This is a genomic window from Nonomuraea insulae, assembly GCF_042656245.1.
This window is the reverse complement of sequence record NZ_JBHSPA010000073.1, coordinates 1-56708: the sequence shown is the minus strand read 5'-3', so window position 1 is coordinate 56708 and position 56708 is coordinate 1. Positions and strand designations below refer to the sequence as shown.

Below are 56708 nucleotides of genomic sequence, written 5' to 3'. Positions count from 1 at the left end.
GTACGGCCATCCACAACATGTCGGCGATCTCCGCGGCCTCCGCCCCGCGCAGCAGGCCGGCCGCCAGGCAGTCGGCCACGCCGTTCACCAGCAGCTCGAAGGTCCGCTTGGCGATCTGCGTCGCCTCGGGCTCGGGCTTGAACCCGGACATCGCCCCCTGGAACATGACCCGGTAGTAGTCGGGCTCGCTCAGGGCGTACTCCCGGTAGACCGCGAGTCCCTCGTGCAGCCGCGCGATCTTGTCGTCGTTCGGCGGCACTTCGAGCAGCCGCCGCTCGAACCTGGCGAACCCCTCCAGCCAGAGCGCCTCGCTGAGCCCGTCCTTGCCGCCGAAGAGCGTGTAGATCACCTTGGTCGAGCAGCCCACCTCGCCGGAGATCCGCCGTACGGTGAGCGCCGCCGGCCCCTCGGCGATGAGAAGCCGCTTGGCCGCGTCGAGGATTGCCGCCCTGACGACGCCCTGCCCTTCCCGCTGAGCCTGCTTGTACGCGGATACCGTCATGTGGGTAACGCCGTTTCTTTAGAGAAACACTGTTACCCACCTTTGTACGCCACCCCGCCAGACCCGTCAACGCCCACGGGAGGACTAAGGCCGCCGTGTCCGGTAAGTGACACAATGTGAAGAACGGAGCCCGGGTCACCGTAGTCGTGGCCAGCAGGAACCGGGTACGAGCGCTGACCCGCTCGCTCCCCCTGCACCCGCGCCCGGTGATCCTCGTGGACAACGGCTCCTCCGACGGGACCGCCGGGTTCGTCCGCCGCCACTTCCCGGACGTCCACGTGGTGGAGGCGGGCAGGAACCTCGGCGCGCCCGCGCGCAACATCGGCGTCCAGATCGCCGAGACGCCTTACGTGGCCTTCGCCGACGACGACTCCTGGTGGGCGCCGGGAGCCCTGGAGCGGGCCGCCGACGTGCTGGACGCCCATCCGCGCCTCGCGGTGCTGGGCGCGCGCGTGCTGGTGGGCCAGGAGGAGCGGCTGGACGCGGTGTCGGAGCTGATGCGCGACTCGCCGCTCGGCGTCGAGCCGGACCTGCCGGGGCCCAGCGTGCTGGGGTTCCTGGCCTGCGGGGCGGTGGTGCGCACGGAGGCGTTCCTGGCTGCCGGCGGGTTCGACGACGTGATCTTCCTCTTCGGCGAGGAGGAGCGGCTGGCCGTGGACCTGGCCGCGCAGGGCTGGGGGCTGGCGTACGTGGACGACGTCGTGGCCCACCACCATCCCTCGCCCGCCAAGGACTCGCGCGGCAGGCAGGCGCTGGCCGCCCGCAACGCCGTGCTGACGGCGGTGCTGCGCCGGCCGTGGCGGGTGGTGGCGCGGCGCTCCTTCGACGCGCTGCGCGGCGGGGCCGCGGGCCGTAAGGGGCTGCGTACGGCCGTGCGCCGGTTGCCGCGGGCACTGGCCGAGCGGCACGCGCTGCCGGTCTCGGTGGAGCGGGCGCGCCGCACGCTGGAGCGTACCGGCGGCTGACCCGCGGGCGGACGGCGGGCGGGGCCGGAGCCCCGCCCGCGGCTCATGCGAGCCCGGCCGTCAGCGCGAACGCCCACACGGGCACGAGACCCCGCTTGAGCAGCCGGTACGTCTGTATCGGGCTGCTGCTGACCGTCTCCTTGTAGACGACGGCCGCCCGCCCCTTCAGGTACCACCTGCGCGGGCTGTCGTCCCGCCGGGTGAACTGGATGACCGCGTCGTTCCGCCCCAGGCTGACGGGCTGATGTACGTATCCGAACCTGAACGGCTTCGGCGCCTTCCCGTGCAGCGTGGCGGCCAGCGAATCGGCCGCGTGCAGCCCGGTCGGGATGCCTCCCTGGCAGGTGCCGTGCAGGACGCCGAACCGCTGGCTGACCGCGGCGGCGTCGCCGACCGCGTACACGTCGGGGTGGGAGACCGAACGCAGCGCCGCGTCGACCACGATCCGGTCACGGGCGTCCACGCTCAGCCCGGACCCGGCCGCCACGGGCAGGCCCCTGGTGCCGGTGGTCCAGAGCGTGGCGTCGGAGTGGATCAGCTCGCCGTCGCCCAGCTCGACGCCGTCGGGCAGGACCTTGGTGATGTCCGCGCCGGCGCGCACCTCGACGCCGAGCCGCTCCAGCGCCCCGTCCAGGTACGCGCGGGCGCCCCGCCCCATCATCGACCCCGGCCGCCCCCTGGTCAGCAGGACGACGCGCAGGTGCGGGCGGGTCTCGGCCAGCTCGGTGGCCGACTCGACCCCGGTGAGGCCGCCTCCTGCCACGACCACCGTTCCCTCGGTCAGCGTGTCGAGGTGCCGGGAGAGCCGTACGGCCTCCGCGTGGCCGTCGTAGGTGTAGGCGTGCTCCGCGACACCGGGCACCGAGGCGTCGGTGACGGTGCCGAGGGCGTAGATCAGCTTGTCGTACCCGAGCTCGCGGCCGCCGTCGAGCCGCACCCGCTGGGATTCGAGGTCGAGGCCGGCCACCCGGCCCACTTCGAGCTCGACGCCGCTGCCCGCGAGCACGTCGGCCAGCTCGTGGTCCTCCAGCCGCTCTCCCGCCGCCGTCTGGTGCAGGCGCAGCCGCTCGGTGAACCTCGGTGAGGCGTTCACCAGCGTGACCTTGCCGCCGATGCGCCGGGTCTGGCGGGCGACCCTGATGGCCGCCACTACGCCGGTGTAACCTCCGCCGAGTACCAGGATGTCAGTCATTGTCGGTACCTCCTCGATTCGTCCTTGAAGACGGATCGAGGAAGCACGAACGTGACATCCCGCGCGTGCCAAAAAATTACGGCAGGTCAGCCACCCGGAAGCCTAGGGAACCTGCCAGCCCCGTTCGCGCAGGGCCTCGGTGAGCGAGGTGGCCGTGTCGGGCCGCACCGACAGCTCGGCGATGCCCAGGGGCAGGCCGGGAGCGTGCTCCAGGCGTACGTCCTCGACGTTGACCCCCACCTCGTCGCACACCTGGAACAGGCGGGCGAGCTGCCCGGGGCGGTCGCCGATGACCACCTGGACGACGTCGTAGTCGGAGGCAGGGCCGCCGTGCTTGCCCGGAATGCGGTCGTGGCCCACCACGCCGCGCTTGAGCAGCTGGGTGAGCTCGCCGGTGGCGGTGCCGTCGCCGTCGGCCATGGACCGCAACGCGCTCGCGGCGTCGGCCAGGTCGTTGGCCACGGCCTCCAGCACCTCGGCGACCGGGGAGGCGTTGCCGGACAGGATGCCCAGCCACATCCCCGGGTCGCTGCCCGCGATCCGCGTCACGTCACGCACACCCTGCCCGGCCAGCCCGAGCGCCACGTCGGTGGCGTCGGCCAGGCGGGCGGCCACGGCGGAGGCGGCCACGTGGGGCGCGTGGGAGACCACGGCCACCGCGCGGTCGTGGTCGATCGCGCTCACCTCGACCGCGTTGGCCCCGCACAGCTCGATCATCCGCAGGACGGCCGCCTTCGCCTCCGGGTCGGCCTCCTCGGTGGGGCAGAGCGCCCACGGCCGCCCGAGGAACAGATCCTCCCTGGCGGCCCCCGGCCCCGACTTCTCCCGCCCGGCCAGCGGATGGGAGGCGACGTAGGTGGCCAGGTCGCAGCCGAGCTGCGCGGCCCGGTGGATGGGCTCGGCCTTGACGCTGGCGACGTCGGTGTAGAAGCGGGCCGCGCCGATGCGCTGCAACTCCAGCAGCTCGGAGGCCACGTACGCCGGGGGCACCGCGATGATCGCGAGGTCCGCCCGCTCGGTTGCGGGCGGCTCGGTGGCCTGCCACTCCTCGCCCGCGCCGAGCTCCCGTGCCAGCCGTACGGCTCCCGGGTCGCGGTCGGCGAGCAGCACGCGCACACCCCGTTTACGCAGCGCCAGCGCCGCGGAGGTGCCGATGAGACCGGTGCCGACGACCAGCACGGTACGAAGTTCCATCTCGATGTCCTGATTTATCGGGCTAAACGGGTCATTGGAAGTGTTGCGCGGCCGACTTGCCGGTCGCTCTATTGGGCTATGTCCTGCCGCAGTGCCACCGCACCACGCAGGTAGACGTGCTGGATCTCGGCCCGCGGGCGATCGGTCTCCACGTGGGCCATCAAGCGTACGACGTGGGGCAGCGCGCCCGGCACGTCGATCTCGGAGCAGCAGATCAGCGGCACCTCGTGGAAGCCCAGCTTGCGCGCCGCGAGCGCCGGGAACTCGGCCGTCAGGTCGGGCGTGGCCGTGAACAGCACGCTGATCACGTCGTCCGGGGTCAGACGGTTGCGCTCCATGATCGCACTGACCAGCTCAGTCGTCCCCGAGATGACCGAATCGCGGTCGTTGGCGTCCACTTGGATCGCCCCACGGATCGCCCGCACCATGCGCTTCGTCCCCCTTTGTGACCGGGAGAGCCCGTGCGGAGGTTCCGCACGGGCTCCTGCGTCCGGCCAGATTACAGCTTCACGGCCGCGTACAGCTCGCCGACTTCCTTCAGGCTCAACGCCCTGACGGTGCCAGGCTTGGTACGGCCCAGCTTCACCGGCCCGAACTCGATCCTGGCCAGGTCGATCACCCGGTGCCCCGACTCCTCCAGCATCCGCCGTACGACGTGCTTGCGGCCCTCGTGCAGCACCACCTCGACCAGCGCCTGCTGGGCGTGCTCCTGCACGATGGAGAAGGAGTCGGCCTTGGCGAGGCCGTCCTCCAGCTCGATGCCCTGCCTCAGCCGACGACCCAGGTCACGCGGGATCGGCCCCGGCACCTTGGCCCAGTATTTCTTCTGCACCCCGTAACTCGGATGCGTCAGCCTGTTGGCCAGCTCGCCGTCGTTGGTGAGCAGCAGCAGGCCCTCGGTCTCGGTGTCGAGCCGGCCCACGTGGAACAACCTGGGCGCCAGCTCCTCGACGAAGTCGGCCAGGCACGGCCGGCCCTGCGGGTCGTCCATGGTGGAGACGACGCCGATGGGCTTGTTCAGGGCGTAGTAGACCAGGTCGGGCGCGGTTGGGATGCGCATGCCGTCCACGTGGATGACCTGGGCGGCCGGGTCGACCTTGGCGCCGAACCTCCGCACGGTCTGGCCGTTCACGGTGACGCGGCCCGCGCCGATCATCTCCTCGCAGGCCCTTCGGCTGGCCACACCCGCCTGGGCGAGCACCTTCTGCAGCCGGACCCCGCCGGGGACCTCGGTGGTGTCGCGCTCGTCGGTGTAGCCCTCGGGGTAGAAGTTGCGGTCGCGAATGGGCTGCCTGGCGGCCTTCACGCGATCGCTCTGAGGACTCCCGTAGCTCTCGCGCCTGCCGCCGCCGATGGTCCGCACGTCATCACGACGCCCACCGCGCCGCTCACCGGCACCGCCACGCTCACCGGCACCACGACGCTCACCGGCACCGCCGCGCTCGCCGGCACCACGACGCTCACCGGCACCGCCGCGCTCGCCGGGACCCCGGCGGTCACCGGCGCCGCCGCGCTCGCCCGCGCCGCGCCACTCACCGGTCTGGCGCGGCGCGCCGCGGTCGTCGCCGTCGCGCCTGCCGTACCTTGATCGGGTCGAGCTCGCCGTCCTGGGCGCGGCATCCTCCCGACGCCCGGTACGCCCAGCGCGGAACCCGCCGCCACGCTCATCACGGCCTTCTGAACGGAAACCGCCCCGGCCCTCACCACGGGACTCGGAACCGTATCCACCCCGCTCACCACCGCGAGACTCGGGCCGATACCCACCACGGGACTCGGGCCGAGGCCCGCTGCGAGCGTCGGAACGGTAACCGCCGCGCTCGCCACCACGAGCGTCGGAGCGGTAGCCACCGCGCTCGCCACCACGGGAGTCGGCACGATAACCGCCCCGCTCACCACCACGGGAGTCGGAGCGGTAACCGCCCCGCTCACCGTCACGAGTATCGGAGCGATAGCCGCCGCGCTCGCCACCACGGGAGTCAGGACGGTAGCCACCCCGCTCGCCACCACGAGCGTCGGAACGGTAGCCACCGCGCTCGCCACCGTGAGCGTCGGAGCGGTAACCGCTGCGCTCGCCACCGCGGGAGTCGGGACGGTAACCGCCTCGCTCATCGCTACGGGGCCGCTCGTAACGGTCGCCGCGACCGAAGCGGTCCTCGCGGTCGGAACGTTCTCCGCCGCGGTCGGGCCGCTCGTCACGATCGCCACGGCGCTCGTCACGGCCGCCGCCACGCTCTTCTCGTCCGCTGTATCGCTGCTCCCGGCTGCCATAGCGGGATTCGCTACGGTCCCCGCGAGCGGAATCGCGGTCGCCACGACCCGGAGCACCGGTGCGGTCTCCGCCGGCGCTACCACGATCGGGACGGCCGTAACCGGTCCCGCGGCCGGTGTCGCCGTCGGGCCTGCTGCCGTACCGGGCGCGGGATCCGCCCCGGTCGGCGCGCAGGGCATCACGGGAGGACCCCCCACGGGAGTCGCCGTCGCGGCGGGCTCCGCCGCGTGAGTCGTCGTCGCGGCGGGGTCCGCCGCGGAAATTGTCGTCGCGGCGGCCACGGGCATCGCCGCGCGCGCCGCCACGGGTGTCGTCGGAGCGGAAGGCGGGACGCCCGCCGCGGCCGGAGCCGCCGGTACGTCCACGACCGCGTCCATCACCGGACGGGGTGCTGCGCCTGTTGATCACTTTGTTGTCTCCTCGAGATTTTCCACGTCGTCGGGGAGGAAGGGCGCGAGCTCGGGGAGCTCGCTCAGATCCCGCAGTCCCAGACGTTCAAGGAAGTATGAGCTTGTCCGGTAGAGCACTGCCTGGCTCTCCGGGTCGGTGCCGGCCTCTTCGACCAGCCCCCTGGCGACGAGCGTTCGCATGACGCCGTCGCTGTTCACGCCGCGTACGGCGGCTACGCGGGCCCGGCTCACCGGTTGCCGGTAAGCCACGACCGCAAGTGTTTCCAGCGCGGCCTGGGTCAGCCGCGTCTGCTGGCCGTCGCGGACGAACCGCTCGACCAGTTGTGCGCAGTCGGCACGCGTGTAGAACCGCCACCCGCCTGCGACTTCTCTCAAATCAAAACCCCGCCCGGCAGCGGTGTATTCCGCCGCCAGGCTACGCAGAGCGGCGGCCACTTCGTGCGTGGGCCGCTCCAGCACCTGAGCGAGGGTCACCTCGGCCGCGGGTTCGTCAACCACAAGCAGGATAGCCTCCAACGCCGCCTCAAGCGTCGGCCCCTCCCCAGAACGGCCTTCCGCCTCCTCGCCGGCACCCTCATCGCCCGCCCCCGCTGCGACGTCCGCGAACTCGAGGGCCTCGCCCTCGCCCTGGCCGGATGGCACCGCGTCCGCCTCAAGCGACCCACCCGCCACCGCTGCCTCAAACGACGCAGCCGCTGCTTCTGTCTCCGCAACCGCCTCAAGCGAGGCAGCCGTCGCTTCTGCCTCCGCGTCCGCCTCAAGCGACGCAGCCGTCGCTTCTGCCTCCGCCGCAACCACGTCGTCCTCGGACGCGCCCATTGCGCCGAACTCCACCGCACCACGCCCCGTCGACCCGGCGCCCCCAAGCTCCGAGCCACCTGCGGCGCTCTCGGGACCTGAGCCACGTGTCGCACCCTCGGGCCCTGAGCCCTGTGTCACGCCCTCAGGACCGGAGTCACGCACCGCACCCTCAGGACGGGAGCCACGTACCGCACCCTCAGGGCCTGAGCCCTGTGCCGCACCCTCGGGACCTGAGCCCTGTGCCACGCCCTCAGGACCTGAGTCACGCACCGCACCCTCAGGTCCTGAGCCCTGTGTCGCGCCCTCAGGACCCAAGTCACGTACCGCACCCTCGGAACCTGGCTCAGGTGCCACACCCCGGGGATCCAAGCCAGGTGCGGTGTCCTCCGGCCTCGAGGGCGCGGTGTCCTCCGAGGTCGAGCCGGGCGCATCGGCCTCAGGCGTCGAGCCGGTCGCGGTCTCCTGGACGCCCCGGCCGACCGTGGCGTCCTCCACGTCCGGCTCGGCGCTCCCGGTCTCCGGGCCCGAAGCGGCGGGCCCCGACGCGACGGGCTCCGATGCGGCGAGCTCGGATGCGACAGGCTCGGATGCGACAGGCTCGGATGCGACAGGCTCCGAGGCCCTGGGCTCCGATGTGACGTCCTCCGCCGGCCCGGCGCCTGCGGGCGCCGGGTTCGAGGCGGCGTCCGAGTCCTCCACGGAAGGTGCTCCCGGTTGGGTGAGGGATCCCGGGAGGGTCATCCAGGCGGGCAGGGGCGGGTCGGAGTCCGGTGAGCGGCGGGGGTTGGGCAGTGGGTTGTCGTCAGTCATGGGCTGCTTTCTCCGCGGATTCCTCGTAGTCGTCCCCCACCGCGACGTCCCCGTCGTCGGAGCCCGTCCAGGTCACGTGCAGATCCCCCAGCGGCTCCACCTGATCGAACGTCACCGCCGACTCCCTGAAGAGCTCCAGCACGGCCAGGAACCGCGCGATGACCTCGATGGTGCCGTCGCAGTCGGCGACCAGCGCGCGGAAGGTGGCGCGCCGGAGCCGGCGCAGGTGCATGACGAGGATCGCCGCCTGCTCCTTGACGCTGGCCAGCGGCTGGTAGATGTGCCCCACCCCGACCGTGGGGGGCAGTTTCGGGGTGAAGGCCCTGGCGGCGATCCGGGCGAGTTGCTCGGGCCCGATTCCGAGGATGAGCTCGGGCAGGAGGTTGGCGAACTGCTCCTCCATCGGCGCGGTACGCGGAAAGCGCAGCGCCTCCTCGGCCATCCGCCCGGCGAAGACCTTGGCCACTTCCTTGTACGCCTTGTACTGCAGCAGCCGCGCGAACAGCAGGTCCCTGGCCTCCAGCAGCGCCAGGTCCTCCTCGTCCTCCACCTCGCCGGACGGCAGCAGCCGGGCCGCCTTCAGGTCCAGCAGGGTCGCCGCCACCAGCAGGAAGTGGCTGGTCTGGTCGAGGTCCCACTCGGGGCCTCTGGACTGGATGTAGGAGATGAACTCGTTGGTGACCTTGGAGAGCGAGACCTCGGTGATGTCCAGCTTGTGCTTGGCGATGAGGCCGAGGAGCAGGTCGAACGGACCCTCGAAGACGTCCAGGTGGACCTGGAAGCCCTGGGGCGGGGTCTGCTCTGTGGTCACCTGGCCATTGTCGCAGGCGCCGGCCAGCGCGAAAGCACTTCGCGGGCCAGCTCACGGTAGGCGTTGGCGCCCAGGGACGACGGGTCGAACGTGGTGATCGGCTCGCCGGCCACCGTCGCGTCGGGGAAGCGCACCGTGCGGTTGATCACCGTGTGGAACACCTTGTCGCCGAACGCCTCCACGACCCGGGCCAGCACCTCGCGCCCGTGCAGGGTGCGCGCGTCGTACATGGTGGCGAGCAGGCCCTCGATCTCCAGCTCCTCGTTGAGCCGCTCCTGCACCTTGGAGATGGTGTCCATCAGCAGGGCGACGCCGCGCAGCGCGAAGAACTCGCACTCCAGCGGCACCATCACGCCGTGCGCGCAGGTCAGCGCGTTGATGGTGAGCAGGCCGAGCGACGGCTGGCAGTCGATGAGGCACACGTCGTAGTGCGGCAGCAGCGGCTTGATCACGCGCCCGAGCACCTGCTCGCGGGCGACCTCGGTGACGAGCTGCACTTCGGCGGCCGACAGGTCGATGTTGCTCGGCAGCAGGTCGAGGCCGTCGACGCCGGTTTCGAGCAGCACGTCCTCGGCGGTGACGTTGCGCTCCATCAGCAGGTTGTAGACGGTCAGGTCGAGCTGGAGCGGGTTGATGCCCAGGCCGACGGAGAGCGCCCCCTGCGGGTCGAAGTCGACCAGCAGCACCTTGAGGCCGCATTCGACGAGCGCGGCGCCCAGGTTGATGGTGGTGGTCGTCTTGCCGACGCCACCCTTCTGGTTGACCATCGCGACCACCCGCGCGGGACCGTGCACCGCCGGGGGCACCGGTTCTGGGAACACGGGTCTGGGCCGCCGCGTGGGGCCCAGGTTGACGCCGTTGGAGGGCGTGTTGGTCTTCGTGTCGCCCCAGGGGTTGTCGGGGGTCCCCGGGGTCGAACCCTTGGTCGTCACAGTCACCAGCTCGAACCTCCCTGACGATCCCGAACCGGACCGTCCGGACGGACACTATGGCGTCACCACTTAACGCGGCAAGGCGGCACGCCGTGGGCGACGCACGTCCCAAAAGACTATAGATCACTGCCGGGCACGCGGATGCGCGGCTGCGTACACCTCGCGGAGCTTGTCAACCGTGACCAAGGTGTAGACCTGCGTGGTCGTCACAGAGGCATGGCCGAGCAGCTCCTGCACCACCCTAACGTCAGCGCCGCCGTCCAAAAGGTGAGTTGCAAAGGAATGCCGGAGTACGTGGGGACTTATCCGGTCGAGTCCGGCTCGTTCGGCGGCGGCCTGGAGCACTTCCCAGGCTCCTTGCCTGGTCAGGCGCCCGCCGCGGGCGTTGAGGAAGACCGCGGGGGTGCCACGGCCGTGGGAGAGAAGTCCGGGGCGGGCCCGCACCAGATACGTGTCCAGCGCGGAACGGGCATAGCGCCCCAAGGGCACGACCCGGGTACGGCCCCCCTTGCCGCGCAGGCGTACCTGGTCGTCCTCCAGGTCGTCCACGGCGAGCCCGACGGCCTCGGAGATGCGGGCGCCGGTGCCGTACAGGACCTCCAGGAGGGCGCGGTTGCGCAGCGTGAGGGGCGCGCCGTCGGGGCCGGAGGCGGCGATGAGCCGCTCGACCTGGTCCACGGCGATGGCCTTGGGGAGCCTGCGGAGCTGGCGCGGCGGGCGTACCTGGTGGGCGGGGTCGTGGGCCGTGACCCCTTCGCGCAGGGCGAAACGGTGCAGCCCGCGCACGGCGGAGACGGCGCGGGCGGCGGAGCCGGCCACGAGGGCGGGGTGCTCACCGTCGCCCTCGCGCAGTGCGGCGAGGAAGGCCAGCACGTCGGCCTCCCCCACCTCACCGAGCTCCAGGTGCCCGCGCGCCTGGAGGTGTTCGAAGTATCGGCGCAGGTCACGCCGGTAGGACGCCAGCGTGTTGGCAGCCAGACCCCGTTCCACCGCGAGATGGGCGAGGTAGCTGGAGAGCACCGCCTCCACGAACTGGTCCTTCCGTCACGCCTCCGGGGCGTCGGCGGGTCGCAACAGGGCGAACCCTTCAACCGAAGCCGCATATGCGGCGAGGATACCGGCCACGGCCGGGGAATTGTGGATCATTCCCATGAGCGCCTTCTCGACCGCGTCGGTCAGAGGCACCCATTCGACCGGCATGCCGATCTCCTCGTGCCGCTGGACGAAGCCGTTCTCCTCGTCGGGGATCTTGCTCAGCCCCCGGGCGAGGAACACCCGGATGCGCTCGTCGCTCATGCCGGGCGAGGAGCGCAGGTCGGTGAGCGTGTGCCAGGTGTCGGCGCGGTAGCCGGCCTCCTCGGCCAGCTCACGCGCGGCGGTGGTGACCAGCGGTTCGCCTTCCACGTCGCGGATCCCGGCGGGCAGCTCCCACATCAGGTGGCGGGTGGGGTGGCGGTACTGCCTGATCATCAGGACGCGGTCGTGGTCGTCGAGGGCGAGCACCGCGACGGAGCCCGGGTGCACGACGTAGTCGCGGTCGGCGACCTCGTCGCCGGGCATCCTGACGGTGTCGGTGATCACTTTGATGATGTGGCCGGAGAACCGATGTCTCGATTCGACCACATCCCATGCCTCGGGCGTGTCTTCGATCTTCACGGGCCCACCTTGGCACCGACGCGGCTGTCGGCGTAGACGAGGGCGGCGGATATCAGGCCCTTGAACATCGGGTTGGCGCGGGTCGGGCGGGAGCGGAACTCGGGGTGCGCCTGCGTGCCGATGAAGAAGGGGTGGACCTCGGCGGGCAGCTCGGTGTACTCCACCAGGCGGCCGTCGGGCGACAGGCCGGAGAAGACAAGCCCGACCTTCTCGAGCTGCTCGCGGTAGGCGTTGTTGACCTCGTAGCGGTGGCGGTGGCGTTCGTCGGCCTTGGCCTTGCCGCTGTAGAGCTGCCTGGCCAGGGTGCCCTCGCCGAGCTTGGCCGTGTAGCTGCCCAGGCGCATGGTGCCGCCCATGTCGCGCTCGCCGGCGACGACGTCCTCCTGGTCGGCCATGGTGGAGATGACCGCGTGCTTGGTGTCGGGGTCGAACTCGGCGGAGTTGGCGTCCTCGATGCCGGCCATGTTGCGGGCGGCCTCGATGACCATGCCCTGCATCCCGAGGCAGATGCCGAGCAGCGGGATCTTGCCCTCGCGGGCGTGGCGGATGGCGCCGATCTTGCCCTCGATGCCGCGTACGCCGAAGCCGCCGGGGATCAGCACGCCGTCGACGCCGTCGAGCTCGCGCTCGGCGCCCTCGGGGGTCTCGCAGTCGTCGCTCTTGACCCAGCGGATGTTGACGCGGGCGTCGTTGGCGAACCCGCCCGCGCGCAGGGCCTCGGTGACGGACAGGTAGGCGTCGGGCAGGTCGATGTATTTCCCGACCAGGGCGATCGTGACCTCGTTCGCCGGCCGGTGCACCCGGCGCAGGAGCTGCTCCCACTCCTTCCAGTCCACGTCGCGGAAGGGCAGGCCGAGCCGGCGCACCACGTACGCGTCGAGACCTTCGGAGTGCAGCACCTTCGGGATGTCGTAGATCGAGGGCGCGTCCACGCAGGAGACGACCGCGTCCTCGTCCACGTCGCACATCAGGCTGATCTTGCGCTTGATGGCCGTCTGCACGGGCCGGTCGGAGCGCAGCACGATCGCGTCCGGCTGGATGCCGATGCTGCGCAGCGCCGCCACGCTGTGCTGGGTCGGCTTGGTCTTCAGCTCCCCGGAGGGCCCGATGTACGGCAGCAGCGAGACGTGCAGGAAGAACACGTTGTCGCGCCCGACCTCGTGCCTGATCTGCCGCACGGCCTCCAGGAACGGCTGCGACTCGATGTCGCCCACCGTGCCGCCGACCTCGGTGATGACCACGTCCACGTCAGGACCGGCCATGCCCCTGATCCGGTCCTTGATCTCGTTGGTGATGTGCGGGATGACCTGGACGGTGTCGCCCAGGTATTCGCCCCGCCGCTCCTTGGCGATGACGTTGGAGTAGACCTGCCCGGTGGTGACGTTGGCCGAGCCGTGCAGCTGGGTGTCGAGGAACCGTTCGTAGTGGCCGACGTCGAGGTCGGTCTCGGCACCGTCGTCGGTGACGAACACCTCGCCGTGCTGGAACGGGTTCATGGTTCCTGGGTCGACGTTGAGGTAGGGGTCGAGCTTCTGCATGGTGACCCTGAGGCCGCGCCCTTTGAGCAGGCGACCGAGGCTGGATGCCGTGAGCCCCTTGCCGAGACTGGAGGCGACACCGCCGGTGACGAACAGATGCTTGGTTTGCGATGCGCTACGCAAAGGGGCTCCCGTGGCTCGAGGTGTGGTCGGAGTGTCCACGGGCTCTCAGAATATCAAACAACGCCCCTCACATGCCTGAACGGCATGCCCTGACGGTAACTTTGGTCCCTATGTCACTTGTACGGCGGGCTTTGGGCGTATTAATTCACCGCGCCTACAGGGTCATCCGGCACGCCGGTGCGATCACTCCGGCCGCTCCCGCTGGTCACCGCTTCCGCCGGCTCGGCGACGGGGTCAGCATCGCCTTCCCGCCCGGCGCGATCTTCGGCGAGCGGTGGATCGAGATCGGCGACCACACGCTGATCGGCGAGCGGGTGTCGCTCTCCTGCGGCATGATGCCGGGCCCCGACCTCGGCCCCGACACGATCCTGCGCATCGGCGGGAACTGCTCGATCGGCCGGGGCTCGCACATCGTGGCCCACCAGTCGATCGACATCGGCGACGACGTCTTCACCGGCCCGTACGTGTACATCACCGACCAGAACCACGTCTACGACGACCCCGACATCCCGATCGGCAGGCAGTGGCCGCGCAACAGCCCGGTCTCCATCGGCTCGGGATCGTGGCTGGGCGCGGGCGCGATCATCCTGCCGGGCACCACGCTGGGCCGCCAGTGCGTGGTGGCGGGCGGCGCGGTGGTGCGCGGCGAGTTCCCCGACCACAGCGTGGTCGCCGGGGTCCCGGCCAAGGTGGTGCGCCGCTACACGCCCGAGTCCGGCTGGAAGGCCCCTGACCTGTCCCTGGTCCTGGAATCGGAGCCCGAGGTCTGAGCCGCCGTCACGGGCGGCCGATCAGGAACTCGCCGACCGAGGACTCCTCGGCCCAGTCCAGCCCCAGCAGCCGCGCGGACAGGTCGGAGTCACCGTTGCCCAGCCCGCAGGGGGCCAGCCCCATGGCCGTGGCCACGAGGTAGAAGGTCTGGTAGAGGACGCCGACGTTCTTGAGCAGGGTCGCGTAGGCCATACCGGCGTACTTCCACGACAACCGCCGGAACCTCGCCGTGATGATGATCAGCACGTCGGGGGCGACGCCGCCCGCCGCCTGGCGCGCCCTGGCCAGCGTGGCCTCGGCCTCCCCTGGCCGGTGCTCCAGTTCGGTCAGCCGGTGGCCGAGCGGGTCGTAGTGGTAGAGGCCGCCGTCCAGGCTGTCGCAGCGGCGGACGAGGAGATAGAGCTCCAGCTCGTACGCCGCGCCGCCGCCGGGGTAGGGGCGGACGCTCGACGCGTACGGCTCGGCGGCGGTCGGCTCGGCCAGGCTCTTGACCCGCGCCGAGCGGTAGAGCAGCTCCCCCAGGTCGGCGATGGTGGGCGGCGGGCCGTAGGCGCGCACGGAGCGGCGCGACTCCAGCACGGCCCCGAACGGCGGCCCCGCCTCCAGCCGCCCGGGACGGGGCAGGTCCACCACGCGCCCGGACGGCGGCGGCTTGGTGACGGGCTCGGGCGGCAGCTCCCCCAGGAAGCGGTAGGTCGCCCCGGACTCCCCGTCGAACCGCCCGAGCCTGCTCCTGCTGTGGAAGAGCAGGTCGTGGAAGTCCCACATGCGCAGGACCGGGTCGCCGTCCTCGGGGAACAGGCCGTCCCTGGCGACCTCGACCATGCCCGCGCCCGCCAGGTACGCCACCTCCTCGGCGGGCACCTCCTTGACCAGGACCGGCCTGGCCAGCGCGGCCAGCAGCGGCACGGCGTCCCGGCCCAGCTCGACCCGGTGGCGGGCGAGCGGCGACTCCAGCGCCAGCCCGGCCTCGCACCGCCGGGCGAAGGCGAACCCGGACAGGCGCACGCTGTCGCCGGAAACCAGATCGAAGGGGGCGAAGGCGGCCTCGCGCGCCACCGGGACCACCCGAAGGGCCGGGTCCAGCGTGTGGATCAGGAGGTGGTTGAGCCGCTCCAGCAGCTCGCGCAGCAGGGCGGCCGCGCGGGCGGAGTCCAGGCGGCCGGTGAGCTCCGCCACCGTGGCGGGCCTGTCGCGCAGCCCGGCGAGGAGGGCGGCGATCTCGGGGCCGAGACCGCGCACGGTCACCGTGGAGAAGGGCTGGGTGATGGTGGTGTGCTCGCCGTCGTGCTCGACGACCGCGTCGGGGCGGAGGGCGATGCCGGGGGTCACAGGGACATCGTGGGAGATCGCCCCGAGCATGGCAATGCCGTACCCAGTAGGCAATTTCGGTCGGGGCGGTTAGCGTCGAGGTCATGCGGACCGGCATTTGTCAGCTTTTGGGGATTGAATTCCCGCTGTTCGCCTTCAGCCACTGTCGCGACGTGGTGGCCGCCGTCACGAACGCGGGCGGATTCGGGGTTCTGGGCGCCGTCGCGTACTCGCCCGAGCGGCTCGACACCGAGCTGACCTGGCTGGACGAGCAGGTGGGCGGCCGGCCGTACGGCGTGGACGTGCTCGTGCCGGGCAAGCTCGACGACTCGGCGCTCGACCGGCGCGTGCACCTCATGGACGCCGTGCCCGACCGGCACCGGGACTTCGTCACGCACCTGCTGAGCAAGTACGGCGTCAGCGCGCCGGGCCAGCCGCTGTCGGCGACGGCCGACGAGTTCGGCAGGCGGGTGACGGCCGCCGGGGCGACAGGGCTGATCGACGTGGCGCTCAAGCACCGCATCGGCCTGATCGCCAGCGCTCTCGGGCCGCCCCCGCCCGAGATGGTGAGCAGGGCCAGGGACGCGGGCGTGCCGGTGGCCGCGCTGGTCGGCACCGTCGAGCACGCCCGCAGGCAGGTGGCGGCGGGCGCGGACCTCATCGTGGCGCAGGGCACGGAGGCGGGCGGGCACACCGGCGAGATCTCCACGATGGTGCTGGTGCCGCAGGTCGTGGACGCGGTCGCCCCGGTGCCGGTGCTGGCGGCGGGCGGGATCGCGTCGGGGCGGCAGATGGCGGCGGCCATGGCGCTCGGGGCCGAGGGCGTGTGGTGCGGCTCGGTGTGGCTGACGACCGAGGAGGCCGAGACGGCGCCGGCGGTCAAGCGCAAGCTGCTGGCGGCCTCGTCGCTGGACACCGTACGGTCCCGCTCCCGTACGGGGAAGCCGGCCCGGCAGCTCAGGTCGGCCTGGACCGAGGAGTGGGACTCGGGCCAGGAGAGCCCGGGGCCGCTGGGGATGCCGCTGCAGATGCTGGTGGCCGAGGGCGCGATGGCGCGCATCGGGGCGGCGGCGGAGAAGGGCGAGCCGGGGGCGTTGGAGCTGGTCAACTACTACGTGGGGCAGGTAGTGGGCCAGCTCGACCGGGTGCGGCCGGCCAAGGACGTGGTCTACGACCTGATCGGCGAGTTCGGCGAGGCGGTGGAGCGGCTACGGCGCCTGTCGGAGTGACTCGGCGGGCGGATGAACCTGCGCCTGTCGGAGTGAGCTGGCGGGCGGGTAGCCTGCGCCTGTGGTAGGGACACCGCCTGAGCTGGAGCGTGGCACCGGCGTCCCCGCGCACGTGCAGATCGAGCGGTGGCTGCTCACCTCGATCGCCGCCGGCGAGCTGGCGCCGGGCGACCGGCTGCCCGGCGAGCGGGAGCTGGCCACGCTGCTCGGCGTGAGCAGGATGACGCTCAGGCAGGCGCTGGCCACGCTGGAGCGCGACGGCGTGCTGCTGAGGATGCCGGGCAGGTCCGGGGGCGCCTTCGTCGCCGGACCACGCATCGACTGCGACCTGACGGGGCTGGCCGGGTTCACGGAGCAGATGCGCCGGGCCCATCTGCGGGCCGAGGCGCGGATCCTGCGGGCCGCGACGGTGCCCGCGTCCCCCGCCGTGGCCAGGGCGCTCGGCCTCGCGCCGGGCTCGCCGGTGCACGAGGTGGCCCGGGTACGCTCGGCGGGCCGGTCCCCGGTGGCGCTGGAGCGCTCATACTTCCCCGACCTGCCCGGGCTGCTGGAGCAGGACCTCACCGGCTCCCTCTACGCCCTGCTCGCCACCCGCTACGACCTGGAGCCGCGCACGGCGGTCGAGCACCTCGACCCGGTGGCCGCCCGGCCGGGCGAGGCGGCCGAGCTGGGCATCGAGCCGGGCACGCCGCTCATGCTGATCGAGCGCACGGCCTACGCCGGGGACGGCACGCCGGTGGAGTACGCGCTCGACCTGTTCCGCCCCGACCGGGTCCGCATCACGGTGCGCAGCGGCGTCACGGCACCAGGGGCTCCTTGACCACCGTGCCCGGCACCCAGGCGCCCTCGACCTCGATCTCGACGGTGGCGCCCGGCCCGGCGGGCAGGTAGGCGTAGGCGATGGAGCGGCGGGCGGTGTAGCCGTAGCCGCCGGAGGTGACCCTGGCCACCGTCCGCCCGTCCAGCCGCACGGGTTCGTTGCCGAGCGCGATCGCCTTCGGGTCCTCCAGCGTCACGCACCGCAGCCGCCGCTCCGGCGCGGGATCCAGGGCGTCCCTGCCCAGGAACTCCTTGTCGGGCTTGACGCAGAACCCGAGCCCCGCCTCGTACGGCGTCGTCTCGGCCCCGAGGTCGGCCCCCCACACCCGGTAGCCCTTCTCCAGCCGGAGACTGTCGATGGCCCGGTATCCGCCGGCCACCAGCCCGTGCGGCTCTCCGGCCCGCCACAGCGCCTGCCAGAGCGCGAGACCGTACTCGCTGGAGCAGTAGAGCTCCCAGCCGTGCTCCCCCACGAACGTCACCCGCAGCGCCAGCACCGGCACGTCCCCCACGGTGAGCTCCCGCGAGGACATGAACGGGAAGTCCAGCGGTTCTGGCGTCAGCCCGGCCAGGACGTCGCGGGCGCGCGGCCCCCACAGGGCGAAGCAGGCGTACTGGCCGGTCACGTCCGCGATCCTGGCCGTGGAGCCGGTGAGCGCGGCCTGTTTGCGCAGCCAGCCCAGGTCGTGCGAGCCGAACGCGGTGCCGGTGACGATCAGGAACTCCTGCTCGCCGCGCCGGGTGACGGTGAAGTCGCACTCGATGCCGCCGCGCCGGTTGAGCGCCTGGGTGTAGGTGACGGCGCCGGTCTGGCGGGCGACCCGGTTGTCGCACACCCACTCCAGCAGCGCGGCCGCGTCGGGACCGGTGACCTCGATCTTGGCGAACGAGCTCTCGTCGAACAGCGCGGCCGTCGTGCGCGTGGCCCGGTGCTCGGCCCCGATCGCGGACGACCACGGCCGCCCGGCCCAGCCGTCCGGCCGCTCGTCCTCGCCCGAAGTCTCATTCGCGGTGTAGTAGTTGACCCGCTCCCATCCCGACTTCTCCCCGAAGACGGCTCCGTGGCCGGCGTGCCAGCCGTAGGCGGGCGAGACCCGCAGCGGCCGCCCCGCCGACCGCTCGTGGCCGGGGTAGCGGATGTCGTAGTAGGTCTCGTAGTTCTCGACCGCCCGCTTGATCGTGTACGACGGCGACCGGTACTGGCGGCCGAACCGGCGGATGTCCATGTGCCAGACGTCCATGCTGGGCTCGCCCTCGACGATCCACTCGGCCATGATCCGGCCGATGCCGCCCGCGCCCGCGATGCCGTGCGCGCAGAACCCGGCGGCCACGAAGAAGCCGCCGACCTCGGTCTCCCCCAGGCAGAACTCGTTGTCCGGGGTGAACGCCTCGGGCCCGTTGATCACCTTGCGCAGGCCGACGTCGGCCATGGCGGGCACCCGGATCCTGGAGTTCTCGGTGATCTCCTCGAACCGGGGCCAGTCCTCGGCCAGCAGGCGGCCGTTGAAGTCGGGCGGCACGGCGTCGAAGGCGTTGTGGGTGGCCGTCCAGGGGGCGCAGGTGCGCTCGTAGCCGCCCATGACCAGGCCGCGCACCTCCTGCCGGTAGTAGACGAGCAGGTCGGGGTCGCGCAGCGTGGGCAGGCCGGTGTGGTCGTGGAAGGCGTCGGTCACCACGTACTGGTGCGACATGGGCACGATCGGGATGCGCACCCCCGCCATGCGGCCGATCTCGGCCGCGAACATGCCGCCGCAGTTGACCACGATCTCGCAGTCGATGTCGCCCTGGTCGGTGCTGACCCCGGTGACCCGGCCGTTCGCCACCTTGATCCCGAGGACGCGGGTGCGGGTCCGCAGCGTCGCGCCGCCCTCGCGGGCGCGGGCGGCCAGGGCGTAGCAGAGCTGGGAGGGATCCACCTGCCCGTCCGTCGGCAGGTACGCCGCCCCCACCACCCCCTCGGGATCCATGAGCGGGAACGACTCCACCGCCTCGGCCACCGAGATCTCCTCCAGCGGCAGCCCGAACGTGCGCGCCCAGCCGATCTGGCGGCGGATCTCGGCCATCCGCTCGGGCGTGGAGGCCAGTTTGATGCCGCCGCACTCCGTCCACCCGGCGTCCAGGGTGCGGTAGAGCTCGACCGAGTACTGGTTCATCCTGGTCAGCGTGGGGTCGGCGCGCAGTTGCCCGACGAGCCCCGCCGAGTGGAAGGTGGAGCCGCTGGTGAGCTCGTCCCGCTCCAGCAGGACGACGTCGCGTTCGCCGAGTTGGGTGAGGTGGTAGGCGACGGACGTGCCGCCCACCCCGCCACCGATGATCACGATGCGGGCCGAGTCGCTCATGGTCGCGAGGCTAACCGCCACGCCCTAAAAGGTCTAGACCGTTTACCGTGTCGGAGCTAGCATGCAGCATGGCCGCGCCCGAGGTCCTCGATCGCATTCCGCTGCTGTCCGGCCTGCCGCGCTCCGTGGAGGAGCTGCCAGGCGGGCTCACCAACCACAATTACAAGGTCATCACCCCTTCAGCCACGTATGTGGTGCGCGTGTCGGCCAGCGACGGCGACCTGCTGGCCATCGACAGGGACGCCGAGCACGCCAACTCGATCGCGGCGGCGCGGGCCGGGGTCGGGGCGCCGGTGCACGACTACCTGCCGGAGCTCGGGGTGCTGGTGGTGGGCTACGTGCCGGGGCGCACGTTCACGGAGGCCGATCTGCGGGATCCGGCGAACCTGCCGCGCGTGGCGCACGCCTGCCGCCGGTTGCACGCGGGGCCCCGGTTCGTACGGGACTTCGACATGTTCGAGGTCCAGCGGCGTTACCTGGAGATCGTCCGCGAACGCGGCTTCCGGCTGCCGCCGCGCTATCTCGACTTCATGCCCACCGTCTCCCAGCTCCGGAAATGTCTGGAAATCAGGGACGAGGGGACCGTGCCCTGCAACAACGACCTGCTGCCCGGCAACATCCTCGACGACGGCGAGCGTCTCTGGCTCATCGACTACGAGTACGCGGGCAACAACGACGCCTGCTTCGAGCTCGGCAACGTCTGGAGCGAGTCGGACCTGCCGCTGGGCCACCTGGACGAGCTCGTCACCGCGTACTACGGCCGGCGCCTGCGCCACAAGATCGCCCGGGCGCGGCTGCTCGGCCTCATGTCCAAGTACGGCTGGACGCTCTGGGCCTCCATCCAGGACGGCGCCAACGACACCATCGACTTCGACTTCTGGTCGTGGGGAATGGAGAAGTACGAGCGGGCGGTGACGGAATTCACCCATTCCGGCCTGTCCGCCCTCATGGACGAAGCGGCCCGGGCAGACTAGGGACATGCTCGCCGCACTGACCGGCCTGGGCCTGTCCACGGCCGCCGGGCTGAACGCCTACATCCCACTGCTGGTCGTGGGGGTGCTCGCGAACGTCACCGACTCCGTGCGGCTGCCCGACGGCTACTCCTGGCTGTCCAACTGGGGCGTGCTCGCCGTGATCGCGGTGCTGCTCGTCGCGGAGATGGTCCTGGACAAGGTGCCCGCCGTGGACAGCGTCAACGACGCCATCCAGACCGTGGTACGCCCCGCCTCGGGCGGCGTGGTCTTCTCGGCCACGAACGCCGCCGCCGAACTTGACCACTCGACCTGGATGGCCGAGAACCCGTGGGCGGGGTGGCTGCTGGGGATCGTGATGGCGCTGGCCGTGCACACGGTCAAGTCCGTGGCCCGGCCCGTGGTCAACGTGAGCACGGCGGGGGTGGGGGCGCCGGTCGTGAGCACGGCCGAGGACGCCGGGTCGCTCGGCATGAGCCTGATCGCGGTGTTCCTGCCCGTGCTGGTGGTCGTCGTGTTGCTGCTGCTCGCGGTGCTCGCGTGGTGGCTGCTCAGGCGCGTACGCCGTTACCGTGCCCGCAGGAGGGCGGCCCGGGGTCATCCGCCAGGCTGATGCCCGATCCGCCTGCGGGTTGATTCGCCTCCCCCCACGCGTCCGTAGCGTGGTGACCTGTCAGAGAACAGGCGCGTGAGCGTCAACGTGGCCCCTAACCTGTCACGCTCACGCGGGCGGGCGCCCGGCGGCCGTCAAACGCCGCCGGGCCCTCCGCGCAGCCAGCCCTCCACCACGGCCACGAACTCCTCCGGGCGCTCCTCGTGCAGCCGGTGACTGGCCCCCTCCCAGCACACGACCACCGACGCGGGGTCCTTGAGCAGCGCCGCCTCCCAGTCCGCCCGCCCGGGGTCGGCCCAGATCGACAACACCGGGCACCGCCTGCGGGCCAGGTAGTCGTCGCTGGCCGGGCGCACCCCGATGGCGCCGGGCGCGGTGAACATGGCCTCGAACGCCTCGGCCAGGACGTGCGGCGGCATGCCGTACAGCCTGCGTTTGTGCCAGCGCCTGATCACGGCGGGGGTGGCGGCGTTCGTGCACCACTCGTCGATCCGCTCGGCGGCGGCGTGGGGGTGCTCGCCGCGCAGGCCCGCGATCATCCTGGGGAAGGCGCGGGCGAGGTCGGCCGTCATGCCGTAGCCGGGGTCGAGGGTGACGAGCGCGCGTACGCTCTCCGGGTGCTCGACGGCGAGGATGGAGACCACCTGGCCGCCCATGGAGTGACCGACGGCGATCGCCTGGGGGATGCCGAGGCGGCCGAGCAGGACGTGCAGGTCCCCGGCCATCGCGCGCGGCGTGTTGCCGGTCTCGGGGACCGAGGAGTAGCCGTGGCCGCGCAGGTCCACGGCGATGACGCGGTGCCCGGCGGTGAGCGCGTCGATGTGCCAGGACCACTGGTGGGAGTCGGTGCCCCAGCCGTGGACCAGCAGCAACGGCGGCCCATCCGCGCTCCCGTCGTCGGTGTAGAAGAGCCTGACTCCCTCGCCCACGTCCTCGTACGGCATCTACCCTCCGTCCGGGCGGGGCAGCAGCGCGCTCTCCCCCGCCGTCCAGCCGCCGTCGACGGCGAGTTCGGCGCCGGTGACGTACGAGGCCGCGTCGGACAGCAGGAACGCGATGGACTCGGCCACCTCCTCCGGCTCGCCCCAGCGCCCGGCGGGCGCGAGCGGAAATGTACCGTCGCCGGACACCGCCCCGAACGGCTGCGTCATCGGGGTGACGACCAGGTTCACCTGGAGCACCCGCTCGAACTCCTCCAGTGACTGCTGCTCGATCGGCAGCGACGTGGCGATCCCGGCGTTGTTCACCAGGCCGTCGAGGCGCCCGTGCTCGGCCACGGTCCCTGCGGTCACCGCCGCCCAGTCCTCCGGGCTCGTCACGTCGTGGGCGATGAAGCGGGCGCCCAGGTCCTTGGCGGTGGCCGTGCCCTCCTCCGTCATAACGTCGGTCAGCACGACCCTGGCCCCGGCGGCGACGCAGCGCCGGGCGGTGGCCGCGCCCATGCCCCTGGCGCCGCCCGTGATGATCACAACCTTGCCCTCAAGCACACGTGAACTGAAACACAGCCGCCGCTACCGATCAAGGGCTTGCTTGGTGAGGCGCGCCGGATCGGCCCCGGACGACTATCCTTCAAGTCACCAACACCAACGGGAGGTGGCGAAGATCGGCGAGTTCCTTGTCATCGTGCTGGTGATCCTGGCGTTCCTTCTGCTCCTGGGCGGCGTGGGGATCTACTTGCTGGTCAAACTGGGCAAGAAGGCCGCGGTCAAGGCCAGACAGGCCACCACCCGCCTCACCACGCACGTCAACGCCATGGGCACCGGCGACGCCGCCGAGGTCGAGCGCCTCCGGCTCGACCTGCACCGCGAGGTGTCCCTCACCCGCCAGGCCGTCGAGCAGGCGCAGAGCCGGGGCTGGGGCCTGGGCGAGCTGCCGCGGCTCCTCGCCGACCTGACAGCTCAGGCCAACGTGCACGACGGGCAACTCGGCATGTACGCCCAGCAGCGCCGCCTGTCCCCCTACGTCGACCACACCACCCTCGACCGGCTCAGGGAACACCAGGCCAAGCTGACGGCGATGTGCGCCCGCATCCGCGCCGACCTCCTCGGCGACCAGGTCCAGCACACCGCGACGGGCATCGCCGACCTCACCTCGCGCACGGACCTGGAGATCGAGGCCCGCCGCCGCGCCCCCGACCCGCTGGACGAGATCGACGAGCTCTACAAGCGCACGATGGAGGAACGCAGGGACCGCCCCTGACGCTCACGGTATGTGGCATCATGGTTGCGACGCGTGAGATCCGCTGAGGAGGCGCTCTGATGAGCACGGCCTTGCCGGAGTGGTTCTACCCCGGACCTCCTGGTGGTTGGACCGCGGACATGCTCGATCACCTTCCCCCCGGCGCGCCTCGGCACGTCGAGTTGATCGATGGGTCACTCATCCCGAGGTCGCCGCAGACCGGCTTCCACATGCTCATGCTCCGCCTGCTGGAGCGATCGCTCCGCCCACCGGCGGCGTTCATGGCCGTCCGGGAGATGACGGTGACGCTGGGCCCGCGTCAGCGGCCGGAGCCCGACATCCTCATCGTCAAGAGGCCGGCTTTCAGCCCGAAGATCACCTCCTTCAAGCCCGAGGATGTGCACCTGGCCGTCGAGGTGGTCTCGGAGGAGTCCAGAGAGCGCGATCGCACCACGAAACCGATCAAGTACGCGGACGCGGGCATCCAGTATTTCTGGCGCGTGGAGCAGGAAGACGGTCTGCCCGTCGCCTACACGTTCGAGCTCGAGCCCGCGGTCAGGGCATACGTCCCCACGGGCATCCACCGCAAGCGGCTGCGCACGAACATCGGTTTCGACGTGGACCTCGATCTCGACCTTGACCAGGCCGCGCGCTGAGCGATCGGTAAATGGGTTGCGCCCACCCCGGCTGACTCACCATACTCATAGCTCGTATCGATCACCGCTACACGAAGGGAGGGTGAGACCGTGACGACGACTGTTCGCGTGCCGTTTTCCGCGTCCTCATTCCTTCCCACCGGAGGCCAGCCCAACTGATCGCGGCCGGCCGGTGGGCCTCAGAACATGGAGTCACCCCACCGTGCCGAAGCACTCGCAATACCGTAGCCGTGGCAAGCACGCCCTCGACGCCGACGACGTCGAATGGCTTGAGAGCACCCCTGAGAACCTCGACGGCCCGCCGGAAGGCGATCGCTGGTCCACCTGGGACCAGAGCACGCCGACCGAGAAGGGCCCCCGGCCGTACCCCGGCTGGCTCGTCACCGAACTCGCCGCCGTGGACACCGAGTTCGGCGTGCTCAAGACCGGCAAGGAAGCCGACGTCCATCTGATCTCCCGCGGCGTACCCGGAACCGACCGGGTCTGCCTGCTCGCCGCCAAGCGCTACCGCTCCGCCGAGCACCGCCTGTTCCACCGCGACTCCGGCTACCTGGAAGGTCGCAAGACCAATGACGACCGCATGAACCGGGCCATGGCCAGCCGCACCGCCTTCGGCAAGCAGGCCATCGCCGGACAGTGGGCGGTGGCCGAGTTCTCGGCGCTGTGCCGGTTGTGGAAGCTGGGGGTGCCCGTGCCGTACCCGGTGCAGATCGTCGGGACGGAGATCCTTCAGGAGTTCATCGGGACCCCCGACGGGTACGCGGCGCCGCGGCTGGCGCAGGTGTCCGATGGGCTCGACTCGTTGTGGGAGCAACTGGTGGAGGCCATGGTCACGCTGGCGCGGGAGGGGCTCGCGCATGGGGACCTGTCGCCGTACAACCTGCTGGTCCATGAGGGCAGGCTGGTCATCATCGACCTGCCGCAGATCGTGGACGTGATCGCGCACCCCACCGGCCCGTCCTTCCTCGACCGCGACGCCCGCAACGTGGCCACCTGGTTCACCGCCAAGGGCCTCACCACCGCCGACCCTGACGCCCTGTCCACCCTCCTCCGCCGCGAAGCGGGCCTCCCGACGTAGCGGGGATGCGGCGGGAGGTGCTTTCCGGCGCGCCGGACCTCCCGCCGCCCGCTCCTCATCCAGCGACCGCCTGCGCACGACGGCGCGCCGGTCCTCCGGCATTCCACACAAGCGCCCCACCACACTTCGGACCTTCGGGGGGAAAGGGGCAGGCCCACATCAGTCAACCGGCGGCAAGCAGCCGCGACCGCCGGTGGGCGGACCACCGAAGGCCGGAGCTCCGGAGACGGGACACCGCGCCGGACGGTGCGGTGACGGGTTCATCCCCGCCGGAGGCCGCACCGCCAGAGGCCGCACCCCCTGAGGCCGCACCGCCAGAGGCCGCACCGCCAGAGGCCGCACCGCCAGAGGCCGCACCGCCAGAGGCCGCACCGCCAGAGAGCGCGACGGCGGGAGGCGGGACCGTCGGGGCGCGGGCGGTGCGTCAGGAGGGTGGTGTTCGTGGTGGATCGGCCGTGCCCGATTCCAGGGCGTCGATGGTCGTGTGGAGCCAGGTCAGCTCGGCCTGGCTCGTGGCGTGGGCGATGGCGAGGAGGCCGTGCCGGAACGGGTCGCCGAACTCCTCGGCGCCCATGGGCCGGTCCCCGTCGTAGAAGAAGCTCGTCGGCTCCTCCAGGAACGCCAGCCGCCGGCGCAACACGTTCGCCTGATCCTTGGCCTCGTCCAGATGCCGGAGGAACGCCAGCAACGTGAACCACCGGTTCTCGTCGCTGATGTCGAGCTCGTCCGGCTCGCGCAGCCGCCGTTCCAGCTCCGCGCGCCCCTCGGACGTCAGGTAGAGCGTGCGGCGCGGCGCGGCGGCCGCCCCTGGCTCGTCCTTCCTGGTGAGCCAGCCGGACGCGGCCATGCGCTTGATCGCCGGGTAGAGCGTCCCGTCGGCCACCGGGCGCACGTGCCCCATCAGTGCAGCCACCCGCCGGCGCAGGTCGTAACCGTGTAACGGCTGATCCCTGAGGAACCCGAGTATCGCCAGTTCCAGCATGGCTGTGATCATACCTCGGAGTCGATATATATTGGCCCCGATATACAAGGAGGTCCGTCATGCACGATGCCATCGTTCATCCCAGTGGCGCTCGCGTGCGCTGGGTGGAGCTGCCGGGATCGGCGCCCGCCCGCGTCTACGTACACGGCCTCGGAGCCACCTCGGCCCCCTACTACGCGGAGGTCGCCGCCCACCCCCTGCTTACGCGGCACCGTTCGCTGCTGATCGACCTGCTCGGGTTCGGCATTAGCGATCGCCCGCAGGACTTCTCCTACACCCTGGAGGCCCACGCCGACGTCCTGGCCACGGCTCTGCGCAAGGCCGGGGTGGAGGGCGCGTCGGTGATCGCGCACAGCATGGGCGGTGCGGTGGCTACGGTGCTGGCGGCTCACCACGCCGACCTGGTGGCCCATCTGATCCTGGTGGACGCCAACCTCGATCCCTATCCCCCGGCCCCGGTCCGCGCGGGAAGCAGCGGCATCGCGGCGTACGAGGAGGAGGAGTTCGTGGCGGGTGGCTGGAAGGAGGTGCGCGACCGGGTGGACCCGCACTGGTGGTCCACGATGCGCCTGGCGGACCCGCGCGGCCTGCACCGCACGGCGGTCAGCCTGGCGGAAGGCACCTCACCGACCATGCGCGATCTGCTGATCGACCTGACCATCCCCCGCGCCTACCTGTATCCGGAGGGCGGCGAGCCCGCCGGGGCGGAGGGGTTGCGCGCGGCGGGCGTCCAGGTGCTGGGCATTCCCGAGTCGGGGCACAACATCATGCTGGACAACCCCGAGGCGTTCGCCCGCACCCTGGCGGCCCTCCTGCCCTGACGCCGCGGGTCACGTGCGGGCGCTGTTGTTCCTGGTGACCGTGCCGGTGGCGGCGTCGACCGCCACCTCGTGCTTGGTCCCGTCAGGCGTGACGACGTCGGCCTCCCACACGGTCTTGCCCTGCTCCCTGTCCAGGTTCAGCTCCGTGATCCGGCCCTCCGGCACCGCGGCCACGATCTTGTCGGCCGCCTGCGCGTAGTCGAGCTTGGCCGCGGCCACCCGGTCGCGGTGCTTGACCTTGTCCTCGGCGTCCTCCTCCTCGGTGGTGGGGCCGCTGACGACCTTGCCCGACTCCACGTCCATCTGGTGCTCGGTCCCGTCCTTGCCGACGACCTGCGCCTCCCAGAGTCTGCCGTTCTCCTCGGTCTCGATGGAGATGAGCGTGGATCCGGGCACCGCGCCGAGGGCCGCCCGCGCGGCCTGCTTCAGGGCGTCGAGATCGGGCAGCATGCCCGTGGCCGAGGTGGCAGGGCCGGTCGGTGACTCGGTGGCGGTGGGTGTGCCGATAGACGGCGAGGACCGCACGGACAGCCGCTCCACCTCCCGGAGCACGGTGCCGCAGCCCCCCGCCAGCACCGTCGCGCCGACCAGGGCCCCAATGATCGTCTTGTTCATACCCTGGACGCTGCCCGCCAGAAGGCAAAGCATTCGCCCAGGTCAGAAGGCATATGACCTATTGGACTCCGGCCTCGCGCATGTCGCGCAGCTCCCGCTTGAGCTCCTTGATCTCGTCGCGCAGCCGCGCCGCCACCTCGAACTGCAGGTCGGCCGCCGACTGGTGCATCTGCTCGGTCAGCGACTCGATGAGGGACTCCATCTGCGCCCGCGGCATCTCCCCCGCGATGGCCTTGGCGTGCTGGCCGGCCTGCCGCGCCTGATAGCCGGGCACGGGCGCCTTGCCCCGCGACTGCTGCCGCCCGCTGCCGCCGAGCAGCTTGTCGGTGTCGGCGTCTTCGCGCTGCAGCGAGTCGAGGATGTCGGCGATCTTCTTGCGCAGCGGCTGCGGGTCGATGCCGTTGGCCTCGTTGTAGGCGACCTGCTTGGCCCGGCGCCGGTTGGTCTCGTCCATCGCCCGCTCCATCGAGGGGGTGATCTTGTCGGCATACATGTGGACCTGGCCCGAGACGTTACGGGCGGCGCGGCCGATGGTCTGGATCAACGAGGTGTCCGAGCGCAGGAAGCCCTCCTTGTCGGCGTCGAGGATGGCCACCAGCGACACCTCGGGCAGGTCGAGGCCCTCGCGCAGCAGGTTGATGCCGACCAGCACGTCGAACTCGCCCGAGCGCAGCTCCCGCAGCAGCTCGATGCGGCGCAGCGTGTCGACCTCGCTGTGCAGGTAGCGGACCCGGATGCCCAGCTCCAGCAGGTAGTCGGTGAGGTCTTCCGACATCTTCTTGGTCAGCGTGGTGACCAGGACGCGCTCGTCGCGCTCGGCCCGCTCCCTGATCTCGTGGACCAGGTCGTCGATCTGCCCCTTGGTCGGCTTGACCACGATCTCGGGGTCCACCAGGCCGGTCGGGCGGATGACCTGCTCGACCACCTCGCCCTTGGCCCGGCCCAGCTCGTAGGGGCCGGGCGTGGCCGACAGGTAGACGGTCTGGCCGATGCGCTCCAGGAACTCCTCCCACTTCAGCGGCCGGTTGTCCATCGCCGACGGCAGCCGGAACCCGTGCTCGACCAGCGTGCGCTTGCGGGAGGCGTCGCCTTCGTACATGGCGCCGATCTGCGGCACGGTCTGGTGGGACTCGTCGAGGACGAGCAGGAAGTCCTCGGGGAAGTAGTCGAGCAGCGTGTTGGGCGCGCTACCGGCCTCGCGGCCGTCCATGTGGCGCGAATAGTTCTCGATGCCGGAGCAGGTGCCGATCTGGCGCATCATCTCGATGTCATACGTCGTGCGCATGCGCAGCCGCTGCGCCTCCAGCAGCTTGCCCTGCCGCTCCAGCTCCGACAGCCGGTCGGCGAGCTCCGCCTCGATCCCGGTCACCGCGGCGGCCATGCGCTGCTCGCCCGCGACGTAGTGGGAGGCCGGGAAGATGTAGAGCTCCTCGTCCTCGGTGATGACCTCGCCGGTCAGCGGGTGCATGGTGGAGAGCTTCTCGATCTCGTCGCCGAACATCTCGATGCGCACGGCCAGCTCTTCGTATTTCGGGATGATCTCGATCGTGTCGCCGCGCACCCGGAACGTGCCCCGGGTGAAGGCCAGGTCGTTGCGCGTGTACTGCATGTCGACCAGGCGGCGCAGGAGCTGGTCGCGGTCGACGTCCATCCCGACGCGCAGCCGGGCCATGCGGTCGACGTATTCCTGCGGCGTGCCCAGGCCGTAGATGCACGACACCGAGGCGACGACGATGGTGTCGCGGCGGGTGAGCAGCGAGTTGGTGGCCGAGTGGCGCAGCCGCTCGACCTCGTCGTTGATCGAGGAGTCCTTCTCGATGTAGGTGTCGCTCTGCGGGACGTATGCCTCGGGCTGGTAGTAATCGTAGTAGGAGACGAAGTATTCGACCGCGTTGTTGGGCAACATCTCGCGCAGCTCGTTGGCGAACTGGGCGGCGAGCGTCTTGTTGGGCTGCATGACCAGCGCGGGCCGCTGCAGCCGCTCGATCAGCCACGCGATCGTGGCCGTCTTGCCGGTGCCGGTGGCCCCCAGCAGGACGTTGTCCTTCTCCCCGGCCTTGACGCGGCGCTCCAGCTCGGCGATGGCCGTCGGCTGGTCGCCCGAGGGAGTCATCTCGGTGACGACCTCGAAGGGCGCCACCTTCCGCTGCAAATCAGTGACCGGTCGCATGGTGCCCACTGTAGGTGGCCGCACCGACAGAAACCGTCAGGCCGTGCGCTCGCCTATCCGGGGGAAGGGCGTGGTGGAGAAGACGACCTCCACGGGCACCTCGAAATAGTCGGCGATCCGCAGCGCCAGGTAAAGACTGGGGCTGTATTCACCCCGTTCGAGGTATCCGATGGTCTGGTAGTGCACCCCCAGGGCGTCGGACAACTGCCTGCGGGTCACGTTCCGCTCTGCGCGCAGCAGCGCGATGCGGTTGTAGACGTTCTCGCTCATCACCGAATATCTTCTCAGCCGAACCGCTGCAGCGCCCGCCGCCTGCGCTCCTCCATCAGCGAACCTGATTCGCGCCTGGCGATCCCGCGCAGGATCGGGGGCGCGAGCAGCAGCCCGGCGGCGGCCCATGCGAGCAGCACGAGGGTGGTCTCGACCGGCCTCCACGAGCCGCCGATCTCGGCAGCGGCGGCGGCGCCCGCGACCTCGATGTCGGCCTCCCTCTTCCCGAGATCGGCGCCGCCCACCAGCTCTTTCACCGCTCCCATCGTGCCTCCAAGTAGTAGGACTACTACATCAATAGCACATCTGCTACAGGAAGCAATAGACATGTGACACCGCATTGCAAGCGAACAGTAAGTCACACCCGATACGGTCGGAATCGCCTGTAGCGGAAAAGGAAGGTTCAATGTCACGACCCAGAGAGGCACTGATCCAGGCCGGGCAGGGCATAGCCCAAGCGGTTGCCCAAGGGGGTGACGTACGGCAGGCGATGGGCGGGGCCATCGGACAGGCCATCGACCAGGCGGGGCAACTCGGCGAGCAGGCCAGAGGCTTCGCGCTGAATCCCCACGACTTCGCCGCGGCCCGCGACGGCGGCGTGTCCATCGGCACCCTCATCGAGGCCAGGACCGCGTCGCTGAACGAGGCCGGCGAGATCGTCAACCGCAGCTTCGCGGAGAACGGCATGCACGTCATCTCCCCGGTGGTGATCCCCAAGGGGAGCACCGCGAAGGTGATCGTGCCGCTGGGCATCCTCGTGCTGCTCGGACTGATGGGCGCACTCGCCAACATCATCCCGAACGCGGACGTCGTCTTCGGCCCGCACTATTGGGTGGTGCTGGTCCTGGCCGCCGTGTTCCTGTGGTGGCGGCGCAGCGTGGTGATGGTGCCGGAGGGCTGCAAGGCCCTGATCACCCAGTTCGGCAAGCTGGTGCACATCGCGGAGCCGGGCCGGGTGACGCTGTTCAACCCGTGGAAGCGGGTCAGCTACATCGTCAACACGACCCGCGAATACCCGTTCAACGCGCCGATCAGCGAAGCCCCGACCCAGCAGGGCGTCAAGGCGAGCGTCGACCTGTTCCTGCAGTTCAGGATCGAGAACCCGGCGGAGTTCATCTTCGTGCTCGGCTCGGTCAGCGGCTTCCAGTCCAAGCTGCAGAACGCCATCAGCGAGGTCACCCGCTCCCTCATCTACGCCCAGCGCGCCGAGGAGATCTACGACCTGGTCGGCGAGAGCACGCTCGGCATGCTGGAGAGCCTCAACCAGCAGTTCCTGCCCGCCGTGCGGCTCACCGACGTCAACATCACCCACGCCGAGCCGTCCAGCCAGGAATACCGCATGGACCTGGCCGCCCCCGAGATGGTCCGCGTCGCCAAGGAGGCCTACACCTACGAGTACGAGCTCCAGCTTCGCAAGGAGCAGAACGAGGGCGACCTGGTCAAGGAGCTGGCCGGGCTGCAGGAGACGCTGAGCGCCATCCAGGCGGAGATCGCCGGTTACCAGGCCCGCATGGACACCGCGCTCGAACGCGCCACCAACCAGGCCACCGCGCAGGCCAGGCAGCGCCTGGTCGAGGCCGAGTCCACGGCCAACGCCAACGCGGCGCTCCTGGAGGCGCAGGCGCTGGACATCAGGGCGCTGTCGGCCGCGGAAGCGCCCGAGATCCTCGACTACCGCTTCCAGCAGGACCTGCTGACCAAGCTGGAGTCGGTCGCCACCAGGCTGCCCCAGGTGGTGCAGATCGGCGAGCAGACCGACATCGACTTCCTGGCCCTGGCCCAGCAGCTCGTGGGCGGCAAGGGCGCGGTGCTGTTCTCCGCCGAGGACATGGCCGCCATCCGCGGCAGGCTCGACGAGATCGGCGCCCGTGTGCGGGACCGCGGGGACGAGATCGCCGCGCTGCTCGAGAAGGCCGCCGCCGACGTGGAACGGCCTCCGGAGACCCCGGAGCCGGACGCCGAGCTGGAGATGACCGTCGAGCGGCTGCTGCCGAGCGGCAAGCACCACGAGAGTGAGGCCTGATGAGCAGGGAGTTCTCGAAGATCAAGGAGTCGGTGGCCTCCTGGGGAGACATCCGCCAGCTCCTGCGGGGCGGCGAGCAGGGCCAGCTCGTGCCGGTCGTGATCCCCAAGGACCGGCGCGGGTTCGCCTGGATGACGCTGATCTTCCTGGCGCTCTACTTCGCCGGCGTGGCCGCGCTGAGCGACTACACCCTCATCGCGACCTTCGTGGCGCTGTTCTGCCTGCTCGTGGCGCTGATCACGATGTGGCGCAAGGCGATCATCGAGATCGAGGAGGGCACCACCGGCGTACGCAGCCGCTGGGGCGCCATCACCGGCACCCTGCCGCCGGGCCGCCACTACCTCTGGCTGCCGTGGGACCGGGTGGACGCGGTCGTCGACACCTCCACCGAGATCCCGTACTCGGCGCCGATCGTGGCCTGCCCGACCGCCGAGAACGTGCCGCTGAAGTCGATCGAGTTCTTCCTGAAGTTCCGCATCGTGGACCCCGTCGCGTTCGTCCGCACGATCGGGGCGGGCAACTTCGACCTGGTGCTCTCCAGCGCGGTGCAGGACGCGATCAGGCAGCGCAGCCGCCGGGTCAACACCGAGCGCGCGTACGACCTGCGCGGCTCCGACGTCGGCGACATGCAGGACGCCCTCAACCGCCAGCTCGGCCGCTACGGCGTGCGCGTCACCGGCGCCAACATCCCCGACGTGCAGCTGCCCGACGCCTACCAGCAGCACCTGGCCACCCGTGAGAAGGTCGCCAAGGAGCTGTCGGCCTACGAGCGCGAGTGGGAGCTGACCCGCAAGCGCCGCATCGACACCCTGCTGATGGAGATCGAGCGCTCCAAGAAGACCCGTGACGCCCGCGTCGTCGAGGTCAAGGCCGCCCACAACAACGCGCGCAAGAACGTGGCGCGCATGCTGGAGGAGCAGGAGACCGAGGCGCAGCGGGTGACGTGGGAGATCGAGGCGCGCGGCCGGGCCGACCTGACCTCCGCCGAGAACGAGGCCAAGGCGCTGCGCCGCCTGGGCGAGTCGTACCGGGACAACCGGGCCGTCCTGCAGTACGAGCTGGCCCGCAAGCGCCTCGACGTGGGCGCCAAGCTGGCGGAGAATGCCCCTCAGCCACTGGTCGTACGCACCCAGCAGGGTCAGTCGGACTCCGCGCTCTCCACCCTCCTCCTGGCCCAGATGCTCCCCCGCATCATGGGCACGGGAACAGGCCAACTGAACGGCCACACACCTTCCGCATAGGAGAACCCCATGGTGTTCCGCAAATTGATGGCCGCGTTCGGCGCGGGCGTCGAGGTTGACACGGTGCTGACCAACACGGGGGTACGCCCCGGCGAGCCGCTGCGCGGCGTCGTCCACTTCCGTGGCGGCAACACCGACTACAAGGTCGAGGGCATCCACATCGACCTGACCGCCGTCGTCGAGGTCGAGCAGGGCGACAACGAGTACAAGTCGACCTACAGCTTCCTGCGCCAGCAGGTCGCGGGGACGTTCCAGCTCGCGGCGGGCGCGCAGCACCAGCATCCGTTCGAGGTCCAGGTCCCGTGGGAGACGCCGATCAGCGCGATCGCCGGGCATCCGCTGCACGGCATGAGGCTGGGGGTGCAGACGGAGCTGGCGCTGGCGGGGGCGCTCGACAAGGGCGACCTCGACCCGCTGTTCGTCAGCCCGCTGCCCGCCCAGGACCACGTGATCGGCGCCCTCGACCGGCTGGGCTTCCAGTTCAAGAAGGCCGACCTGGAACGTGGCACCCTGTACGGCTCGACGATGCCGTTCTTCCAGGAGATCGAGTATTACGCGGGCGGGCAGTGGCGGCGGCACTTCAACGAGCTGGAGCTGACGTTCATCGCCGGGCCGCGGCAGATGGACGTCATCGTGGAGGCCGACAAGCGGGGCGGCTTCCTGAGCTCGAGCCACGACGCCTACAACCGCTTCACCGTACGCTACGACGACCCGCCGCACTCGGCGGATGAGGCCCTGCAGCGCGGACTGGAGAAGATGGCCCGCCATCGCGGATGGTTCTAGACCCGGGTCACGGCCAGCAGGTGACCGCTGACTCCCAGGAGCGACGGTTCGCACTCAAGGCGGCGGGCGGCGTCGAGCAGCAGCTCGCGCCGCCCCTCGTCGTCCAGCCAGTCGTTCACGTCCCCGTAGAGCCAGAACGCGCCCTCCAGGCCGTAGCGGCGCGGCTCGGGCAGGCCGGCGTCGGCGAACTCCGCGAGGATGTCGTCGGGGTGGTGGCCGTAGCCGCGGAACCCGCCCTCCCTGGGTGAGACGATCGCGCCCGTCTCCAGCGCGCGATACTCGGCCGCGCGCTGCTCCTCCCGCGTGAACACGCCGAGGTAGACGCTGTCGTGGACGGCCGCGTACCGGCTGATGACGGCGGCGGCGACCAGCCCGCCGGGGCGCACGGCGCGCCGGGCCTCCGACAGGGCGCGCAGCCGGTCGGCGCGCTCGGGCAGGTGGTAGAGCGGGCCCAGCAGCAGCACCGCATCGGCCGCCCCGTCCTGGACGGCCAGGTCGCGCGCGTCGCCCAGGCGGGCGCGCACGCCGGCCAGCTCCGAAGCGGCTTCGACGTGCAGCGGTACGGGGTCGATCAGCTCGACGTCGTAGCCCTCGGCGGCCAGCCACTCGGCGTGCGCGCCCGTGCCGCCGCCCACGTCGAGCACCCGTGCGGGGGCCGGCGGCAGGGTGCGGCGCAGCACGTCGCGGGTGCGCCAGAACTCCAGCCGGTCGCGCCCCTGCCGCAGCCTGGTCAGCTCGCCACCGCGCTCGTAGTAGGCCAGTGTGCCGGGATCCATGATCATGGTGCCGGATCCTACATTCGCCCACATCAGCGGCACGAGGCAATATCTTTCCTCATCTCCGGCTAGGAGATCGCTCCTTTGCGTGTGCTGGCAGTCGCATGGCGCGCTCGTTACCATGACCTCGGGAACTGACTTGATCGTCGGACGGCGGGGCGAGCGATGGCACGGTTCATGGCGGCGTTGAAGAGAGCCGCCCCATGGGCGGCGCGCAACGCCGACGGCGCCATCGCGCTCGGGCTGGCGATCGTGGTCGGCGTGCTCGGCATCATGCCCGACAAGATCGTCGACGACGCGCTCAAGGTCCAGCTCGTGAGCGCCGCGACCCTGGTGATCCTGGCGCTGGTGGCCACCGCGCTGCTGCGCGACCGCGCCAGGCAGGCCCCGGTCGAGGAGGCGATCACCTCGGGCGCGCTGTCCGAGCTCCCCAGGCGCCTGGCCCGCCTGGAGGAGATCGAGACCCTGGCCCACAGCACCCGGCTGGCGCTGGACGCGCTGCACCTCGTCCGGGTGCTGGCCAGCAGCCAGGAGATCGCCCAGTCCCACGCCGAGTCCCGCAAGGACACCACCAGGTGGAGCTTCAAGGGCGGCACCGGCACCTACATGCGCGCGGTCACGCTGCCCGCCTGCGTGGCCGCCGCGCGCAAGGACAAGCGCCACCTCACGGTCAGGATCGAGGTCATCGACCCGGGCGACCCGGAGGTCTGCGAGACCTACGCCCACTACCGCCGCTCGTTGTCCGACGCCCCCGACGGCACCGGCGAGACGTGGACGACCGACCGGGCCAGGAAGGAGTCGTACGCGACCATCCTGGCCGCCTTCTGGCACCGCCAGCGCTACGGCCTGCTCGACATCGAGGTGGGCCTGTCCTCGACGATGACGACGTTCCGCTGGGACCTGTCGTCGAGCCGGCTGATCATGACGGTCGAAGACCCGAACATGGCGATGACGGCGCTGGCCGGCACGTTCTACTACGAGAACAGCGACACCGAGTTGCGGCTCAGCTTCGAGCAGGCGCGGCGGGTTCCGCTGGAGATGTACAAGAGGGTGCCGCTCGGCGACGAGCCCACCATCGAGGAGGTGCAGGAGCTGTTCGACGGCATCGGGGTGCCCCTGCCCAAGACCTACAACGGCCGTGACGTCGTCGACATCGCCAGGAAGGCGTTGCGCGCCCTGGATCCGTACGCATGAGCTATTCCGCCGTGCGCGAGATCCTGGACCGGGGCCCGGCCAGGGCGTGGGCCCTCGGCGAGTTGTCGAGACCGGGCCTGCGCGCGGTGCGGCACCCGCTCGGATTCGTCTGCCTGCCGCTGGAGCGCGACGGCGGCGAGGGGGTATGCCTCCACCTGTGGTCCGATTCGCTCGCGCACGCCGAGAGCACCACCTCGCAGATCCACTGCCACAGCTGGGACCTGGTCAGCCACGTGCTCTACGGCCAGATGCGCAACGTGCACGCGGTGGTCACCGACGCGGGCCCGCGGGCCACGCACCGGGTCTACGAGGTGGTCAGCGGGGCCGACGGCGACCGCATCTCGCCCACCCGCCGCACCGTGCGGCACGCCACGGGCCTGGTGGAGGTCTTCGGGCCCGGCGACACCTACACGCTGGCCGCCGGCCGCTTCCACAGCAGCGTCGTGCCCGAGGGCGGCGAGGCGGCCACGATCGCGCTCGGCAGCGGCCGGCCCGGCAGCCGCGACCTGTCGCTCGGCCCGCTGGAGGGCGGCGCCCACCATGTGTCCAGGCAGCCGCTGGACGCCGGGGAGACGGCTCTGGCCGTACGTCTGATCACCGCGCACCTGACCTGAGAGGGCACCCCGATGGACCTGGATCACGCTCGGACGGTCGCCGTGGAGGCCGTCGAGGCCGCGGGGGCGCTGCTCCTGGAGGGCGCGCGGGGGGCGGTGGGGGTGCGGGCCAAGGGCGTGGCGGGCGACGTGGTGACGGATCTGGACCTGGCCTCGGAGAAGTTGTTGCTGGAGCGGATCCTGACGGCGTACCCGTCGCACGCGGTGATCGCGGAGGAGTCGGGGCTGGCGGGGTCGGCGGGCGCTGAGTGGACGTGGCTGGTTGACCCGCTCGACGGCACCAACAACGTGGCGATCGGGTTGCCCACGTACGTGGTGGGCGTGGCGTTGTGCCGGGCCGGGCGGGCGCTGCTGGGCGTGGTGCACGATCCCGTCTCCGCGCAGACGTGGTCGGCCATCAGGGGCCGGGGGGCGGTGGCGTCCTCGGGCGCGCGCCTGGCTCCCCCCTACGCGCCCAGCCCGCACGGGCCGCTGCTGGCCTGGACGCAGGGATATGACATCGCCAGGGACGACGTGACGGCCCTGCGGCTGAAGACGGCGCTCGACCGTCACGCGCGCCGGGTGCTGCAACTGTGGGCGCCGCTGCTGGCCTGGGCCATGCTGGCGCGCGGCGACATCGACGGCATCGTGGGCTACCGGGCCGAGATGGTGGACCTGCCGGCCGGGGCGCTGCTGGCGCGGGAGGCCGGCATCGAGATCAGGGCGCTGGACGGGAGACCGTACGAGGAGTGCATCGACGCCCCCGCCGAGGAGCGCAGCTTCGTGGCCGCCCACCCGCGGGCCGTCCCCGGGCTCCTCGCGCTTGTCCAGTGAGGAAAAGTGCGCAGATGGTGTGTGTCCTTTGTCGAAGAACTCCGCCGCCGTTCGTCGTCTTATTAGAGGGTGCCGCGAAGCGGCGCCACGCGGAGAGGGGTCCGACATGATCACCACCACCGAGCTGGCACAGGTGCTCTTCGCCACCGGCCTGCAGCCGTCCGACGAGTCCTCGCCGTTCGAGATCCGGGAGGCCGTGGACGAGCGGCTGTGCGCGTGCGGCGGCGAGCCGGCCCGGTGCGCGGCCTACGTGGCCCAGGAGGCCGGCGACCACCCCGAGACGTACGTGCGGCGGATGCGCTGGGCCCTGGACGCGGTCTCCGGCGCCTACGCGCTGGCCGCCGCCTGACCCCCAGCCGCCCTCAGCCGCTCTCAGCCGCCCTCAGCCGCCCTCAGTCAGCCGAACGAGACCAGCGCCCACACCGTCGTCACGAGCCCGACGACGGCCAGGCCCGCCCCGGTGAGCAGGAAGCGCCGCATCGGGACCCTGACCTCGTGGCGGCGGCACGACTCGAACCACAGCAGCGTGGCCAGCGAGGCCCACGGGGTGATGACGGGGCCGACGTTGGTGCCGACCAGGAGGGCCAGCAGGCGGTCCTGGTCGGCGGGCGGGATGACGGCCTCGACGGCCCAGTAGGCGGGCAGGTTGTTGATCGCGTTGGACAGCCCGGCGCCGACGGCCGCGGTGCGGTAGGGGTCGCTCTCGGTGCCGATCATCCAGGTCATCACGGTGTTCAGGCCGTGCGCGCTGAGCGTGGGCACCACCAGGAACAGGCCGGTCACGAAGATGACGAGCTGCCACGGGATCAGGCTCCACGTCAGGCGCTCGCGGGCGCGCAGCACGAAGGCCGTCACGATGATGGCCGCCGCCGCGGTGGCGGCGATGGCGACGTGCGCCTTGAGCAGCAGCAGGACGATGAAGAGCAGGCAGCCGCCCGAGGCGGCCGAGAACAGCACGCGGTCGGCGACCGGCTCCAGCACCGGCGGGGTGTAGCGCAGATCGCGCCGCTCGCCCCGCCGCCAGTAGAACGCCCACAGGAACGCCATCGTCACCGCGATCGAGGCGATCTGGGGCGCCCACATGCGGGCGGCGAACTCCTGGGTGTCGAGGCCGATCTTGTCCATGCCCAGGAGGTTGGTCAGGTTGGAGACCGGGAGCAGCAGGCTCGCGGTGTTGGCCAGCCAGATCGTGGTCATGGCCAGGGGCAGGGCGGCGATGCGGGCCCTGGGGGCGAGGGCGAGCATGACGGGGGTGAGGAGGACGGCCGTCGTGTCCAGGTTCAGAAATATCGTAATAAATGACGCGAAAGCCGTACAAAGAAAGAAGAGGGCGGCGTAGTTGCCGCGGCCGAGCACCGCCATCCTCGTCGCGATCGCGTCGAAGACCTGGGCCTCCTTGGTGAGCTCGGCCAGCACGATGATCGCCACCAGGAAGACCAGCAGCGGGCCGATCTCATCCAGGCTCTTGACCGCGTCGGCCCAGGGCAGCAGCCCGGTCGCCACGAAGACCAGACCGAGAACCAGCAGCCCGACCCTGATCCGGTCGAGCACGCCAAGACGCCGCAACACCCGACGATGATCGCACAACCCCGACCTCGCAAGGGATACTGGGCAGATGGCACGTGACGGCAGGCCGACCGAGATCTTCGTCAGCTATTCCCCTGCCGACACGGCCTGGGCGACCTGGATCGCCTGGGAGCTTGAGGCGGCGGGCTACAAGACCATGATCCAGGCCTGGGACTTCGTGCCGGGCACGAACTTCATCGACTTCATGGACCGCGGGGTCAGCGAGGCGCAGCTCGTCGTGGCCGTGTTGTCGCGCAACTACCTGAGCTCCCGCTACGGGCGGATGGAGTGGCAGGCCGCGCTGCGGGCCGACCCCGACAACCCCTCCAACAAGCTCGTCACGATCAGGCTGGAGGACGTCCAGGTCGGGGGCCTGCTGTCCATGATCACCTGGGTCGACCTGCTCGGCGTCTCCGACCCGGGGCAGGCCAGGGCGTTACTGCTGGGCCGGGTCAGCGAGGCGATGGCGGGGCGGGCCAAGCCGGAGGCCGCCCCGGCCTTCCCCGACGGCTCCAGCGTGCCGGCGCCCGCGCCGACGCTGCCGCCGCCCGCCGACCGGTCCAGGGCCCGGCGCGCGCCGGTCACCGCGCCGAAGTTCCCGCCCTCGGGCGGCGAGAGCAGGGGGCGCGCGTCGATCAACGTGCTGCACATCGGCGGCCCCAGGTTCGGCCGGGCGCTGCCCGATCCCGGCGAGCCGTTCACGCCCGAGGACATGCAGGCACGCGTCTGGGCGGACCTGACCGCCATGTACGACCGCGGCATGCCCCGCCCCGACCTCATGGTCGTCAGCGGCGACCTGACCGAGTCCGGCACCCTTGGGCAGTTCGGGCAGGCGACGCAGTTCGTGACCGACCTGCGGCTGCTGATCGGCCTGGAGCCACACCGGCTCATCCTGCTGCCCGGACCGCGCGACGTCACCAAGGCCGCGGCCAGCGCCTACTTCATGACCTGCGAGGCCGACGACGTGAGCCCGCAGCCGCCCTACTGGCCCAAGTGGCGGCACTTCGCGAAGTTGTTCGGGGAGGTCTACCAGGGGCTGGACGACCGGGTGTTCGACGGCGGGCAGCCGTGGACGTTGTTCGAGGTGCCCGATCTGAAGGTGGTCGTGGCGGGGCTCAACTCGACGATGGCGATGAGCCATCTGGAGCGCGACGCGTACGCGCTGCTCGGGGAGGCGCAGGCGGCGTGGTTCGCCGAGCGGCTGCGCCCTTACGAGGAGAGCGCGTGGTTGCGCCTGGGCGCGATCGGGCACCCGCCGGGCGAGCTGAGGGACGCGCGGACGTTCGAGCGGCTGCTGGGCCACCGGCTCAACCTGCTCTTCCACGGCGGTTCCGAGCCGCCGGCCGAGGGCCGGATCGCCGCGCCGCGCTCGGGGCGGCACCAGGTCGTCGAGATCGGCCCCGACGGGGTGCGCGTCTGGCGGCCCGACACGCAACCCGACGGGCAACCTGACGGGCAATCCGATGGGGGCCGTCCCGAGCAGGTCCGCTCCCGCTGGCGGGCCGCGCGCACCACGTTCACCGGCGAGAGCCCGCCCGCCGCCGCGCCCGCGCCGAAGCCGGAGGAGCGCGAGCCGAGCCCGGTGGAGCTGCTGCTCGACCGGATCACCGAGGTCTGCGAGGCCAGGCACGAGCGCGCCAGGATCCGCAGGTTCGACTCCCACCTGGTGGTCACCCACCCCGAGGACGGCTTCGTCCGCCAGACGATGATCGGCGCGTACGTGGGCGAGCCGGCCGAGGAGAGCGCGGCGGAGTTCGCCCGGCTGGCGCACGCGGCCGGGCTGTCCGCCGAGCTGGTCTACCAGGGGCCGCCGGCGTCCCGCGCGATCCGCGACGACCTGATGCGCAAGGGCGTGCGGGTGCGCAGCTTCACCGAGTTCCAGGGCCTGCTCGACCTGAGCGGCTACGTCAGCGACCAGACCGCCAGGCTGACCACCGACCGGCGCTACCCGCCCGGCCTGTACGTCCCCCAGCGCTACCGCGAGCTCGACCGCCCAAACAGCCAGGTCAGGCACGGCCTGACCGACGAGCTGATGCGGCTGCTGGCCGCCGACCACGGCCGCTTCCTGCTGCTGCTGGGCGACTTCGGCCACGGCAAGACGTTCGCGCTGCGCGAGCTGGCCCGCCGCATCCCCGCCGAGCTGCCGCACCTGACGCCGATCCTCATCGAGCTGCGCGCCCTGGACAAGGCGCACTCGGTGGACGCGCTGGTGGCGGCTCACCTGGCGGGTCACGGCGAGGAGGTCATCGACCTCAAGGCGTTCCGCTACCTGCTGCGGCAGGGGCGGATCGTGCTGCTGTTCGACGGGTTCGACGAGCTGGTGACCCGGCTGACCTACGACCGCGCGGCCGACCACCTGGCCACGCTGCTGGCGGCGGCCGACGACAAGGCGAAGATCGTGGTGGCCAGCCGCACCCAGCACTTCAAGTCGCACAGCCAGGTGCTGACCTCGCTCGGCGAGATGGTCGGGGTGCTGCCGCAGCGGCGGGTGCTCAGCGTCGAGGACTTCACGCCCGACCAGATCCGCTCCTACCTGGCCAACAGGTTCACCAGCGGCGACGAGGCCGGCGCGCGCATGTCGCTGATGGGCGAGATCGAGGACCTGCTCGCGCTGGCGCAGAACCCGCGCATGCTCAGCTTCATCGCCGACCTCGACGCCGACCGCCTGCGTACGGTGGCCGAGGCCCCCCACACGATCAGTCCGGCCCTGCTGTACGAGGAGATCCTCACCTCCTGGCTGGCCTTCGAGGAACGACGGGCCCGCGTCCCCGGCTCGGCCGTCACGCTGACCACCGACGAGCTGTGGCAGGCGGTCACGGCGCTGGCGGTGCGGCTGTGGGACACCGGCGAGTCGCTGCTGGGCGTGGAGGAGCTGACCGAGATCGGCGAGACGCTGACCGACCTGGCCGACGGCCAGCTCTCGGCCGCGCACGCCGCGTTCAGGATGGGCTCGGGCAGCCTGCTCGTCCGCACCGAGGAGGGCATGTTCGGGTTCATCCACGCCTCGGTGATGGAGTGGCTGATCGCCCGGCGCATCGCCACCACGATCGACGACCCGGCCCTGCTCTCGCACCGGCCGCTGTCGGCGCTGACCGTGGAGTTCCTGTGCGACCTGGCCGACGTGCGCGCGCTGCGGGCGTGGGTCGTCGATCCGCCGGCCGACGACGTGTCCAGGGCCAACGCGGTCAAGATCGCCGCCAGGCTGCGCACGCCAGCCCGCGCCGACCTGCGCGGGGCCAACCTGAAGGGCGAGGACCTGTCGGCCAGGGACCTGCGCGAGGTCGACCTCACCGGCGCCGATCTGTCCGAGTCGACGCTGGCGGGCACGAACCTGTCCAGGGCGACCCTGCGCGACGCGCGGCTCGTGGGCGCGCGGCTCGACGGCGCGCAGCTCATCGGGGCCGACCTGCGCGGCGCGGACCTGTCGGGGGCGCGGCTGGCGCAGGTGGACCTGAGCGACGCGGCCGTCGAGGGCGCCCGCTGGCACCGGGCCTCGCTGATCAACGTGACCGGCACGCTGCCGCACCTGCCGGGGGCGGCGGTGGTGCCGGGGCAGCCGGTCGAGGTGGAGTTCGCACCGGCCGGCATCGGCGTCCCGTACGGCTACCACTTCCAGACCAGCCGCCTGCCCGAGCCGATCGCCTACAGCCCCGACGGCGCCACGATCGCGATCGGCAACGAGGACGGCGGCGTGCTGCTGTGCGTCGGCGGCGCCCCCGTACGCACGCTGCAGGGCCACCGTGGCCGCGTCTACGCGGTCACGTTCGCCGGCGAGCTGCTGGCCACGGGCGCCAGCGACGGCGCCGTCATGGTGTGGGACGCCCTCACCGGCGAGCCGCTGCGCCGGCTGGCCGGTCACGCCGACGGCGTCTGGCCGGTACGCCTCAACCCCTCAGGCGACCTGGTGGCGGCGGGCGGCGGCGACGGCGTCGTCCGCGTGTGGGAGACGGCCACCGGGCGGCTCGCGCACGAGCTGGCCGGGCACCGGGCGCCCGTGTTCACCGCCTCCTTCGGCCACTCGGCGCTGGTGACCGGCGACGCGGCGGGCGTGGTCCGCGTCTGGGACCTCGACTCGGGCCGGCTGAAGGAGACGCTCGGCGAGCACCGCGGCAGCGTCTACCGGGCCGTGCACAGCCCCGACGGCCGCCTGCTGGCCACCGGCGACGAGGCCGGCGTCGTCCGGCTGTGGGACACCCGCACGTGGCGGCTGCTGCACGAGCTGGGCGGGCACCTGGGCAGCGTCTACTGCGTGACCTTCTCCCCCGACGGCTCGTTGCTGGCGACCGGCGACACGGCCGGCAGCGTACGCCTGTGGGACCCCTCAGGCGAGGCCCGCGGCGTGCACACCACCCACGCGGCGGCCGTCTACCAGGTCGCCTTCTCCCCCGACGGCCAGAGCCTGGCCACCGGCGACTCCAACGGCGTCGTACGCCTGCAGCACCTCGGCGGCGGCCGGCGGGTCGAGCTGACCGGCCACCGCAGCTCGGTCTGGCCGTTCGCGTTCAGCCCCGACGGCCGGCAACTGGCCACCAGCAGCAACGACGGCACCGTGCGGCTGTGGGACCCCGAGACGGGCCGGTCCCAGCGGGTCCTGCGCGGCCACGGGCGGCGGATCTCCTCCGTCAGGTTCAGCGCCGACGGCACGATGCTGGCGACCAGCGGCAACGACGGCGTCGTACGCGTGTGGGAGCCGAGCACCGCACGGCGGCTGCGCGAGTTCAGCGGCTCGGCCGACCGGCTCATCTCGGCCTCGTTCTCCCCCGCAGGGCCGGTGCTGGCCACCGCCAGCAACGACGGCGGCGTGCACTTCTGGAACGCCACCACCGGCGACTACGAACGCGAGCTGAACGCCGAGACCGAGCACGTCTGGGCCGAGGCGTTCAGCCCCGACGGCGACCTGCTGGCCACGGCCAACGACGATGACAGCGTGCACATCTGGTACCGGCCCACGGGGCGGCTGGCGGGCAACCTGACCGACCACCGCGGCCGGGTGCGCTCGATCGCGTTCAGCCCCGGCGGCGAATACATCGCCACCGGCTGCGACGACACGCTCGTCCGCCTGTGGCACGTCGCCTCCGGCGGCCGGGTGGCCACCCTGGAGGGGCACTCCGACCGGGTCTACTCCGTGGCGTTCTCCCCCGACGGCCGCTACCTGGCCAGCGCGGGCAACGACGGCAAGGCGCTGATGTGGGAGCTGCGCCCCGGCCAGCCCTGGCAGCCGCGGCTGGTGCACACCTTCAAGCGGCACAGCGGCCGGCTGTGGAGCGTGGCCTTCAGCGCCGCCGGCGACAGCCTCGCCACCGGGGGCGACGACCTGCTGGTACGCGTCTGGGACACCACCACCGGCCGCCTGCGGCACACGCTGGCCGGGCACACCCGCCGGATCTGGTCGGTCGCCTACAGCCCGGCCGCCGACCTGCTGGCCAGCGCCGGCGACGACGGCGTGGTGATCCTCTGGGCGGGCGGGGAGCGGCACGCCACCCTGCTCGGGCTGGCCGAGGGGTGGGCGGCGCTGGCGCCCGACGGCCGCTACAAGGTCCAGGGTGATCCGGGCGGGCAGTTCTGGCACGTCGTGGGGATGTCGCGGTTCGAGCTGGGTGAGCTCGACGCGTACCTGCCGGGGGTCCGGCAGGTGCCGCTCGACTCGCCCTTCTAGTACACCTCGATCCTGTCCATGCTGATCACCGTGCTGCTGGAGGCGGCGTTGCGCTCCCCGGTCACGCGGACCCGCAGCGTGTGCGCGCCGGCCGCCAGGACCGGGCTCATGTAGTTGAGCTGCTCGCCCACGCGGATGGCGCTGTAGTAGTCGACGCGCTGCTCGGCGCCGCCGTCGATGGAGATGGCGGCGATGCCGTTGCCGGTGTCGCGCACGCTCAGCAGGGCCACGCGGGTGCCGGTGAAGCGGATCGTCGCGGTCGCGCCGGTCGAGCCGCTCCAGTGGTCGTTGCTCCAGAAGCACTGGGTGCCGCAGCCGGAGCCGGACTGCCACGAGCCCGCGTACGTCACCTGCGCGTCGAAGTCGTTGATCACCGACGTGGCCGCGCCCGGGTCGCCGGACGGGAGCTGCTGCGTGGCGCCAGCGGCGAGGGGACGGCCGAAGTTCGGGGTGCCGTCGGCGTTCCAGGTGAACCTCTGCACGCGGGTGGTGCGGAAGTTGTAGGTGTTGGTGCTGGTGTTCTTGCCGTGGTAGGCGATCCAGTCCTGGGTGCCGTCCGGGGACTGGAAGAACGAGTGGTGCCCCGGGCCCCACACGCCCGTCGCGTCGTTGCGCGAGAACACCGGCCCCGCGTGCTGCGTCCAGTTGGCGGCCACCATCGGGTCGGCGCCGTTGGCGATGCTCTTCATCCACAACTGGTAGTCCGGCTTGCCGGTGTCGCAGGTGGAGTAGGTCAGGAACGTCCTGCCGTTGCGGTAGAGCGGCGTCGGGCCCTCGCGCACCTCGGTGCAGCCGCCGTCCGCCGGGATCGCCACCCGGCCGCCGGTGACCGTCCACGCGTTGCTCATCCTGGCGATGTAGAGCTGCGCGGGGCCGCCCTGGCCGCGCCCCGGCCCGGTCCAGACGAAGTACGACTGTCCGTTGTGGGTGATCGGCTCGCCGTCGATGGCGTATTCGCCGAAGTCGGCGATCTTGGCCTTGAACGTGTACGGGCCCATCGGGTCGTCGCCGGCCGACTCCAGGACGTACATGCGGTGGTTGGCGTCCACGCCGTCGGAGGCGGTGTAGTAGATGTACCAGCGGGAGCCGACGTGCCGGAAGGCCGGGGCCCACATCTGCGTGTTGCGGCTGGTGTCGCTGTCGCGCCAGACCACCTGCTCGGGCGCGGCCAGCAGGGTCGCCAGGCTGGGCGAGCGCCAGATGCCGATCCGGTCGCCGCGCGTGGTGGCCACGTAGTAGCTGCCCTTGTAGTACATCAGGCTGGGGTCGGCGGAGGGATTGACCGGATTGCGGAACGACTGCGTCGCCGCGCCGGCCGGGAGCGCCGGCACGATCACGCTCAGGGCGACGGCTACGGCGGCAACGGCTGCACGCCAGGGGGTTGAGCGCGGCATCAACGGTCCTTCCACGATCCTGTCGGACGATCTTTCTGATCGTCATGGACAGGGGTCATCCCCGTCAACAGGCACCGGCCATCCGTCAGCCGCGGGAGGCGCGCCCCAGCAGGTCCGCCCAGACCGCCTCCACCCTGGTGTCCAGCTCCTCCAGCGTGCCGTCGTTCGGGATCACGATGTCGGCCGCGGCCAGCCGGTCCTCGCGGCTCGCCTGGGCGGCGATGCGGGCCTCGGCGTCGGACCCGGGCATGCCCCGGTGCTCGGCCAGCCGGCGGATGCGCAGGTCGTCGGGGGCGTCCACGACGATGACCACGTCGTACATGGAGGCCAGCTTGTTCTCCACCAGCAGTGGCACGTCGTAGACCATGATCGTGTCGTCGGCGGCCTCGCGCTGCAACTGCGCCACCCGCTCCCCCACGAGCGGATGCACGATCGCGTTGAGCGCCGCCAGCTTCTCGGAGTCGGCGAAGACGACCGAGCCGAGCTTCTCGCGGTCGAGCGAGCCGTCGGGCCGCAGCACCTCCGCCCCGAACGTCGTCACCACCCGCGCCAGGCCGGGCGTGCCGGGCTCCACCACCTCTCGCGCGATCTTGTCGGCGTCGATCACCGTCGCGCCCTTGGCCGACAGCCTCCTGGACACTTCGCTCTTGCCTGACCCGATTCCGCCGGTGAGCCCGATTTTCAGCACACGAAAAGCCTATCCACCCATCCCGTACGGGTTCACCATCAAGGCATGCTCTCCTCGATCGCCTGGGCCGCCCACGACCAGGCCGCCGCCGCCGGGGACGACTGGGTGGGACCGGACCACGTGCTGCTCGCCCTGCTGAGCACCGACTCCCTCGCCGGCCGGGTCCTCGCCGAGGCCGGCCTCGACCGCGAGCACGCGCTGGAACGCCTGCCCGGCCGCCGCCGCACGACCGGCCATCGGGGCGCCGGCTTCGCCAACCCCGCCTTCCACCAGGTGCACGGCATCGCGACCGGCCTGGCCCTGGCCGCCGGCGAACGGACCCCCTCGCCCGAGCACTGGCTGATCGCCCTGGCCCACGACGCCGACGTGGAGCGGGGTCCGACGCCGCTGCACCGGCTCGGGGTGGACCCGGACAAGGTGCTGGACGAGCTGCGCCGGCACGGCGTGCAGGTGCCGCCGCTCGATGCGCCAGAGCACGTGCCGTGGCGCGGCAGGCACCAGGTCGTGGTGCCCGCCTCGCGCCTTCAGGAGGTCCTCGACGGCCTCAGGGCCGGGCACCCGCCCGGCTCGGAGTGGCGGTGGGCCTGGCACTGGGTGGACGACGACCTGGGCCGCGCCATGATCACTTCGGAGGAAGGGATCGATCTCGCGTCATACGCAGGTGGACGATCGTCATGTGATCGTCCATCCGCTCCCGGCTCGTCTCCCGGTAGCCCAGACGGCGGTAGAGCCGCAGATTCCCCTCCGACAGGTGACCGGTGAACAGGTCGAACGCCGTCACCTCCGGCATCCGCTCGTGCACGGCCCGCAGCAGCGCCGTCCCCACGCCCTGACCCTGCCGGTCGGGCGCGACGACGAGACGGCCGACCAGGCAGGTGGCGCCGGACAACTGGCCGCGCACCGCGCCGACGATCCGGCCTGCGTCGAGCGCCTTGAGCACCAGGGCGCCCTCGATGATCTTGCGGATCTGCTCCAGCGACTCGACGAGCGGCGGGATGTAGGGGTCGCCGTAGAGCTGGGCCTCGGTGACGTACGCCGCCCGCTGCAGGGTGAGCAGCTCACCCGCGTCCGCCGCCACCGCCGCTTCGATCACCACGCCGGCAACCCTATCTCAGGACCCCGCCCCCGCCGTCAGTCCTCCTGGGCAGAGGGTATGGGACGGGGGGCGCGTGCCGTTGACGAGATAGTCGTGCACGCGGGTGCGCAGGCAGGTGGCGCGCAGCTTGCCCACGCCCTGCAACAGGTACGCGTCGTGTCCGTCGCCATGCCAGAGCACCGCCGCCCCGGGGATCCGCCGGGCCATCCGGGCCGCCGCGACGCCGGGACTCACGGTGTCCAGCCTGCCGATGCCGACCAGCGCGGAGGGCCCGCCTCCCCCGCCTGCCAGGCGACCGGACGGGCCCTGCCCCACGCGTGCCGGACCACCGGACAGGTCCTGGCCCACGCGTGCCGGACCACCGGACGGGCTCTGCCCCACACGCGCCGGGCCGTCGGGCAGGCCCTGCCTCGCGCGCGCCGGGCCGTCGGACGGGCTCTGGCCCGCTTGTGCCGGTCCTGGGGGCCAGCTTGGGCGGCCGCGCAGTCCCAGGCATCGGGCGACCTCGTACCGGCCGGTCAGCCATCCCACGCGCGGCGCCACCTCACGCAGGCGTGACTCCATCGCCAGGAAGCGCCGGTAGTCGGGGACGGCGGGCATGAAGTCGTGGCAGGCCATCGACCGCGCCACCGTCCCAGGACCCACCGGCGGTGCCACGGCCGCCATCGTCGCCAGCGCGCTCGCGTCGCCCTCTTCGGCCGCCGACATGGCCCCGGCCAGCTCCTGCCACCGCTCCGGTACGAGCCCGGCCAGCACGGCGACCGTGATCTGCCGGGCGTCCAGCGAACGTCCTGGACCGGCGGCCAGGGGGGCGCGTTCGAGCAGGCCGTCGAGCACCGCCACGGCGTCGTCATCGTCGAGCGGGCAACCGAGCTGGTTGGCGCACCAGTCGCGGAACGAGGCCAGCTGCCGCTCGGCCGTGCGCGCGTGGGCGATCAACCGCCGCCCCAGGCTGGGCTCGCCGTGGTCGGGCACACCCTCCAGGTACATCCGCCCGGCCCGTCTCGGGAACAACTCCAGGTACGCCTGCCCGTACACGGCCCCGTAGCCGTTGCCGACGTATCGCAGCCGGGTCTCGCCGAGGGCGGCGCGCAAGGCGTCCAGGTCGTGCGCCACCTGCCAGGAGGTCAGCCCCGCGTAGGCAGGGCCGGCGGCGATGCGGCAACTGCGATCGTAGGCGGCGTTGTCTTCCGCATACGCGCGCCAGGCCGCCAGACCGGGGGTGAGCTGCACCCTGCGCGGATCGGGCGGCGGCACGGAACACCGCACCATGGCCGCGCTCCCCCGGTCCCCGATCCCCCGCGACTCGACGAACACGACATCGAACCACCGAGCCAGCTCGCTCACGCCGTCGGGCCGGGCACGCACCCGCTGCATGGTGGAGCCTTCACCGATGTTCACGACCAGCGCACCCTGACTGCGACCGGGATCGCGCGCCGGCATCCTCGCCACGTCAACCTCGGTACGGGCACCCCCCGGCCGCCGCCAGTCCACGGGCACGGCCAGCTTCCCGCACTCCAGCCCGTCCCCGCACCCCCTCCACACCACCCCGGCCCGCACCTGCCCCATTCCTCCTGGGCGCTCCTGATCCGCCGCCGCTCCCGGCCGTCCTTGATCCGTCTCGGGAGGCTCGGCCGCCGCACGCCGGCCGCGCCCGACCGGCGTCGCGAAGGCGCGGTCCGCCGCGCCGTACCATCCGCTCGAAGCGCCCACACCGCCGGCCGCCACCCCGAACCCGGCCCCACCCGCCGGGACCGCTGCGGAGGTCGCCGGCGTGGCCGGGACGGTGGTGGCGGCGACGGCGGCCGTGAGGGCGGTCGTCGCCTGGATCACCCGATGAACCATGCCCACTGAGTTGCTCCCGAGAGTCGCGTCCGACAGCCGCCCGCCAGTCTCCCAGCGCCCAACCTCGCAGGTCAGAGCCTTGGCAAACACCCTCAGGTAAAATCTCGGCCCGCTCAGCGAATCATCCGGAAAAACTCCCGTATGCCCTCCACCAGCGGCTCCGGCGACGCCATGGCCACCATGTGGCTGGGACTGTGCGCCTTCCCCCAGTACACGAGGTCGTTGCCGCGCTCGGCGATCCGCCGCATCACCGCCAGCCCGCCGTGCGTCACCCCGGTCGGCACGACGCTCTGCTCGACCGGCAGCCCGGCCGCCCCTTCGTAGTACGGCCACGACGAGGACGCGCCGGTCCCCGTCAGCCAGTACAGGCTGGCGTTGGTGAGCACCAGGTCCCGATCGACGGGCTCGGCCCCCGACCCCCACCCGTCGAACTCCTTGAACCTCTCCACCAGATACGCCAGTTGCGCCACCGGCGAGTCGCCGAACCCGTACGCGAGCGTCTGCGGCCTGGCCGCCAGGTACGGCCCGTACCCGCTCCCCCCGGCCATTCGCCCGGCCATCTCCGCCAGCTCGGCCAGCTCCTCCTCTGAGGCCCCCTCCGGCTCACCCATGGGAATGCCGAGCCCGGCCGTGATGAGCGAGCCCACGACGTGCTCGGGGTCCAGCACGGCCAGTTGCGGCGTCACGAGTGCCCCGGCATCGTTCCCGTGCGCGCCGTAGCGCGCGTATCCGAGCCGTCTCATCAGCTCGGCCCAGGTACGCGCCACGCGCTCGATGCTCCACGGCCGCTCGTCGGCGGGCTCGGGGAACGGCGAGAAGCCGAACCCCGGCAGCGAAGGGGCCACGACGTCGAAGGCGATCCCAGGATCGAGCCCGTGGCGGCGCGGATCGGTCAGCGGCCCGATCACCTCAAGGAACTCGGCGACGGAGTTCGGCCAGCTGTGCGTCATGATCAGCGGCAGCGCCCCAGGCTCAGGCGAGCGCACCCGCAGGAGGTGGATCGTCTGCCCGTCGATGTCGGTGGTGAACTGCGGGAAGGCGTTCAGCCTGGCCTCCTGCGCCCGCCAGTCGAACCCGTCGGCCCAGTACGCGGCCAGCTCCCGCAGGTACGCCACCGGCACGCCCCTGCTCCACCCACCGGGCAACTGGGCGAGCCACCGGGTACGCCGCACCCGCTCACGCAGATCGTCGAGGTCGGCCTGCGGAATATCGATACGAAAACTCTCCATGGCCCAGAACCGTAAACCGCAATGCGGCAAGGATCGTTCCGCATTGGCCACCCGAAAACCGCGCACAGCGGAGCCGTTCCGCAGCGGCCATACGAAAAGGCCCCGCACGGACGTGCCGTGCGGGGCCTTCGCGAACTATCTGAGCCTTACATCAGAGCTCAGCTCTGCCCACCCGCGAGCTTCTCACGCAGAGCGGCCAGCGCCTCGTCAGAGGCGAGCGCGCCACTGGCCGGAGCCGACGAGGAGGAGGAGCCGCCCTGCTGGGGCTGCGTCTCGCCGCTGTAGGACGAGGGAGCGGCCTCGCCGGCCTCCGCCTCGGCCTTGCGGGCCTCCTCGATCTGCTTGCGGTGCGCGTCGAAGCGGGTCTGGGCCTCGGCGTACTGCCGCTCCCACTCCTCGCGCTGCTTGTCGAAGCCCTCGAGCCACTCCCCGGTCTCCGGGTCGAAGCCCTCGGGGTAGATGTAGTTGCCCTGGTCGTCGTAGGTGGCCGCCATGCCGTAGAGGGTCGGGTCGAACTCGACCTCGGTCCCGACACCCTCGTTGGCCTGCTTCAGCGAGAGGCTGATGCGGCGACGGTCGAGGTCGATGTCGATGATCTTGACAAAGATCTCGTCGCCGACCTGGACGACCTGCTCCGGGATCTCCACGTGGCGCTCGGCCAGCTCGGAGATGTGGACCAGGCCCTCGATGCCCTCCTCGACCCGGACGAACGCGCCGAACGGCACCAGCTTGGTGACGCGACCCGGCACGACCTGGCCGATCTGGTGGGTGCGAGCGAACTGCTGCCACGGGTCTTCCTGAGTGGCCTTGAGCGACAGGGAGACGCGCTCGCGCTCCATGTCGACGTCAAGGACCTCGACCGTGACCTCCTGGCCCACCTCGACCACCTCGGACGGGTGATCGATGTGCTTCCAGGACAGCTCGGACACGTGGACCAGACCGTCGACGCCACCCAGGTCCACGAAGGCACCGAAGTTGACGATCGAGGACACGACGCCCTTGCGGACCTGGCCCTTCTGCAGGGTGTTGAGGAACGTCTGGCGAACCTCGGACTGCGTCTGCTCAAGCCAGGCGCGGCGCGAAAGAACCACGTTGTTGCGGTTCTTGTCGAGCTCGATGATCTTCGCCTCGAGCTCGCGGCCGACGTACGGCTGCAGGTCGCGGACACGGCGCATCTCGACGAGGGACGCCGGCAGGAAGCCACGGAGGCCGATGTCGAGGATGAGTCCACCCTTGACGACCTCGATGACGGTGCCGGTGACGATGCCGTCTTCGTCCTTGATCTTCTCGATCGTGCCCCAGGCGCGCTCGTACTGTGCGCGCTTCTTGGACAGGATCAAGCGGCCTTCTTTGTCCTCCTTCTGGAGAACCAGGGCCTCGACGTGCTCGCCGACTTCCACGACGTCAGCAGGGTCGACATCGTGCTTGATGGAGAGCTCACGCGAGGGGATGACGCCCTCGGTCTTGTAGCCGATGTCGAGAAGAACCTCGTCTCGATCGACCTTGACGACGGTGCCCTCGACGATGTCGCCGTCATTGAAGTACTTGATGGTCAGATCGATCGCGGCGAGGAATTCTTCCTCGGACCCGATGTCGTTGACCGCTACCTGCGGGGTGCTCGAGGTGGCCTCAGTGCTGGACGTCATGTGTGGAATTGCTCCGAACGCGGACAAATGTCGATGTGGCGATGCGCGGCAGGCCCTCTTCCGCATCTAGCCGAGGAATTACGACATCGACGTGACCGAGCGCGAGCCCGCTCCGTCTGAGGCGCGCGCGAACCCACAGCGCAGCGATCAGCATATGAGACCTTCGCCACGGGGTCAATCCGGGGAAGTGTCAGTAGGCGTTGACCTGCGGTCCCCGCTTGGCGGCGATATTACCGCGAAGTTTCTCCGGGATGGAGATCCGCTCCGGGTCGCCGTCGCTGACAAAGCGCTCACCAGGGTGCTTGTCCAGCCACTCCAGCCAGTACTGCGAGCACCACTTGCGGCACTCGCCCTTCTTGCCGTTGCTCTGGATCCGCTGGATCGCCCCGCGGTCGAACTTTTTCGCGTAGGGCGAAAGCGATGGCTCCGCCCCGGCGAGGAACACACCGGCGAAATCATACTTTGTCCCATCCCAGGTCCCGGTTCTGGCTGCTTTCTTGGGGTGGGGCAGGGATCCGTACGGCAGGGCCATCGTCTCCGACGGCGGCGCGCCGAGCTTCTTGAGCAGGCGCTCGATCCGGACGATCTGCCGGCCGACCTTCCTGCGCTTGAGCACCCGCAGGTTCGGGTGGGTCCAGGTGTGGTTGGCCACCTCGTACCCATGATCAACCAGCCACCGCACGGCGACCTCCTGGGACTCCTGATCGTGCAGCCCGAACGGATCCCGGTTGACCCAGAACGTGGCCACCGGCCGGAAGTCCGGATATTTGGCGGCCACCTTCTGGATCACGCCCACGGCCGTGTCGGGCCGCGGGTTGCCGCTCTCGTCCAGCCCGAAGTGGCTGGGATGCCCGTCGTCGAACGTCAGCACCACCGGATACTTCCCCGCCGGCACCCGGATCTCGCCCTTGACGAACTCCCTGGCGGTGATCGGCACGTAGCCCTTCTTGGCCAGCTTCTCCAGCTCCCGCCTGAGCTGTTCGGGCGTCCGGTCGAGCGAGGCGAGCCGCTTGGCCAGGATGTGGTGGTACATCAGCACCGGCACCAGCCCGGCCTCGTTGGCGTGCACCTGCCGGGCGAACTCGGGTGTGGCCGCGACCCCCGGCGGCTGACCCACCGGGGACGGGGACGGGGGCGCGGAGCCGGCCTCGACCGTGGCGGTCCGCTGCTGCCGGGCGTGCGGCCGGGGCTCGCCGGGTAAGAGGCCGAGGCCGACGATGGCGACGGTTACCACCACCACGTTCGCGATGCCGATGATCCGCGTGAGGGACGCTGATATCCGCACAAAACTCCCGGCCGCTCAGTGAAATCAGGGGTCTCAGGCTAGTGCAGAACCCTGACACAAGCGGCTTTTCGCGTCAGTGGCCCGCGTCCTCCCAGGTGCGTCCGACGCCCACGGAGACCTCCAGTGGCACGCGCAGGCTGTAGGCGGCGTTCATCTGGTCGCGCACGAGCTGGGTGAGCCGCTCCAGCTCGCCCGGAGCCACCTCGAACACCAGCTCGTCGTGCACCTGCAGCAACATCCGGGAGGCCAGCCCCTCCTCGCCCAGCGCCTGCCGGACGTGGAGCATGGCGACCTTGATGATGTCGGCGGCCGAGCCCTGGATCGGGGCGTTGAGCGCCATCCGCTCGGCCATCTCACGGCGCTGGCGGTTGTCGCTGGTGAGGTCGGGCAGGTAGCGGCGGCGGCCCATGATCGTCTCGGTGTAGCCGTCGGTGCGGGCCTGGGAGACGATGGCGTGCAGGAAGTCGCGCACCCCGCCGAACTCCTGGAAGTATTCCTCCTTCAGCGCCCGCGCCTCGGCCACCGGGATGTTGAGCTGGCCGGACAGGCCGAAGTCGGACAGCCCGTAGGCCAGGCCGTAGTTCATGGCCTTGATGCGGGCCCGCAGCTCGCCGTCGATCTGCTCGGGCGGCAGGTCGAAGACCCGGGCGGCGGTGGCCTGGTGGAAGTCGTGACCCGACTCGAACGACTCGATCAGCGACTCGTCGCCCGACAGGTGGGCCATGATGCGCAGCTCGATCTGGCTGTAGTCGGCGGTCAGCAGCGTCTCGTAGCCCTCGCCGACCACGAAGCCCTGCCGGATGCGGCGGCCCTCGGCGGTGCGGATCGGGATGTTCTGCAGGTTGGGCTTCTCCGACGACAGCCGGCCGGTGGCGGCGATGATCTGGTTGAAGGTGGTGTGGATGCGGCCGTCGTCGGCGATCTCCTTGATCAGGCCCTCGACCGTGGTGCGCAGCTTCTGCTGGTCGCGGTGGCGGAGCATGATCGTGGGCAGCTCGTGCTCGGTCTGGGTGGCCAGCCAGGCGAGCTGGTCGGCGTCGGTGCTCCAGCCGGTCTTGATCTTCTTGGTCTTGGGCAGGTTGAGCCGGACGAAGAGGATCTCCTGCAACTGCTTGGGCGAGCCCAGGTTGAACTGCTCGCCGACCGCCCGGTGGGCCTCTTCGACGGCGTGCTTGACCGCGGCGCCGAACTCGGCCTCGAGACCGGCGAAGTATTCGCTGTCGACGGCGATGCCGGCGCGCTCCAGCTCGGCCAGCACCGACAGCAGCGGCAGCTCCACGTCGGCCAGGAGCTGGGTGCCGCCGCGCCCGGCCAGGAAGGTCTCCAGGGAGTCGGCCAGCTCGAGCACGGCGTGGGCGCGCAGCGCGAGATCCTTGGCCGGGGCGTCCTCGTCGTCGCCGAACAGCGCGGCCTGCCCGTCGGACTCCTCCTCGGCCCGCAGGTCGCGGTTGAGGTAGCGGCGGGCGAGGTCTTCGAGGGCGAAGGTGCGCTGGCCCGGCATCGCCAGGTAGGCGGCCAGGGCCGTGTCGCAGCTCAGGCCGCGCAGCTCCATGCCCTGCGCCCAGAGGGCCAGGATGGGCCCCTTGGCGTCGTGGACGGCCTTGGGCTTACCGTCGTCGCCCAGCCAGGCCCGCAGGGCCGCCTCGTCGCTCTCGGTGAGCTTGACGGGGTCGATGTGGGCGGCGGTGCCGTCGGGCGAGGCGACGGCGATGGCGTCGATGCGGCCGGAGCCGCTGCCGTAGGCGCCCTTGAAGGCGAGCCCGGCGCGGCCCTCGGGCAGCGCCGCCAGCCAGCCGGCGACGCGGTCGGGGCCGAGCAGCACGGTCTCGACCTCGAAGCCCTGCTCGGGCTCCTGCTCGCCGGTGCCGAGCACCTTGAACACCCGCTCGCGCAGCTCGCCGCGGATCTGCAGGGTGTCGAACAGCTTGTTGATCTCCTCGCGCTCCCAGGTGCCCTGCTGCAGGTCGGCGAGCTCGACGTCGATCGGGACGTCGCGCAGCAGCTGGGTCAGCCGGCGGTTCATCAGCACCTGGGCGACGTGCTCGCGCAGCTTGTCGCCGACCTTGCCCTTGACCTCGTCGACCCGGTCGACCAGCGCGGTCAGCGAGCCGAACTCGCGCACCCATTTGGCCGCGGTCTTCTCCCCCACGCTGGGGATGCTCAGCAGGTTGTCGCTGGGGTCGCCGCGCAGGGCGGCGAAGTCGGGGTATTGCGCCGGGGTCAGGCCGTATTTCTCCTCGACCGCCGCGGGCGTGAACCGGGTCATGTCGCTGATGCCGCGCCGGGTCATCAGGACGGTGACGTGTTCGTTGACCAGTTGCAGCGCGTCGCGGTCGCCGGTGACGATCAGGACGTCCATGCCCTGCTCGCCGGCGCGGGTGGCCAGGGTGGCGATGAGGTCGTCGGCCTCGAAGCCCGCCTTGGACAGGTGCGGGACGCGCAGCGTGTCGAGCAGCTCGTAGATGAGCTGCATCTGACCGCGGAAGTCTTCCGGGGTCTCGCTCCTGTTGGCCTTGTAGTCGGCGTATTCCTCGTGGCGGAACGTCGGCTCCGACCGGTCGAAGGCCACCGCGACGTGCGTGGGCTGCTCATCACGCAGGATGTTGGTCAGCATCGAGGTGAACCCGTAGACCGCCTCGGTGTGCTGACCGTCGGTGGTCATCAGGTTGGCGTCCTTCAGCGCGTAGAACGCGCGATAAGCCAGGGAATGCCCGTCAAGCAACAGCAGACACGGGCGGCTGGGGGTCACTTCACTCTTCGGCACGTACGCAGCCTAGACGAGTAAGTCCGATCTCCGGTCAGTGGTCGTAGGCGGTCAGTGACCGGGTGATTG

50 protein-coding genes and 1 pseudogene (1 of these 51 running past the window's edge) are annotated in these 56708 nt (G+C 71.0%); 20 read left to right on the top strand and 31 right to left on the bottom strand.

Annotation, left to right across the window (positions count from 1 at the left end; genetic code table 11):
* On the bottom strand, positions 1–502 hold the 5' portion of the coding sequence (locus ACFPZ3_RS50045) for a TetR/AcrR family transcriptional regulator (protein WP_379521500.1). Its footprint begins 125 nt before the window's first position; the window shows 502 of its 627 coding nt (coding positions 1–502); the start codon lies at positions 500–502; its stop codon lies beyond the left edge, outside the window.
* A 116-nt stretch (positions 503–618) separates the two neighbouring features.
* Between ACFPZ3_RS50045 and ACFPZ3_RS50040 the strand changes: the two genes are divergently transcribed.
* A complete protein-coding gene (locus ACFPZ3_RS50040) occupies positions 619–1467 on the top strand; it encodes a glycosyltransferase family 2 protein (RefSeq protein WP_379521499.1) in 849 nt (282 codons plus the stop codon).
* A gap of 43 nt (positions 1468–1510) precedes the next feature.
* On the opposite strand, the gene ACFPZ3_RS50035 is transcribed toward ACFPZ3_RS50040, so the two are convergent.
* From ACFPZ3_RS50035 to ACFPZ3_RS50015, 5 genes are all read right to left on the bottom strand, one after another.
* The gene (locus tag ACFPZ3_RS50035; protein WP_379521498.1) at positions 1511–2659 is read right to left on the bottom strand and encodes an NAD(P)/FAD-dependent oxidoreductase; all 1149 of its coding nucleotides are present in this window, start codon (positions 2657–2659) and stop codon (positions 1511–1513) included.
* Positions 2660–2761: 102 nt separating this feature from the next.
* Complete coding sequence (locus tag ACFPZ3_RS50030) at positions 2762–3853, bottom strand: prephenate dehydrogenase (protein WP_379521497.1); 1092 nt, start codon at positions 3851–3853, stop codon at positions 2762–2764.
* Positions 3854–3921: 68 nt separating this feature from the next.
* On the bottom strand, positions 3922–4281 hold the full coding sequence (gene aroH, locus ACFPZ3_RS50025; RefSeq protein WP_379521496.1) for a chorismate mutase: 360 nt from the start codon (positions 4279–4281) through the stop codon (positions 3922–3924).
* A gap of 71 nt (positions 4282–4352) precedes the next feature.
* Positions 4353–5216: a pseudouridine synthase gene (locus tag ACFPZ3_RS50020; RefSeq protein ID WP_379521495.1), complete on the bottom strand. Its 864-nt coding sequence runs from the start codon at positions 5214–5216 to the stop codon at positions 4353–4355.
* Positions 5156–5521, bottom strand: coding sequence for a hypothetical protein (locus tag ACFPZ3_RS50015; protein WP_379521494.1), 366 nt, complete (start codon positions 5519–5521; stop codon positions 5156–5158). Before ACFPZ3_RS50015 ends, ACFPZ3_RS50020 begins: the two co-directional genes overlap by 61 nt.
* A gap of 373 nt (positions 5522–5894) precedes the next feature.
* Here ACFPZ3_RS50015 and ACFPZ3_RS50010 point away from each other — a divergent pair, with 373 nt between their 5' ends.
* Positions 5895–6353, top strand: coding sequence for a hypothetical protein (locus ACFPZ3_RS50010; RefSeq protein WP_379521493.1), 459 nt, complete (start codon positions 5895–5897; stop codon positions 6351–6353).
* 173 nt (positions 6354–6526) lie between these two features.
* Here ACFPZ3_RS50010 and scpB read toward each other — a convergent pair whose 3' ends face one another.
* The 6 genes from scpB to ACFPZ3_RS49980 all read right to left on the bottom strand — a co-directional run bounded on the left by scpB (position 6527) and on the right by ACFPZ3_RS49980 (position 13203).
* On the bottom strand, positions 6527–7174 hold the full coding sequence (scpB, locus tag ACFPZ3_RS50005) for an SMC-Scp complex subunit ScpB (RefSeq protein WP_379521728.1): 648 nt from the start codon (positions 7172–7174) through the stop codon (positions 6527–6529).
* 961 nt (positions 7175–8135) lie between these two features.
* Positions 8136–8954 carry a segregation and condensation protein A gene (locus ACFPZ3_RS50000; protein ID WP_379521492.1) on the bottom strand — a complete coding sequence of 273 codons (819 nt, stop codon included), beginning with the start codon at positions 8952–8954 and terminating at the stop codon, positions 8136–8138.
* Positions 8951–9892: a ParA family protein gene (locus tag ACFPZ3_RS49995; RefSeq protein ID WP_379521491.1), complete on the bottom strand. Its 942-nt coding sequence runs from the start codon at positions 9890–9892 to the stop codon at positions 8951–8953. The genes ACFPZ3_RS50000 and ACFPZ3_RS49995 overlap by 4 nt, the downstream gene beginning before the upstream one ends.
* Positions 9893–10009: 117 nt before the next feature.
* A complete protein-coding gene (locus ACFPZ3_RS49990) occupies positions 10010–10915 on the bottom strand; it encodes a site-specific tyrosine recombinase XerD (RefSeq protein WP_379521490.1) in 906 nt (301 codons plus the stop codon).
* 15 nt (positions 10916–10930) lie between these two features.
* A complete protein-coding gene (locus tag ACFPZ3_RS49985; protein ID WP_379521489.1) occupies positions 10931–11542 on the bottom strand; it encodes an NUDIX domain-containing protein in 612 nt (203 codons plus the stop codon).
* A complete protein-coding gene (locus tag ACFPZ3_RS49980) occupies positions 11539–13203 on the bottom strand; it encodes a CTP synthase (protein ID WP_379521488.1) in 1665 nt (554 codons plus the stop codon). The genes ACFPZ3_RS49985 and ACFPZ3_RS49980 overlap by 4 nt, the downstream gene beginning before the upstream one ends.
* Before the next feature lie 131 nt (positions 13204–13334).
* Here ACFPZ3_RS49980 and ACFPZ3_RS49975 point away from each other — a divergent pair, with 131 nt between their 5' ends.
* Positions 13335–13973, top strand: a complete 639-nt coding sequence (locus ACFPZ3_RS49975) for an acyltransferase (RefSeq protein ID WP_379521487.1) — start codon at positions 13335–13337, stop codon at positions 13971–13973.
* A 7-nt stretch (positions 13974–13980) separates the two neighbouring features.
* Here the strand turns inward: ACFPZ3_RS49975 and ACFPZ3_RS49970 are convergent, their stop codons facing one another.
* Entirely contained in the window at positions 13981–15306 is a 1326-nt protein-coding gene (locus ACFPZ3_RS49970; RefSeq protein ID WP_379521486.1) for a SagB/ThcOx family dehydrogenase, read from the bottom strand.
* 83 nt (positions 15307–15389) lie between these two features.
* On the opposite strand from ACFPZ3_RS49970, the gene ACFPZ3_RS49965 reads away from it, so the two are divergent.
* Both ACFPZ3_RS49965 and ACFPZ3_RS49960 read left to right on the top strand, forming a co-directional pair.
* A complete protein-coding gene (locus ACFPZ3_RS49965; protein WP_379521485.1) occupies positions 15390–16514 on the top strand; it encodes an NAD(P)H-dependent flavin oxidoreductase in 1125 nt (374 codons plus the stop codon).
* Positions 16515–16575: 61 nt separating this feature from the next.
* Positions 16576–17334 carry a GntR family transcriptional regulator gene (locus ACFPZ3_RS49960; RefSeq protein ID WP_379521484.1) on the top strand — a complete coding sequence of 253 codons (759 nt, stop codon included), beginning with the start codon at positions 16576–16578 and terminating at the stop codon, positions 17332–17334.
* Here ACFPZ3_RS49960 and ACFPZ3_RS49955 read toward each other — a convergent pair.
* The gene (locus ACFPZ3_RS49955) at positions 17312–19672 is read right to left on the bottom strand and encodes a GcvT family protein (protein WP_379521483.1); all 2361 of its coding nucleotides are present in this window, start codon (positions 19670–19672) and stop codon (positions 17312–17314) included. The genes ACFPZ3_RS49960 and ACFPZ3_RS49955 overlap by 23 nt on opposite strands.
* Before the next feature lie 47 nt (positions 19673–19719).
* Here ACFPZ3_RS49955 and ACFPZ3_RS49950 point away from each other — a divergent pair, with 47 nt between their 5' ends.
* Positions 19720–20646 (top strand): choline kinase family protein, encoded by a 927-nt coding sequence (locus tag ACFPZ3_RS49950; RefSeq protein WP_379521482.1) that lies wholly within the window; start codon positions 19720–19722, stop codon positions 20644–20646.
* Between the two features lie 4 nt (positions 20647–20650).
* Positions 20651–21256, top strand: coding sequence for a DUF4126 domain-containing protein (locus tag ACFPZ3_RS49945; protein WP_379521481.1), 606 nt, complete (start codon positions 20651–20653; stop codon positions 21254–21256).
* A gap of 134 nt (positions 21257–21390) precedes the next feature.
* Here the strand turns inward: ACFPZ3_RS49945 and ACFPZ3_RS49940 are convergent, their stop codons facing one another.
* Together ACFPZ3_RS49940 and ACFPZ3_RS49935 are read right to left on the bottom strand one after the other, a co-directional pair.
* Positions 21391–22200, bottom strand: a complete 810-nt coding sequence (locus ACFPZ3_RS49940) for an alpha/beta fold hydrolase (RefSeq protein WP_379521480.1) — start codon at positions 22198–22200, stop codon at positions 21391–21393.
* Positions 22201–22743: an SDR family oxidoreductase gene (locus ACFPZ3_RS49935; protein ID WP_379521479.1), complete on the bottom strand. Its 543-nt coding sequence runs from the start codon at positions 22741–22743 to the stop codon at positions 22201–22203.
* Positions 22744–22849: 106 nt separating this feature from the next.
* Here ACFPZ3_RS49935 and ACFPZ3_RS49930 point away from each other — a divergent pair, with 106 nt between their 5' ends.
* The 3 genes from ACFPZ3_RS49930 to ACFPZ3_RS49920 all read left to right on the top strand — a co-directional run bounded on the left by ACFPZ3_RS49930 (position 22850) and on the right by ACFPZ3_RS49920 (position 25168).
* Positions 22850–23455 (top strand): hypothetical protein, encoded by a 606-nt coding sequence (locus ACFPZ3_RS49930; protein WP_379521478.1) that lies wholly within the window; start codon positions 22850–22852, stop codon positions 23453–23455.
* 59 nt (positions 23456–23514) lie between these two features.
* On the top strand, positions 23515–24090 hold the full coding sequence (locus ACFPZ3_RS49925; RefSeq protein WP_379521477.1) for a Uma2 family endonuclease: 576 nt from the start codon (positions 23515–23517) through the stop codon (positions 24088–24090).
* 202 nt (positions 24091–24292) lie between these two features.
* The gene (locus ACFPZ3_RS49920; protein WP_379521476.1) at positions 24293–25168 is read left to right on the top strand and encodes a serine protein kinase RIO; all 876 of its coding nucleotides are present in this window, start codon (positions 24293–24295) and stop codon (positions 25166–25168) included.
* A 424-nt stretch (positions 25169–25592) separates the two neighbouring features.
* Here ACFPZ3_RS49920 and ACFPZ3_RS49915 read toward each other — a convergent pair whose 3' ends face one another.
* Positions 25593–26150: a PadR family transcriptional regulator gene (locus ACFPZ3_RS49915; RefSeq protein ID WP_379521475.1), complete on the bottom strand. Its 558-nt coding sequence runs from the start codon at positions 26148–26150 to the stop codon at positions 25593–25595.
* Between the two features lie 59 nt (positions 26151–26209).
* On the opposite strand from ACFPZ3_RS49915, the gene ACFPZ3_RS49910 reads away from it, so the two are divergent.
* Positions 26210–26971 (top strand): alpha/beta fold hydrolase, encoded by a 762-nt coding sequence (locus ACFPZ3_RS49910; RefSeq protein ID WP_379521474.1) that lies wholly within the window; start codon positions 26210–26212, stop codon positions 26969–26971.
* A 9-nt stretch (positions 26972–26980) separates the two neighbouring features.
* Here ACFPZ3_RS49910 and ACFPZ3_RS49905 read toward each other — a convergent pair whose 3' ends face one another.
* From ACFPZ3_RS49905 to ACFPZ3_RS49890, 4 genes are read right to left on the bottom strand one after another with little or no spacing between them, the layout of a single operon-like run.
* Entirely contained in the window at positions 26981–27586 is a 606-nt protein-coding gene (locus tag ACFPZ3_RS49905) for a PepSY domain-containing protein (RefSeq protein WP_379521473.1), read from the bottom strand.
* Positions 27587–27644: 58 nt separating this feature from the next.
* A complete protein-coding gene (gene uvrB, locus ACFPZ3_RS49900; protein WP_379521472.1) occupies positions 27645–29756 on the bottom strand; it encodes an excinuclease ABC subunit UvrB in 2112 nt (703 codons plus the stop codon).
* A gap of 36 nt (positions 29757–29792) precedes the next feature.
* Positions 29793–30026, bottom strand: a complete 234-nt coding sequence (locus ACFPZ3_RS49895) for a helix-turn-helix transcriptional regulator (RefSeq protein ID WP_379521471.1) — start codon at positions 30024–30026, stop codon at positions 29793–29795.
* Positions 30027–30040: 14 nt separating this feature from the next.
* The gene (locus ACFPZ3_RS49890) at positions 30041–30292 is read right to left on the bottom strand and encodes a hypothetical protein (RefSeq protein WP_379521470.1); all 252 of its coding nucleotides are present in this window, start codon (positions 30290–30292) and stop codon (positions 30041–30043) included.
* A 140-nt stretch (positions 30293–30432) separates the two neighbouring features.
* On the opposite strand from ACFPZ3_RS49890, the gene ACFPZ3_RS49885 reads away from it, so the two are divergent.
* The 3 genes from ACFPZ3_RS49885 to ACFPZ3_RS49875 are packed head-to-tail and all read left to right on the top strand — an operon-like array spanning position 30433 to position 34073.
* Positions 30433–32049: an SPFH domain-containing protein gene (locus ACFPZ3_RS49885; RefSeq protein WP_379521469.1), complete on the top strand. Its 1617-nt coding sequence runs from the start codon at positions 30433–30435 to the stop codon at positions 32047–32049.
* Positions 32049–33290, top strand: a complete 1242-nt coding sequence (locus ACFPZ3_RS49880; protein WP_379521468.1) for an SPFH domain-containing protein — start codon at positions 32049–32051, stop codon at positions 33288–33290. The genes ACFPZ3_RS49885 and ACFPZ3_RS49880 overlap by 1 nt, the downstream gene beginning before the upstream one ends.
* A gap of 9 nt (positions 33291–33299) precedes the next feature.
* On the top strand, positions 33300–34073 hold the full coding sequence (locus ACFPZ3_RS49875) for a sporulation protein (protein WP_379521467.1): 774 nt from the start codon (positions 33300–33302) through the stop codon (positions 34071–34073).
* Here ACFPZ3_RS49875 and ACFPZ3_RS49870 read toward each other — a convergent pair.
* Positions 34070–34855: a class I SAM-dependent methyltransferase gene (locus tag ACFPZ3_RS49870; protein WP_379521466.1), complete on the bottom strand. Its 786-nt coding sequence runs from the start codon at positions 34853–34855 to the stop codon at positions 34070–34072. The two genes, ACFPZ3_RS49875 and ACFPZ3_RS49870, sit on opposite strands and share 4 nt — an antisense overlap.
* Before the next feature lie 171 nt (positions 34856–35026).
* Between ACFPZ3_RS49870 and ACFPZ3_RS49865 the strand changes: the two genes are divergently transcribed.
* The 4 genes from ACFPZ3_RS49865 to ACFPZ3_RS49850 all read left to right on the top strand — a co-directional run bounded on the left by ACFPZ3_RS49865 (position 35027) and on the right by ACFPZ3_RS49850 (position 37819).
* A complete protein-coding gene (locus ACFPZ3_RS49865; RefSeq protein ID WP_379521465.1) occupies positions 35027–36043 on the top strand; it encodes a hypothetical protein in 1017 nt (338 codons plus the stop codon).
* Positions 36040–36657, top strand: coding sequence for a hypothetical protein (locus ACFPZ3_RS49860; protein ID WP_379521464.1), 618 nt, complete (start codon positions 36040–36042; stop codon positions 36655–36657). The genes ACFPZ3_RS49865 and ACFPZ3_RS49860 overlap by 4 nt, the downstream gene beginning before the upstream one ends.
* Positions 36658–36669: 12 nt before the next feature.
* Positions 36670–37470, top strand: a complete 801-nt coding sequence (locus tag ACFPZ3_RS49855) for an inositol monophosphatase family protein (protein WP_379521463.1) — start codon at positions 36670–36672, stop codon at positions 37468–37470.
* A 106-nt stretch (positions 37471–37576) separates the two neighbouring features.
* A complete protein-coding gene (locus ACFPZ3_RS49850; protein WP_379521462.1) occupies positions 37577–37819 on the top strand; it encodes a hypothetical protein in 243 nt (80 codons plus the stop codon).
* 47 nt (positions 37820–37866) lie between these two features.
* Here ACFPZ3_RS49850 and ACFPZ3_RS49845 read toward each other — a convergent pair whose 3' ends face one another.
* The gene (locus tag ACFPZ3_RS49845) at positions 37867–39039 is read right to left on the bottom strand and encodes an ArsB/NhaD family transporter (protein ID WP_379521461.1); all 1173 of its coding nucleotides are present in this window, start codon (positions 39037–39039) and stop codon (positions 37867–37869) included.
* 46 nt (positions 39040–39085) lie between these two features.
* Here ACFPZ3_RS49845 and ACFPZ3_RS49840 point away from each other — a divergent pair, with 46 nt between their 5' ends.
* Positions 39086–44692: a WD40 domain-containing protein gene (locus ACFPZ3_RS49840; protein ID WP_379521460.1), complete on the top strand. Its 5607-nt coding sequence runs from the start codon at positions 39086–39088 to the stop codon at positions 44690–44692.
* Here the strand turns inward: ACFPZ3_RS49840 and ACFPZ3_RS49835 are convergent.
* Together ACFPZ3_RS49835 and coaE are read right to left on the bottom strand one after the other, a co-directional pair.
* Complete coding sequence (locus tag ACFPZ3_RS49835; RefSeq protein ID WP_379521459.1) at positions 44689–46086, bottom strand: glycoside hydrolase family 43 protein; 1398 nt, start codon at positions 46084–46086, stop codon at positions 44689–44691. The genes ACFPZ3_RS49840 and ACFPZ3_RS49835 overlap by 4 nt on opposite strands.
* An 85-nt stretch (positions 46087–46171) precedes the next feature.
* Positions 46172–46774 (bottom strand): dephospho-CoA kinase, encoded by a 603-nt coding sequence (coaE, locus tag ACFPZ3_RS49830; RefSeq protein WP_379521458.1) that lies wholly within the window; start codon positions 46772–46774, stop codon positions 46172–46174.
* A gap of 45 nt (positions 46775–46819) precedes the next feature.
* Between coaE and ACFPZ3_RS70365 the strand changes: the two are divergent.
* A pseudogene (locus ACFPZ3_RS70365) lies at positions 46820–47128 on the top strand (Clp protease N-terminal domain-containing protein); the annotation flags it as partial.
* Positions 47129–47396: 268 nt separating this feature from the next.
* Here the strand turns inward: ACFPZ3_RS70365 and ACFPZ3_RS49820 are convergent.
* The 6 genes from ACFPZ3_RS49820 to polA form a co-directional block, all read right to left on the bottom strand.
* Entirely contained in the window at positions 47397–47867 is a 471-nt protein-coding gene (locus tag ACFPZ3_RS49820; RefSeq protein ID WP_379521727.1) for a GNAT family N-acetyltransferase, read from the bottom strand.
* Between the two features lie 18 nt (positions 47868–47885).
* Positions 47886–49703 carry an alpha/beta hydrolase gene (locus ACFPZ3_RS49815; protein ID WP_379521457.1) on the bottom strand — a complete coding sequence of 606 codons (1818 nt, stop codon included), beginning with the start codon at positions 49701–49703 and terminating at the stop codon, positions 47886–47888.
* Between the two features lie 125 nt (positions 49704–49828).
* Positions 49829–50944, bottom strand: a complete 1116-nt coding sequence (locus ACFPZ3_RS49810; RefSeq protein ID WP_379521456.1) for an epoxide hydrolase family protein — start codon at positions 50942–50944, stop codon at positions 49829–49831.
* 158 nt (positions 50945–51102) lie between these two features.
* Positions 51103–52590: a 30S ribosomal protein S1 gene (rpsA, locus tag ACFPZ3_RS49805; RefSeq protein WP_379521455.1), complete on the bottom strand. Its 1488-nt coding sequence runs from the start codon at positions 52588–52590 to the stop codon at positions 51103–51105.
* A 190-nt stretch (positions 52591–52780) separates the two neighbouring features.
* Entirely contained in the window at positions 52781–53875 is a 1095-nt protein-coding gene (locus ACFPZ3_RS49800; protein ID WP_379521454.1) for a polysaccharide deacetylase family protein, read from the bottom strand.
* A gap of 73 nt (positions 53876–53948) precedes the next feature.
* Entirely contained in the window at positions 53949–56639 is a 2691-nt protein-coding gene (gene polA / locus ACFPZ3_RS49795; protein ID WP_379521453.1) for a DNA polymerase I, read from the bottom strand.
* Positions 56640–56708: the final 69 nt, after the last annotated feature.

Excerpts from the sequence above, each read along its gene's own strand:
- ACFPZ3_RS49905 (WP_379521473.1), bottom strand. The coding sequence starts at position 27,586 with ATGAACAAGACGATCATTGGGGCCCTGGTCGGCGCGACGGTGCTGGCG.
- ACFPZ3_RS49925 (WP_379521477.1), top strand. The coding sequence starts at position 23,515 with ATGAGCACGGCCTTGCCGGAGTGGTTCTACCCCGGACCTCCTGGTGGT.
- ACFPZ3_RS49945 (WP_379521481.1), top strand. The coding sequence starts at position 20,651 with ATGCTCGCCGCACTGACCGGCCTGGGCCTGTCCACGGCCGCCGGGCTG.
- ACFPZ3_RS49910 (WP_379521474.1), top strand. The coding sequence starts at position 26,210 with ATGCACGATGCCATCGTTCATCCCAGTGGCGCTCGCGTGCGCTGGGTG.
- ACFPZ3_RS49850 (WP_379521462.1), top strand. The coding sequence starts at position 37,577 with ATGATCACCACCACCGAGCTGGCACAGGTGCTCTTCGCCACCGGCCTG.
- ACFPZ3_RS49840 (WP_379521460.1), top strand. The coding sequence starts at position 39,086 with ATGGCACGTGACGGCAGGCCGACCGAGATCTTCGTCAGCTATTCCCCT.
- ACFPZ3_RS49885 (WP_379521469.1), top strand. The coding sequence starts at position 30,433 with ATGTCACGACCCAGAGAGGCACTGATCCAGGCCGGGCAGGGCATAGCC.
- ACFPZ3_RS49890 (WP_379521470.1), bottom strand. The coding sequence starts at position 30,292 with ATGGGAGCGGTGAAAGAGCTGGTGGGCGGCGCCGATCTCGGGAAGAGG.
- ACFPZ3_RS49940 (WP_379521480.1), bottom strand. The coding sequence starts at position 22,200 with ATGCCGTACGAGGACGTGGGCGAGGGAGTCAGGCTCTTCTACACCGAC.
- ACFPZ3_RS50015 (WP_379521494.1), bottom strand. The coding sequence starts at position 5,521 with ATGAGCGTGGCGGCGGGTTCCGCGCTGGGCGTACCGGGCGTCGGGAGG.
- ACFPZ3_RS49860 (WP_379521464.1), top strand. The coding sequence starts at position 36,040 with ATGAGCTATTCCGCCGTGCGCGAGATCCTGGACCGGGGCCCGGCCAGG.
- uvrB (WP_379521472.1), bottom strand. The coding sequence starts at position 29,756 with ATGCGACCGGTCACTGATTTGCAGCGGAAGGTGGCGCCCTTCGAGGTC.
- ACFPZ3_RS49835 (WP_379521459.1), bottom strand. The coding sequence starts at position 46,086 with ATGCCGCGCTCAACCCCCTGGCGTGCAGCCGTTGCCGCCGTAGCCGTC.
- ACFPZ3_RS49880 (WP_379521468.1), top strand. The coding sequence starts at position 32,049 with ATGAGCAGGGAGTTCTCGAAGATCAAGGAGTCGGTGGCCTCCTGGGGA.
- ACFPZ3_RS49870 (WP_379521466.1), bottom strand. The coding sequence starts at position 34,855 with ATGATCATGGATCCCGGCACACTGGCCTACTACGAGCGCGGTGGCGAG.
- rpsA (WP_379521455.1), bottom strand. The coding sequence starts at position 52,590 with ATGACGTCCAGCACTGAGGCCACCTCGAGCACCCCGCAGGTAGCGGTC.
- ACFPZ3_RS49810 (WP_379521456.1), bottom strand. The coding sequence starts at position 50,944 with ATGGAGAGTTTTCGTATCGATATTCCGCAGGCCGACCTCGACGATCTG.
- ACFPZ3_RS50035 (WP_379521498.1), bottom strand. The coding sequence starts at position 2,659 with ATGACTGACATCCTGGTACTCGGCGGAGGTTACACCGGCGTAGTGGCG.
- ACFPZ3_RS49855 (WP_379521463.1), top strand. The coding sequence starts at position 36,670 with ATGGACCTGGATCACGCTCGGACGGTCGCCGTGGAGGCCGTCGAGGCC.
- ACFPZ3_RS49875 (WP_379521467.1), top strand. The coding sequence starts at position 33,300 with ATGGTGTTCCGCAAATTGATGGCCGCGTTCGGCGCGGGCGTCGAGGTT.
- ACFPZ3_RS50030 (WP_379521497.1), bottom strand. The coding sequence starts at position 3,853 with ATGGAACTTCGTACCGTGCTGGTCGTCGGCACCGGTCTCATCGGCACC.
- ACFPZ3_RS49865 (WP_379521465.1), top strand. The coding sequence starts at position 35,027 with ATGGCGGCGTTGAAGAGAGCCGCCCCATGGGCGGCGCGCAACGCCGAC.
- ACFPZ3_RS49955 (WP_379521483.1), bottom strand. The coding sequence starts at position 19,672 with ATGAGCGACTCGGCCCGCATCGTGATCATCGGTGGCGGGGTGGGCGGC.
- ACFPZ3_RS49965 (WP_379521485.1), top strand. The coding sequence starts at position 15,390 with ATGCGGACCGGCATTTGTCAGCTTTTGGGGATTGAATTCCCGCTGTTC.
- aroH (WP_379521496.1), bottom strand. The coding sequence starts at position 4,281 with ATGGTGCGGGCGATCCGTGGGGCGATCCAAGTGGACGCCAACGACCGC.
- ACFPZ3_RS49895 (WP_379521471.1), bottom strand. The coding sequence starts at position 30,026 with ATGAGCGAGAACGTCTACAACCGCATCGCGCTGCTGCGCGCAGAGCGG.
- ACFPZ3_RS49915 (WP_379521475.1), bottom strand. The coding sequence starts at position 26,150 with ATGCTGGAACTGGCGATACTCGGGTTCCTCAGGGATCAGCCGTTACAC.